Here is a 56,893-nt window from a genome sequence, read left to right as displayed (position 1 = left end):
GGGCGGCGCGCCCGCATCCGGCGGCCCAGGGCGGAGCGTATCCCCGGGCTTCGCCGACGGCTCCCCGGGCTTCGTGGGCTCCCCGGGCCTGCGCGCGTTCGGATCATGGCCTTCGCCGGGTTTTCCGGCCCGCCCGCCGTGGGGCGCAGCCTCGATTCCCGGTTTGTGCGGCTGTCCTGCCGCGGGCGGAGCCGATTGCGCAAGAGCAACCCCCGGCACGATGGCCATCAACGTGGTCCACGCAAAGGCACGTCGTTTCTGCCGCATCGCCGACCTCCATCTGCATTCGCTACAATGCCCAGGCCGTGGAGGACTGCTCGAACAGGCTCCCCGACCGACGAACACAAGCATGCGCCCGTGGCATGAGCCGCGCATGAAGGCGGTCTTTGAGATTGTTAACGGGGCGCTCTGGCCCACGTTTGGCGCGAGCGGCTCGCCGGGGCTATTTGCGAACGAGCTCGATGGCCTTCTCGGGGCAGGCGACCACGCACAGCCCGCAGGCTTTGCACTGATCCGCGTTCGGCGTATAGGCGGTTTGCCTGCCGTGCGCGCGGCTCTTCAAACGCGCGAAGAACCCGAGCGCGTTGAAATCCGCATCATCCATGCGCCGCACCTCGAAGACGTCGTACGGGCAAACCTCCACGCAATCGCGTTTGCCCTCGCACCTCGCTCGATTGACGACCGGCGTATAGAGCCCAGGCTCGGCGCGGCACTCCTCGCCGGGACGATCGGGGTGCTTGGCGGCGCGGCGTGCTTTTTCCTTGTCGATGCTCTCGCGGCTCATCGCCCCCGAAGATAGGGTACGGAGGCGAGGCACGGCGTGAAGAAATGTGAAACCGCAAAGCGGCCCGTCACGCGCTTTTCCCGCCCCGCTTCTTCGCCGCCCGCTTCGGCATCGGTGCGTTCGCCCGCGCGATGAGCTCCGGCGCCCACGCCACCAATGCGTCGATGAACGCACGCACCTGCGGCGGCATGAACTCTCGCTCCGGATAAACCACCGCGATGTGCGACTCTCCCTGGAGCGCGTTCGGGAGCACGTGCACGAGAGCGCCGCTCTCGAGGTGCGGGCTCGCCAGGATCAGCGGTAAGAGCGCGATCCCGAGGCCTTCGAGCGCGGCGTCGCAGAGCAGGTAGACGTCGTTCGCGAAGAGCGCGCCCTCGATCTGGAACTTGCCGCCGGCGAACGGCCAGTGCGTCTGCGGCAGCTCCCCTCGGGCAAACCCCATGAGGCAGCGGTGGTGGCGAAGATCGCGGCGACTGCGCGGCGTGCCGTGGGCTTCGAGGTAGGCGGGCGAGGCGACCGCGAGGGTGGGCTCGCGCGCGAGCGTCCGGGCGACGAGGCCGGGTTCGAGCGCGGTGGCGGCGCGCAGCGCGACGTCGTAACCGCCGCGCTGGAGGTCGACGTGCTGGGTCGTGCTGTGGACGTGGAGACGGACCTCGGGGTAGCGCCGCGAGAAGTCACAGATCATCGCGCTGAAGCTCGTGCCGGTCATCGGCGGCACCGAGACGCGTAGCTCGCCGCGGACGGCGTCGTCGGTTTTGCGCACGCTCGCCTCGGCGTGATGGACGGCGTCGAGCACGATGCGGGCGTGTCGGTGGAGCGCCTCGCCCGCGTCGGTGAGGGCGAGGCTGCGCGTGGTGCGGCGGAGCAGGCGCACGCCGAGACGCTCCTCCAGCCGCGCGAGGCGGCGGCTGATGGTGGCGCGGGGGACGCCGAGCTCGGCGGCGGCGCGGGAGAGCGATCGGGCCTCCACGGCCTTCGAGAAGGCGAGGAGCTCGGAGGTCTCGAGGGGGTCGTCCATCTGGATCAAATCCTGTCAGGTGCTTCCAATTGTTGATGCATTGTTACAGGCGCGCGCAGTGACGACAATGCTTTTCATGAACGACAAGGCACGAACGATCGGTTACTGGGCTGCGACGGGTCTGCTTGCTTTCGCGTTCGCCGCGGGCGGCGTCGGCGATCTCTCCGGCGCCCCGCAGGTCCTCGAGGGCATGACGCACCTCGGCTATCCGGCCTACTTCGCCACCATCCTCGGCGTGTGGAAGGTGCTCGGCGCCGTCGCCCTGCTCGCCCCCCGCTTCCCCCGCCTCAAGGAGTGGGCGTACGCCGGCATCTTCTTTGATCTCACCGGCGCCGCCGCCTCCCACGCCGCCAGCGGCGATCCCGCCGGCAAGGTGATCACGCCGCTCGTCCTCGTCGCCATCGCCGCCGCCTCGTGGGCGCTGCGCCCCGAGAGCCGCAAGCTTGCGAGCGAGACGAAGCGCGAGGCCGACGCCCGCATCGGCAAGCCCGCGCTCGCGACCTGAATGGATTGCGTCCCCGAACCCCCACACCTCGAGTCTTTATGAGCGACCAACTCCTCCAGCAGATCTTCCTCGAAGCTCGTACCCACAATGGCTGGCTCGCCGAGCCCGTCGACGATGCGACCCTGCGCCACCTTTATGAGGCCCTGCGCCTCGGGCCGACCGCGGCCAATAGCGTGCCGGCGCGGATCGTCTTCGTGAAGAGCCCCGAGGCGAAGGAGCGCCTGCGCCCCTGCCTCGCCGAGGGGAACGTCGAAAAGACCATGAGCGCGCCGGTCACGGCGATCATCGCCTACGACACGCGCTTTCACGAGAAGATGCCGAAGCTTTTCCCGGCGCGCCCGACGATGGGCGAGGCCCTCGCCGCGATGCCGCCGGAGCAGCGCGACTTCCTGCTATTGCAGAACGCCTCGCTGCAGGCCGGCTATTTGATCCTGGCCGCCCGCGCGCTCGGGCTCGACTGCGGGCCGATGGCCGGCTTCGACCGGGAGAAGGTCGACGCGACGTTTTTCGCCGACCTGCCGTGGAAATCCATTCTCCTCGTCAACCTCGGCCACGGCGATCCGGAGAAGCTCTTCCCGCGCAACCCTCGCCTCGATTTCGAAGAGGCCTGCCGCATCGAGTAACCTGCAATGGTCCCCGCGGACATGGGGGATCCGCGGGGGCTACGCGCCTCGCGTCCACGGCGGCGTCGCGCAGTAAATGACCCAATTTGCCTATTATTTTCCTTGGGGCCGCTCGTGCGCGCGTGGTAGGGAGGGTGGGCGTAGACGCAAACGCCACCCAAAGCGACACGAGTCAGGGTATGAGCTCCATCCGCGCTGGTCTTGCCATTGTGCTCGTCGTGCTGGCCGCCGGCGGCCCGGCCGTCGGCTGTATCGGTCCCCAGGGTGCCGTGCAGCCGTGTCCGCCTTGTCCTTGTGAGAATTCCGCGTCGGGGGCCGGCTCCTCGGACGCGACGCCCGCCGCGGCTCGGGGCGACTTGCCGGTCCCCGATCCGGTCGTGCCCACGGGCCCCATGATCTGGGACGGCGGCGGCATCTCGAACCTGCCCACGATCGAGCCGCCGGGGAGCTGGTTCGTGTACAGCGACAAAACCGGGGGCGTGAAGAAGCCGCCTTCGGTCGAGGAGTTCACGAGCGCGATCGAGAACGGGGCGATCCACACGACGGGGAAGGGGTATACCGAATGGGGCGGCGGGATCGGCACGAACCTGTGCGGCGCGCAGATGCTCACGCCGGTGGACGGCACGAAGTACAAGGGCATCCGTTTCAAAGCGTCCGGCTCCACGCCGATGAAGTTCCTCGTGGCCACGGTGGACACGATGCCGGAGTTTGGCCGTTGCAAGAAATGTTATGACCATTTCACGGTCATCATCACCAATCTCTCGGCGGAGATGAAGACCTACGAGCTCAAGTGGAGCGACCTGAAGCAGCTCGGATGGGGTGACAAGGCCAAGCTGGATACGAAGGCGCTCGTCGGCTTGAACTGGACTTCCAAGGACGCGGTCACGTGGGACTTCACGATCGATGACGTAGCCTTCATCGAGTGAACCATGCGCTTCCGTGCCCTCGTTCGCTCGTTTGCACTCCTAACGCTCCTTTGCGGCTGCGGGCGGGGTTCGTACGATCCCACGGACGACCTCCGCCCGACCCCGCCTCCCACGGCGCTCCCGGAGAATGTCGAATTCGAGCTTCGAGCCGAGTTCGACGGCCCCTGCACGGCGCGAGCGACGATCGACGTGAACCTCGGGAACACGCCCGAAGCGTTCGTCCGGGCGGCGTATTGCCAGATTCGCGGCGCAGAGCCGAGCGCCGAACAGATCGCGACCATCTCCGACGAGCTCCGGACCCGTAACTGGGTTCGGCGGATCGACGTCGTCCGCAGCCTTTGCAACGAGGCGGGCAAGAACTGTCCGTTATCGTACTCCGATCCCTGGAAGCAGCAGGTACTGCTGACGACGCCGTGTGTGCAGAAGACACCGCGCGACGTGGGCGCCGTCTTGATGTTCTTCAGTGAATGTCCCGGCGGCGTCAATTGCGACCTCGATTGGGCCAATACCCATGCGAGCGGGATGGATTCGACCCATCGGCTCTACGCGTTCGGCGCGGCGGCGGAGGGCTACTACCATCCGGACAACGCGGGGTTCTGGAAGCGCGAGCTCTACGATGCGCGCTGGGCGGGGCTCCAGTTCTTGCTCGTGAATACGTACGGTCCGGATATCGGCAGGCTCGGGAGGTTGAGCGAGGCGCTCGCCGACATCGGCGGCATTCAGATTGCGCTCTTCGACGACACCTGGTCCTGGGGGCGGCCGCAGCAGCCGCCGCCGTGGAACGTCGCCCCCAACCTCGCCGACGCCGACGCCGCCGCGCAGGTGATCTATCAGGCGAAGTGGAAGCCGTTCTTCGAGGCGATTGCGCGCGAGCACTGGTACCTCGTCGAGGATCGCCCGTTCATCTATTTCTACAACGCGGGCACCCTGAAGCCCCTGAGCGTCGCGGCGGGCGTGGTGGCTCGGCTCAAGGAGCTCTTTGCCGCGGATTTCGGTATCGAACCGTTCGTCGCCGTGGATCGCGCGTTTTTCCTGGATCCCGGCATGCCGGCCGTCGCGGATTCGCAGTTCATCTGGGACACGTTCGGGGACGAGGACAGCCACTTCGACCTCAAAGGCGTGACGCACGATCACTTCATGGTGAAGTGGGATTCGCTGGGTCGAGATCGCCCGGGCGATCTCGCGACCCAGACCGATCGGCTCGTGAAGGGCCCGGAGCTCCTGAAAGAGGCCCTCGAGAGCTCCGCGGCGTCCGATCTGGCGGTGTTTGCCACGTGGAACGACCTCGGGGAGGGCACCGGCATCCACCGCAACTACGACTACTATCACCAGGGGCAGTGGCTCACGCCGCATGCCTTCATGAGCATTTTGCGCGCCGCGCAATGTGAGCCGTAGAAGTGGCCTCGAGCCACTTCGAGCATGGTTTCAGTTTTACCGCTGGCGCAGCCAAATTGCACCCCGAGTAAATGCTGACATTTGACCATGATTCGCATTGACGGTGCCAGCGGAGTTCGCCCAATGTGTCCACGAGCTGTTCACGACAGCGACGAACTCCCGAAACTTGCAAGGAACGGGGCGAGACCATGAAGCGTATTCCTGCGTTGCACGTGTCCATCTATACGGTCGTTTGCGCCTTGGCGTTTGCGTCGGCGTGCTCCTCGGGCACCGGTGATCCCAACGGGGGCGCCGGCGCCGCGAGCGGCAGCGGAACCGGCGGCGGCAGCAGTTCCTCGAGCAGCGCAGGCGGCAGCGGCGGCGACGGTGGTGCGGGCGGCGGCCCGTCCCCGGACAGCGTATGTTACAACAACGTTCGCGTGCTGACGGTCGACGATGCGTTCGTGGACGACTTCGAGACCGATATGGCTTTCCCCGGTTGGTACTCGTTCGCAGACACGGACGCTGCCAACTTCGACAAGATTGCCCGCGAAGGCGAGGGCGCTGTCGTGACGACCATGGCCGGCCACGTGAGCGCCACCGGCGTCAAGGCGCCGACCGATGGCGGCTTTGGCGCAGGCTTCGGTTTCGGCCTGAAAGACGCAAACGGGGCGTGTGCCGGCGTTTCAGCCTTCGAGGGTATCTCGTTCTGGGCGAAAGGCACCGCCGGCGCCGACAACGCGCTCAGGGTCCAGGCCGTGCACCCGGCGACGCAGGCCAAGGCGGACGGCGGCGATTGCGAGACGAATTGCTACAACCACCCCGGGAAGAACATCACGCTGACATCGGAGTGGAAGCAATATACCGTCAAATGGAGCGAACTCGCGGGATCCGTGCAGGTCAAGGACGTCATCCTCGGCCTGAGCTGGATCACGCCGGGCCCCGATTTCGACATTTGGATCGATGAGGTGACTCTTTTCTCGGGCACGGCGCCGACCGGTCCCATCGGCAAATGAAGCCGCGAAGCGTCGCGACCGGCCTCGGGTGGGCGGCTTTCGTGGGGCCGGTCGCGCTGATGCTCGGCCTCCTTTCGGGCTGTTTCGATCAGACGGTGAGCCACATTGACACTCCGCAGCAAGGCCCGGCGGGAACGGCAGACACGAGGCCGGTGGCCAAAGCGGCGGGAGCGCGAGTCATGGATCATGCCATCGACGAAAAGGACCTTGGACCGTTCAAGCTCAAGCCCGAGTGGAGCGGTCCGTGTCAGCGCGCGGAGGTCGTCGACGTCAATCTCGGCCACGCGCCGGAGACCTTCGTGCGCGCGGCCTATTGCCAGATCACGGGCAAAGAGCCGAGCTCGGAGGTCGTCCGTAGCTGGGCCGAGAAGCTGACGAGCCAAGCGAGGCCCCGTCGTATCGATGTCGTGCGGTCGATTTGCGAGGAGGAAAAGCGAACCTGCCAGCTCGCTTATTCCGACCCTTGGGAGAACCATCCCGAGCTCGTGGGCGCGCCGGTCAAGAAGCTGAAGCGCGACATCGGCGCCGTCTTCATGTACTTCTTCAATTGCCCGAACGAGGTCAATTGCAAGATGGACTGGGCGAACACGCACGCGCCGGGCATGGCCGAGGAGCACCCGCTGCTCGGTTTCGGCGAGAAGAAGGCCGGCTATTACGTGCCGAGCAATCCCGGCTTCTGGCGGCGCGAGCTCGTCGATGCGAAATACGCGGGCCTCGATTTCTTGCTGCTCAACACGTATGGCCCGGACATCGAAGACAAAAAACTCGAGCCGCTCGCGAAGGCCCTCGCGAGCCTCGAGGACCCGGTCAAGATCGCGTTCTTCGACGACACCTGGACCTGGGGCCAGCCCTACTTCTCCGAGGCGTGGAAGCAAAAGCCCGATCTCAACGATACGGAGACGGCGGCGAAGCGAATCTACGAGATGAAGTGGAAGCCCTTCTTCTCGCAGGTGGACAAGCGCCACTGGTATCGCTTCAAGGGCAAACCCTTCGTCTACTTCTACAACGCCGGGACGCTCCTGCCTCGTACCAAATCCGCGGCTCTCATCACGAGGCTCAAGCAGATGTTCGCCGCGGACTTCCAGGAGGAGCCGTTCGTGGACGCGGACTCCGCTTACTTCGAGGACGCGGCCATGGAGCGCGTGGCGGACGCGCGTTATCAATGGTTCACGTTCAATTCCCCGGAGCGCCGCAGCCGTTCGACGCTGAAGGGCCACATCATCGATCACGCGATGGTCAAGTGGGACGCGGTGGGACGCGATCATCCCGGAAAGCTTCCCCGCCAAACCGACCTGATCATCAAGGACGCGGTCGTTCTATCGCGCGTGCTCGAGGAGACGCGCGACTCCGAGTTGCTCGTGATCGCGACCTGGAACGACCTTGGCGAAGGTACCGGCGTCAACCGCAACTACGACTACTACTTTCATGGGCAGTGGCAACGCCCCGACTACTTCATGCAGCTCATACGGAAGTCGCAGAGCGGACGATGAAGGTCGAATACTGGCTGGCAGGAGCTCTCCTCTGCACCCAGGCCGCGTGCTCCAGTGACGGTAACGCTGGTCGCGCGTGGCTCGAAGACGGGCTCGCGGCGGCCGTGCCGTGGGCGAATGGAGCGGTACCGCTGCGAAACACCGATGGATCCCTGGTTTCGCCGTACGAACCCGTGTTTCCGCCGATCGGAGCGGGGACGCCGGATCCCGGCTCGCGCCCGGTCGATTGCAGCGGTTTGTCTGGTATCGAGCTCTCGCCATTCTGGATCGAGACATTCGAGGCCGACCCCAGCCTACCGAACTCCGTGGGTGTCGGGGAGGGGTGGTCCGCTTACGACGACGAGACCTACGGCGCCTTTCGGGTGCCGGGCGACGCGGCATGGTACCCCGGGCTTTTCGGGCGCTACAAGGAAAAATGGGGCCTCGCCGCGGATCGGATCACGAACGGACCGAGCTGTGACGGCCAGCCGAACGGCTGGGCTTTGCACTTCCGCGGCGGGCGCTTCAATTACTTCGGCGCGGGCCTCGAGCACCCGCTCGCCGCGATCGTGGCCTGTCCTTCGGGCTCCGACCTTTGTCCCCAGCCGCCTGACCCGGGCGCGACGCTCGATCCTGTGGGCCTTCCGCTCACGCGGCCCGACGGGCATGATTTCGAGCAACCGGAGCCGCACCGCTACTGGGATCTCAGCCGGTATGACGGCGTCACCTTCTGGGCACGTCGTGGTCCGGACAGCCAGCCCGGTGTCCTCGTCGCGCTTCACGACAAACACACGAGCGACGCGCTCAACCGCGAGCATCAGACATTCTGTCGTCGTATCAAGGCCTGTCGTCCCGCCTGCCAGAACGGATCGCCCTGCACGCCCGAAAACCCCGACGCGCCGGTGCCGACGCACCGCTGCTTCGATCCCGCCGTGGGCATGGCGCCGATCGCCGAGCCGGCGCTGCTCGAAGAGCTTTATCCCGTCTGTGGCCCGAGCGCGTGTCGTTCCCCGGAGTATTACTACGATCGGGACCTCGACGGCACCGAATGCAAGCCCTACGATTTCTCCGGGGCGCAAGCCGGCTATTATTGCTACGGCAGCGTGGCGCCCGCCGCGGAGCAGGAGCGTTGCGGCGACGGCTGGGTCGCGTCCATTCGACTCACCACCGATTGGCAGCTCTTCGTGATTCCTTTCAGCGAATTCCGCCAGGTCGGATTCGCCAAGCACGCGCCATTCCTGGATCTGCGCTCGATCAACATGCTCGCGCTGCAGCTCCCGGTCGGGTTCGCGGACGTGTACATCGACAACGTGACCTTCTATCGCCGCCGGTGAGGGACCCGATGAGAAGGCTTTCCGAGCTTCTGGCGCTCGTGTGGGCTCTGGGTGCCATCGTGACGGAAAGGGCGGCCTTCGCGCAGGCCCCACCGCCGAATGCGCCGCCCGCGGAGTCGCCCGCGAATCCGTCTGCGAAAGAAGAAAAACCTTCGCCGCCGCCCACGCCCCGGGCGCAGATCCCTCCGGCATTGCCGCCCAAGGGCTACATCCCGGGCTCGCGCCGTTCCATTGGGCTCGGGCTCTCCCCGTTCGCGCCGAGCGGACCGACCCTGCCCGGCGGCGCGACGATTCCTTTCAGCGTGCCGGCCGAGGAGAGCAGCGAATTCACGTTCAAGTTCAGTGGCTTCATGAGCGCTGCGCTCCGGCTCTCCATGGACGAGCGCGAACGCGCGACGCCCAGGCAATTCGAGACCACGCTGCTCGCGCCGCCGCAGACGCCCGATCTCTATGGCGCCGTGCGAGGCACGAACGCGCCGCAGGGGAGCTGGGTCGAGCTCCGATTCGATTACGGCAATGCGTACGTCAAGGCGGTGGTCAAGCTCAGCACCTGGAAGCCGTCGGCCGGAGAGACCTGGCGCGAGACCACGAGCCAGAACTTTCTGAACGAGGCCTTTCTCCTGTTCACGGCGCCCGTGACCTCGGACCTGACCCTGAACTGGACGGTGGGCGTATTCCGCAATGCATACGGCTCGCTCGGGCAATACGGGGCAGGCCAATACAACGCCGCGATCGTCGGCTCGCCGTTCGGCGTCGGCGAGACGCTCAGCGCAAAATACAAGCTCTCGAGCTCGCTCTCGCTCATCGCGGAGCACGGGCTGATGGGGCGCTTCGGCAAGGTGCCCCTCGGCGGCGGGCCGAACGTATACGACCACGACGCGAACCCCTCGCGGCCGTCGGCCCTCGTCCACCACGCCCACGTCGGCCTGGGAATCGAGGGCGACGTGCCCTTCGTGCTCGGCCTGCATTACCTCCACAACTTCGCGCAGGACGAGCGCGACCAGATCGACGACCCCAAGACCCCGTTCCTCGACGAGGGCCTGCGGCCCGACCCGAAGATGACCGTGCTCGGCGCCGATGTTCGCATGATCAACAACCACCTCGGCAATTTCGCCGTCGCGGCTTCGTACGCCGACGCGTCGTACGCGCATCTGCTCACCGGCATGAACTATTACGGCGCCGACACCGGCGAGCTCCTCACGAAGCGGCTCCTCGGTCAGCAGGGCGGAGGCACAGGCAAGCTCCTCATCGCGGGATTCGAATACAATTTCAGCTGGGCGAAGTTCCTCTGGCATCCGACGGCCTTCTGGGGAGAAGGTCCCGATCTCATCACGAGCGTGTTCGCGAACGTCGGCACCGTGATCGAGAGCCGCGACCCGAGCTTCGACGGCCGCACGCTGTACAAGCTCGGCGCGGAGGCCACGTATCGCTTTTTCTGGTGGCTCGCGATCTCCGGCCGGTACGATTACGTATCGCCGAACTCCCAGGATCGCGAGGAGAGCTTCCACGTCCTCAGCCCGAAGCTCGTCTTTCGGAGCAACTGGAACAGCCACGAGCACGTCACGCTGAGCTACACGCGCTGGTTTTACGGCGCGCATACCCACGGGGAAGCGCCGAACGATTTTACGCGCGAGGAGCTCGATAACCAGATGCTGGCCCTCACCTTCGGGATGTGGTGGTGATCATGAAGGAGCTCGTTGGTTCATGCGGACGCGGGGCGCGCGCTCTCTTCCTTTCGCTCTGCACCCTGCCTCTCGTCACGAGCGTCGCGTACGCCCAGGAGGAGAAGGAGAAGGAAAGCGTCGCTTCCGCGGACACGGGGCTCGGACTCACGCCCGGGACGCCGGTCGTCGCCACATTGCCCGGAGGAATCGGCCCGTCGTACGGAAAGAAGCCGGCGAGCGAGCAGGATTATAGCTTCGACTTTCATGGCCTCATCACGATGCCGCTGCGGCTCGGGCTGAACCAGCGCGAGGGCTTCGTGACGACCGAGCAAAAGAACCTCGTGCTCCACGCGCCGCCCGTGGTCCCCGATTACCGCGACTCGTTCGCGGGCACGAGCGTCGTGCCGCAGCCCTACGCGCAGCTCGCGTTCTCGTATGGCAATTCGATCGTGACCGGCACGGCCATCATCAAGGCGTGGACGGCCACCACCGCGGCGAGCTTTTTCGACCCCACGCTCCAGGGGGGCATCACCGACGCCTTCATCACGTTCAACCTCCCGAAGCTCGCCAAGAACACGTATCTCGCCATCAACGTAGGCGCGTTCTCGAATCGCTACGGCACGATGGGCGAATACGACGAGGGCCGCTACGGGACGGCCATCATCGGCCGTACGAATGGCGTCGGCGAGAACGTCGTCGCGCGCCTCGCGCTCGGCAACGTGGTGCTGTCCTTCGAACAAGGATTCCAGGCGCAGCTCGACAAGCCGCCGATCGGGCTCACGACGGACGGCTGGAATGGCTTCGCTGATCCGAATACCGGGACAAGCCTCGTCATGCACGAGCACCTCGGGCTCACGTACCGACGCCAGCTCACCTTGGGCCTTCATCACATGCGCGCGTGGAGCCAGGACGATCGCGCCTCGCAGGCGTTCACGCCCGACGGGACCATCACCGTGCTCGGCGCAGACATGCGCTTTTCCGCGAGCCACCTCGGCCACGTCTATGTCGGCGCTTCGTATACGGACGCCACCGACGCGCGTTCGGTCGGCCGGATCCTCTCCGTCATGAACACGCAAGGCGGGCCCGATCTGATGCGCAATTACCTCGGCCCGAACAGCGGCGGAACGGGCAAGCTCATCACGCTCGGGGCCGAGTACAGCGTGAGCCTTGCCCGCCTGCGCCTGCATCCGCGCGATTACGACGGAAAAAGTCGCGACATTATCCTCTCGGCGTTCGGAATCTACTCGCATGTGACGAGCGACGATCCGGCGTACAACGGCGACCACAAGGTCAAATTCGGCGCCGAGGGCACCTATACGCTCGCGTCGTTTTTCGCCGCGTCCCTGCGCCTCGACCATGTGAGGCCGACCAGCAACGTCGACGGGCGCGAGTTCTCGATCATCTCGCCGCGCCTGATCTTCCGGACCGACTGGCAGTCACGCAATCAGGTCGTCCTGCAGTACTCGCGCTTCGTTTACGGCTCGAACCCGCTCGTGCGGAGCGGGTATCCGGCGGTCGATGATCCCATGCTGACGCCCGACGCGGACGTGATCTCGATCTCCGGGAGTATGTGGTGGTAACGAACGCGCGGATCACGAACGCAGAGCTCTCCTCCAGTAAACGCCGAATTCCGTTTTAACTTCAGCAAGGTGGGGTGCCATGAAAACACGTGCGCTTTCGTCGTCGACCTTCGGATTCATCGTGGCGGTGGGCATGGGATTCCTCGCCAACGTCGCTTGCTCGGCCGACCCGGATCCCCCCGCCGGGAATGGCGAGACCACGGGGAGCGGCGGGACCGGCGGCGGCGCCGGCGGGACCGGCGGCGAGGCTGGTTCCGCCGGCGCCGGAGGCCAAAGCGTAGGCTCGGGCGGCGCGGGAGGACAGCCCCCGGGACCGTCGGGCGGCGGCGCGGCGGCGCCGTTCGTCGAATACGAGGCCGAGGTCATGGAGACGAACGGCGTCGTGCTCGAGCCGACCCGCGCTTTCACGCAGGTCGCCTCCGAAGCGTCGGGCAGGCAGGCCGTGCGGCTTTCCAAGGTCGGCGACTACGTGCGCTTCAAGAATCAGAGCGCATCGAATTCGATCGTCGTTCGGTACTCCATTCCGGACGGCGGCAGTGATCTCTGGACGACGCTCAGCGTGTACGTGAACGACGAATTCCGTCACAAGCTGGCCGTGACCTCGCGGTATTCCTGGACGTACGGCGACCACAACCATTTCAACCAGCCCGACCAGAACGACCCGGCCCTCGGCGTGCCGCATCACTTCTTCGACGAGTCGCGCGCGCTCCTCTCCGACATCCCTGCGGGCGCGACCGTCATGCTCCGAAAGGACGCCTCGGACGCGGCCGCCGAGTACGTGATCGATCTGGTCGACATGGAAGCGGTCGCGCCTCCGCTCCCGAAGCCCCAAGGGTTTCTTTCTCTGATCGACGATTGCGGGGCCACGCCGAACGACGGAAGCGACGACTCCGCGGCCCTGCAGCATTGCATCGATCGCGTGCAGGGCGAGGGGCATCCTGGGCTCTACCTGCCACCGGGCGAGTTCAGGAGCCTCAGCAAGCCGCTCAGCCTATCGAACATCACGGTCCGCGGAGCCGGCATGTGGCATACGACCATTTCCGGCTATTTCGCGCGCTTCGACTGCTGGGGCAACAACTGCAAATATCACGACTTCTCTGTGTTTGGCGATACGATCCTGCGCAAGGACGACTCGCCGGAGAATGCGTTCGGCGGCAACGGCAGCTCGGGCGCGTTGCTCGAGAACATCTGGATTGAACACGTCAAGGTCGGTTACTGGACGGGCGCCGACACGAATGGGCTCGTGGTCCGCAATTGCCGCATGCGCAATCTGTTCGCCGACGCGGTGAACTTCTACGGCGGAACGAGCAATTCCGTCGTCGAGTACACGCATGCGCGGAACACGGGCGACGACGCCTTCGCGTCGTGGTCACCCGCCGACAGGGCACTCAACCGCAAGAACGTCTTCCGGAAAAACCTCGTGCAGGTTCCGTGGATGGCGAACTGCTTCGGGATCTACGGAGGGGAGGACATCAGCGTCGAGGACAACGTGTGCGCCGATGTCGTGCAATATCCCGGCATCCTGATCGCGCGGCAGTTCAACTCGCATCCCTTCAGCGGAATGACACGGATCGAGCGCAACTCGCTGATTCGCGCCGGCGGCTCCGCGTACAACGAGGAGCACGGCGCCTTCAAGCTCCACGCCGCCCAGGGGGTGCTCCAGCACGTGACTGTGAACGATCTCGAAATCATTGAGCCGACCCATTCGGGGATCCACGTCGAGGGTCCGGCGGCGATGGACAGCATCTGGTTCAACAAGGTCGACATCAAGAAGCCACGAACCGCCGCGTTCCATCTGAGCCCCGGCTCGAACGGAGCGATGGACGCGGCCTACGTCGTGGCGACCGAAGCCCCGGTCGGCGTCAACGATCAATCGCAGGGCCAGTTCAAGATCCTGCCCGGCGCCGGAAACGCGGGCTGGTAGCGCTGCCGCCTCAGAGCGCCTCGCGCAAAGCCTTCCGCTCTCCGCCTTTCGCCGCGACGCTGCGCGCGTCGTCGAGCGCGAGCTCGAGCGTGAAGTTCTCGGCTCGATTCTCGAATTCCACGATACCGTCCTCGACGCGCAGCGTTCGGCCATCGAGGGTGATCTCCCTGCCGCGGAAGCCGTGGAACACGAGGCGCAGCGCGCGCCGGCGAAACTCGGCAAAGCCGCCTCCCTTCACCACCGCCGAGATCGAGACCGCCGCGCCGCGCCGCGTGAGGCGGAATGCCGTCCGATGGTAGGCGCCGCGTGAGAATGCCAGGGTGAGCCCGTCGTCTTCGTGCAGCTCCGAGGAAAACTCGCCGTCCTCGTCCGGAAGGAAGACGTGAAGCACGAGGAGCTCCGGCGCGTGACCCATCGTCGATTCCGGCGCCGACGCGTAGGTCGGGATGATGTATCCGCCGCGGGCAAACAGCGGAATTCGATCGAGCGGCGCCTTCGCGGTAATGAACCGTCCACCCGTATGACGCTCGCCCGTGTGCCAATCCACCCAGGTCCCCTCGGGGAGATAAACGCTGCGCTCCGTGCGGCCCGGCTCGCAGACGGGGGCGACCAGCAGCGCTTCCCCGAGCAGATACGCGTCCTCCGTCTCGCGTGCACGTCGATCCTGCTGGAAATCGTAGACGAGCGGTCGCGCAATGGGATCGCCCGACTCACTCGCCTGGAAGAAGGCGGTGTAGAGATAGGGAAGCAAGCGGTAACGAAGCTGGATCGCATTGCGGCATATCTCTTCCACCTCGGGACCGAACGACCAGGGATACTGATCGGGCTCGCCCCAGTGGTTGTGATAGCGGCAGAACGGCGTGAGCGCCCCGCACTGGACCCAGCGCGCGGCGAGATCCGGGCTCGGCGTCGAGACGAACCCCGGGATGTCGGCGCCGATGAAGGGTTGTCCGGAGATCCCCATCGCGAGCGCCATCGGGACGCTCATCTGGAGGTGCTCCCAGTTCGAGCAGTTGTCGCCGAGCCACTGCGCTGCATAACGCTGGATGCCTGCAAATCCCGCGCGGCTGAGGACGAACGTGCGGTGGTCGGGCCGCGCCTCGGCGAGGCCCTCGGACGTGGCCTTGGCCATCAGGAGCGCGAACTGGTTGTGATAACGCTCGTGCGGGTGATCCTCCCCGTCGCGATCGAATCGCATCGCGAACGGCTCGATGTCGCCCGTCGCGGGTTCGTTCATGTCGTTCCAGATCCCCGCGACGCCGGAGGCGGCGTGCCGAGCAATGAGCGAGGCCCACCAGGCGCGGGCCTCGGGCTTGACGAAATCCGGAAACGCCGAGCGTCCCGGCCAAACCTTTCCGATGTAAAGGTTCCCGGACTCCGTCTTGCAGAGAAGGTTCCGGGCGCGGCCCTCGTCGAACACCGGGTAGCCCGGCTCGACCTTCACGCCCGGGTCCACGATCGTGACCAGACGGAACCGGCTCTCCGTGAGCGCGTCGATGAAGCGAGGCGCGTCGGGGTATCGGGTTGGATGCCACGTGAACACGCGGTAGCCATCCATGTAGCCGATGTCGAGCCAGAGCACGTCGCACGGGATGCTGCGCTCCCGGTATTGCTTGCCGATGGCGAAGAGCTCCTCGTCGGTATAGTGGTGATAACGGCACTGATGATGGCCGAGCGACCAGAGCGGCGGCGGCGCCATCCGTCCCGTGACGAACGTGTACGCACGAAGCGCCCCGCGCAGATCCGGACCGGCGAACACGTATTCGGTGTACTGACCGCTGGCGAATGCATAACGGTAGCAATTGTCCGCGGAGAACTCGAAATTGCCCTTGTAGCCGTTGTCGATGAAGAATCCCGCGATGGCCGTCGCGCCGTCCGTGGCTCGGCAATGGTAAAAGAGCGGGATCGAGGTGTAGTAGGGATCGAACTCCGTGCTCCGACCCGTGAGCGTGTGGTCGGCCTCGTGCAAGTGGTTCAGGCGAAGCACGTTCGGATGCAGGATGTCCGTGTTCCAGAGCGCGAAGTTTCGGCCGCGTCGATCGAATGCCCCGGTTTTTTCGCCGAGTCCGTACATCGAATCGCCAGGGGCCATGCGCCGCGTCACGACGAACGCATCGTTGAGCTGCAGATACCCGCGTGGGTTGCCCTCCTCGTCGCGGTCATCCTCGAAGATCACCGAGCCGTCCTCGCGATAAGCGTCCATCGCAAAGGGATGCTTCGAGATGCGGAGACGGAGGCGCGCCGTCTCGACGACGACCTCGTCGGGTGTGTCTCGAACCTCGAACGGAGGCGGCGCTGGCATTTCGAAGCACGTCGCGAACGTCGGGCTCTCGTCGAAAGAACCTGCCTGCGAGATTTTCAGGCGCAGCACGTCCGGGAAGAGCACGTCGACCCGCACTTTCTCCTCGCCGACGCCGAGGAGGAGGCCGCGCTCTGTCTGCTCGATCCAGTCGACGTCGCCCAGCGGGGCGTAGTCGGTGCAGTCGATCGTCGTTCGCACCATCGTGCTCCTCTGTTCGCTCGATGGCTTCGAGGCCGCGCCTCGGTCGAGCGAAGTCTTCATGTTTTATTGCTCGACATGAAGCACGTCAAGACTGCTTCATGATTAAACATCATCGTTTACCGAGCGCCCTCGGCCGAGGTCGAGCCCGCGGAGATCGAGCGGTCGAGCCTCGCGTGTAGCCGCGAAATCGCGCAAATGCACGTGAATGCGCGTGTGCGCATCGCGAAATGAGTGCGTCTGTGTTTTTTTTGTTTTCTATCGGCGCTTCGTCGCGATCCGCTCGCCGACAGCGCCGGGTGCAAAGAAATGCACGCGCTCCGTGTCGATGTAGACCGGCAACGTCTCGCCCGCGCGAATGCCTGCGTGCGCGTCGACGTGCGCGACCGTGTGCGGATGCCGTTCCGTCGCGAGGACCACGTCCATCTTGTCCCCCAGCGGCTGAATCAGCGTGACGCGCATCGGAAGCGAATGGTCCGCGGTCGCAAAGCGCGCGCTCGCCTGGTCCGACATCGCCTCGGGCCGCACGCCCATCACGACGACCGACCCCGCGCGCGGCGCGAGCTCGGCGCGCGCCCATTCCGGCACTGGAATCTTCGCCGTCCCCTCGTCGAAGAGCAAGCGGTCACCCTCGCTCGAAAGCCGCCCTTCGAAGAAGTTCATCGGAGGACTACCGAGAAAGCCGGCGACGAAGCGATTTTTCGGGTGATGATAGATCTCGAGCGCGCCGTCGCACTGCTGGATGACCCCGTCCTTCATCACCACCACGCGATCCCCGAGCGTCATCGCTTCTTCCTGATCGTGGGTCACGTAGACGGTGGTCGCGTGGAGGCTCATGTGGAGCTGCTTGATCTCCGCGCGCATCTGCACGCGAAGCTTCGCGTCCAGGTTGGAGAGCGGTTCGTCGAAGAGGAAACACTTCGGCTCGCGCACGATGGCGCGTCCCAGCGCGACCCGCTGCCGCTGCCCGCCGGAGAGTGCCTTGGGCTTGCGATCGAGCAACCCTTCAATGCCGAGGATCCTAGCCGCACGCATGGCCTTCTCGTGGATCACGGTCGCGCCCTGGCCTCGCAGCTTGAGCGCGAAAACCATGTTCTCGTACACCGTCATGTGCGGGTAGAGCGCGTAATTCTGGAACACCATCGCGATGTCGCGATCCTTCGGAGGCACGTCGTTCACGACACGGTCGCCGATCCGGATGGTGCCGGACGTGAGCTCCTCGAGCCCGGCGATCATTCGCAGCGTGGTCGATTTGCCGCAGCCGGAGGGCCCCACCAGCACGACAAACTCGCGATCCGCAATGTCGAGGTTGAAGCCGTCGACGACCTTGACGCCCCCCTCGTACACCTTCACGACGTCCTTCAGAGTCACGCTGGCCATGATCGCTTCGCTCCCACTCCTCGTGGTGTCCCTTGGCGCACGAAAGCGTTGCTCGCGATGCGACGCGAGCGCGCTTCGACATGGAACCGCCTGCAAAAGACGTTTTTCAGGGATGGACGGTTTTCTCTTCCACGGTCGCGTCGGTCGCCGTGGAGAGAGGGCGCGTCAGCTCGCCCAGAAAACGAGCGGGAACGAGGCGCGAGGGACACGGAGCCCCCGCGCGGTGCGCGTCGATGAGATCCTTGCCCGCGCAAAGGACCTCCCGGACGTCGAAGCCAATGTGCTCCACGCCCTCCGCCATGCCGAGCGGCCTCGGCCAGTTGCAATGGGCAAGCACGTAGACATCCTCGCCGGCCTTCACCTTCGCGCGCTCGAGCCCCGCGAGCAGCGGCGGGACCAGGTTGTCGTCCATCACGAAGATCGCGTCCGGGCGGCTGCGGCGGTCGAACATCAGCTCGGTGAGCCGCTCGCATCCAATCGGCGCTGCGTGCACCGTGAACACGCGGTCGGGATGCTGGCCGTACCCCTCGAGGCACTCCTGGGCAGCGGCGAGCTTCGACGCATGAGGTGACATGACCGCGATGCGCCGCCCTTTCTCGAGCAGGCGCGCCGACGCACGGTCGATCAGCCCCGCAAAATCGAGCGCGACCAGGTTCGCGTGAGGCAATGGCGCCCCGATCGCGACGCGCGGCAGCCCGGGCTTCTGCAGCACAGGGAGCAGATAGATCATCGCGGAGTTGACGAGCAAGAGGCCCGCCGCCGATCCGCGCCCCTCGAAGTCGCAGAGCTGCCGGTACTCGGGGTTGTTGGCGCGGCCGTCCACGCCCACGAGCGCGCTCACCTGGCCGGTGATTCCAGTCTCGCCCCGCTCGATGACCTCGTGGGTGATCGCCAGAAAAAGCGACCACTCGTTCGAGCCCGGCTGCTCGCTCGTGACCCAGACGTAGCGATCGTGATGCGGGAATCGCTGCGTCACGAAGACCTTGCGCTGGCCCTTGACCGTGAGGAGACCTTCCTCCCGGAGTGTATCGAGCACACGCACGACGGTCGGACGCGTGACGCCGAACTGCTCCATCAAAGCGTCGTAGGTCGGCAGCCGCGAGCCGGGCGCGTACCGCCCTGCCAGGATCTGCTCTTTGAGCAATCGCGCGATGGCTTCGACTTTTCGCGATGGCATGGTCCGACGCGGAGACTATCACGGCGGATATCCTGCGGGGCAAGGCTCCTGTGACCACGTCGTCGCCCGCTCAACCTTCGAAGTTCTGCGTCGAGCTCATGCCCTGAAAGAGGGCCCGCTGGACGATGAAGAAGAGGACGACGATCGGCAGGGTGGTCATGACCGACGCGGCCATCAAGTAGTGCCACTGGGTGCCGCCTTCCTGGCTCTGGTACGCCTGAAGTCCGAGCGTCAGCGTGAACGTGCTCTGGTCGGTGAGGAACAGGAGGGGGCCGAGGAGGTCGTTCCACGAGTACATGAGCTGAAAAAACGCGACGACCACGAGCGGCGCCTTGGAGAGCGGCAGGTACATCTGCCAGAAGATTCGAAACTCCGAGGCGCCGTCGAGCGTCATGGCCTCCGGCAGGCTCTTCGGAATGCGCATGAAGAACTGCCGCAAGAGAAAGATGCTGAAGGCGCTGCCGAAAAAGGTGGGCACCCAGAGCGGCTTCAGGCTGCCAATCCAGCCGAGCGTCCGGTAGACGCTATAGAGCGGTACCATGACGACCGGGAACGGCACCATCATCGTCGCCAGCGTCAGGCCGAAGAGCAGGTTTCGCCCCGGCCATTCCAATCGCGTGAAACTGAACGCCACGAGCGCGCTCGACAGCGTCGTTCCGATCGTCGCGAGCGCGCAGACGAACACCGTGTTCAGCGCGTAACGGAGGAACGGGATGTACGCGATGGTCGACGCGTAGTTCCCGATCTCGATCGGGCGCGGGAGCCACACGGGCTCGGGCGTCAGCGTTTGCTCGATGGGCTTCAGCGAAGTGGAGAGCATCCACAAGACGGGAAAGACGAACACGAGCGAGCCGACGATGAGGAAGAGATGCACGATGGCTCTCGACCACGGTCTTCGGCGAAACGTGCTGCTGAAGGGGGAGTCTGCGGCGGCCATGAATCACGCCCCTCCGTAGTGGACCCGGGTATGCCCGAGGCGGTGTGCGAGCGCGGTGAGTCCGAGCACGACCAGAAATAGGATCCACGCCATGGCGCAGGCGTACCCCATGCGCAGGAAGTAAAACGCGTTCTCGTGCAGGCGCTGCGTATAAAACAGCGTCGCCCGCGCGGGGCCGCCGGCCGTCATGATGTAGGGCGTCGCGAACACCTGCAGGGCGCCGATGATGCCCATGATCGCGTTGAAGTAGATGACGGGAGAGATCATGGGGATCGTGACGTGGCGGATCTTTTGCCAGAAGCTCGCGCCGTCGATGTCGGCGGCTTCGTAGATCGATCTCGGTACGTCCTGCATCGCGGCGAGCAGCGTCAAGACCGTTTGTCCCACGGTCCACGTGCTCACCAGGATCAGCGATGGCAGCGCGAAACGCCGCTCGGCGAGCCACGATGTCTTCGGGAAGAGCCCGAAGCTTGCCTGGTGCAAGAAATGGTTGATGACGCCATACTCGCCGTTCAGCATCCAGATCCAGATGGTCGCCCCCGCGACGACCGGGACGAGCGTGGGCAAAAAGATGAGCGTGCGGTAGATGCTCGAGCCCCGCAGCTTGGCGTCGAGCAGCAGCGCGAAGAAGAGCGCCACGGTGAGCCCGAGCGGGAGCGCGATCGCCACGTAAATCAGCGTGTTCTGGAGCGCGATCCAGAATACCTCGTCCTGGAAGAGATCGACGAAGTTCTGAAGCCCGATCCACCTCGGCGGCGATAGGACCGAGTAATCGCAGAAGCTATACACGATGGACGACGCCACCGGATAGGCGAGGAACACGAGGAGCCCGATGCCCCAAGGGGAAAAGAACGCGAGCCCCTTGCCGAGCGACGCGTTCGAGCGCACCGGCTTCTCGACGCCGCTCATCTTGGCGAGCCTGTTCCGCTCGCGCCAAGCCGCCCCCACGATTCCCGCCCCAAAGAGCCCGATCAGGAGAAAGGGAAGCACGGAAAGCCATCGCGACGGCGCGGCCTCCTGCCGATGGCGATGGCGGTCCCACGATTTCTGGACGACCTGCTTGACGTCGCCGAGCGCCTGCTCGGCCGTCGCCTCCCCGAGCCAGAGCCGCTGCGAGGCATTCCGAATCTCGAGGGTATACTCGTTCCAGACGCTGATCCGTGGCTGAGGCGTCGCCCCCGGGCTCGCGGCGAGGTCCTGCAGGCTCTTGATGAAGGGGTTTTGGTGCTCGCGGTAAAACGACGGGCTCACGCTGCGGAGCGGCGAGAGCTTCCGCTGTCCCAGGCAAAGCTTTTCCATGGGACCTTGCTGCGTGAGGTATTTGAGGAACGTGAAGGCCTCGTTCGGGTGCTTGGCGCCGCTCGGGATCACCAGCATGTCGGCGTCGGCGATGGCGACGGGCGGGCCGCCCTCTTTTTCGGAGGGGAAAGCCGCGGCGCCCCAGCGCATCCCGGGGCTGAATTTTTGGATGAAGTTTCCCATCCAGATCCCCTGGAGCACCATGCCGAGCTTGCCGCTCAGGAACGGGTTCTGCGCCGAGGCGAAGTTACCGAACGAGCTCGTGAAATTCTGAAGCTGCCCGGGGTCGTGGCGCTTTCCGTAGCTCTGAAACCAGGAGAATGCCCGCACGTTCTCCGGCGAATCAATCGTGATGTTCGCGCCGCCGTCCCAGAGCCGCGCGCCGAACCAGAAGCCCCAGCCATAAGGCCACCAGTTCGTGTCGGTCGGCATGAATCCGAGCTGCTCAATCTTGCCGCCCTTGACGACGGTGAGCTTCTCCGCGAACGCGTCGAGCTCCGCGATGGTGCGCGGCGGGCGATCCGGATCGAGCCCCGCTTTCGCGAAGAGATCCTTGTTCCAGTACAGGCTCACCACGTTTGGCACGGATACGACGGCCCAGACGTGGTCCCGATAGACGCCCATGTCCCAGTACACCGGAAGGAAGCTCTCGCGGCTCATGTGCGTGCCGCGCATGAGCTCGTCGAGCGGGACGAGCGCATTCTTTTCGGCGAAATCGGCGATGTCGGCCGCGAGCAGCCCCGCGATGTCCGGCGGGTCGCCGCCCGCCGTCGCGATCAGCGTCTTGTGCTGGTACTGGGAGACCGATTGATAATCGACCCAGACCCTGGTTTGCGAGCGATGGAAGTCGTCGATGACGGACTCCATCGCTTCTTTCTCCATGCCCGTCCATTTCTCCCAGTAGCTCACCCGCACACGCCCCTCGGGCGACGGCGAAGGCAGCTCCTCTGCGCGTGCGGCAGGAGAGATCAGCACGGAGAGCGCAATGGCGAGGAGGGAGAGGAGGGAGGCAAAGGCTCGCCCGAGCCGAGCGCCGCTCGACCGGGGGGCTCGACCGAAGGGAGCCGCCAGGCGAACCGACCAGGAGCGGCGCATGGCGCGGCACTTTAGCCACGCAGAGGCGGACAAGACAATCGAAAACTGGGTTAAACGAGCGTATTTACCGGCGGACCCGGTCACTTCGGGACGTCGCTCGGCAGGATGCCACACGCCCGGAAATCGAGGCTCGTCTCGATGCGGAAGTTCGAGCCGCCGGGGTTTCTCTCCGCCTGGAAGAGATCGAGCTTGTAGACGTTGCCCACCGTGATCCCGAGCTCGGCCGCGCGCGCGTCGAGGTTCACGTTGCCCTCGAGCGGACCGTGGATGCCTCCGATGTCCACCGCGAGCTTGTCGTTGATGAAGACGAACACGTCGTCGTCGCCGCGGAAATTGAAGATTTCGCCACCTTTGTACTCGAAGGCGGTGTGCAGCTCGATCGTGAACAGGAAGTTGTGGGGGCCGACGTCGTTGCCGCCGATCTGCACGTCGCCCGGCGAGGTGTTCCACTTGTCGAGCGGGAAGAAGCTGTTCGAGTCGAACAGGAAGTACCCCTCCTTGTTCGGATCGGGTTCGAGCCACAGATCGATCACGAAAGGTACGTTCACGCCGTCGATGTTCCTGTACCAATCATCGAAGGCTTCGATCACGTCGAGCGGCGTGCGCGACGGGTTCACGTCCGGCTTGCGGTCGGCGGGGAGGAGCGGGAGGACATGCCCCATGTAGAGGCCGGGCGCGGTCCACGACGCCGGCTTCTCCTGGCCGAAGTCGATGTGCGCCTGCGTGAAGTCGCGCGCGATGGCGCGCAGCACGTTGGCGCAGACGTTGTCGCTCGGCTCGTTGAAATCCTCGAGCAGCCCGAGGATCTTCCATCCGCCGTACGTCGTCTCGGCGGTGAAGCCGGGAGGCAAGGTCTCGTCGATCTTCGGCGGTGGTTTGTCAGGACCGCCGCCGCCGCCGCTCCCTCCGCTGCCGACGAGGATGAGACCACCCTCGCCGCCCGAGCCTCCGCTCGATGCGCCGCTGCTGCCGCTGCCGCTGCCACCGCCTCCACTGCCGCCGGGTCCGGCGGAGGTGGCGCTGCAAGCGATCGAGCCGAAAATCGCAACACCCAAAGAGGCGAAGAGGAGGGGTCGTCGAAGCATGGTTCGAACGATAAAGAAAGCCGGGTGGGAGCACAGTACAGTGTGCATTTTTACCGCTGCATTCGTACGTCGGCGCCGCATTGCGTCATCATTGCGCGAGGGCTCGGCGCGAAAAAAGTCCATATGGGTGGATTCTCGTCGCCACGTCGGTAAAACCGATCCATTGACTACGAATTTGATGGATCGCGGTCGCCATCCTGTGTTGTTAGGCTAGGCGAACAGTCCACTCGATTGGGGGCCATGCCATGGATCGGATGAAGCGTATGCTGCCCGTGCGGATACTCGTCTATGCGTGGCTTTTGTCGTGCGCCGCGTGTAGCGCATCGTCCGGCGGCGGTGGCAGCGGCAACAGCACGGGCGGCGGCGGCAGCGGCAACGGCGGCGCTGGAAGTGGCGGCAGCGGCGGGACTGGAGGCGATATTTCCGTCGGCGTGGGGGGATTCAACATTCCCGATGCCGGAGCGGATGACGCCGGCGGCATCATCGAGACGCTCCCCGCGGGCTTTCTCGCGACGGAGGTGGGGGGCTACAAGCTCGGGGCGCCGACCAGCGAGGGGTCGGGCAACGACGCAGGAGCCCCGGGCGGCAACGAGGAGTGCGGGAATGTCCTGGTGGCCGTCGTTCGTGACTTCAAAGGCAGGAGCGAGGCGGGCGGGCACCCCGATTTCGAGGGCCCTTTGTACGGCAACGACATCACGAAGGGCCTCGTGGAGCCGATCCTCGGCGCCGACGAGAAGCCCGTCTACGCCTCGAAGTGCGAGGAAGGGAACGCAGCCCCGCCGCCGACGTGTCCTTTCGGACCCGAGACGACGACGAAGGCAAACTTCGATCTGTGGTATCGCGACACGACGAACGTGAACAAGCCCTATCTGCTCCAGCTCTGGCTCGCTCCACAGCCGGGAGGGCTCTTCACGTTCCAGAGCTTGTCGTTTTTTCCGCTCGACGAGGCGGGCTGGGGCAACTCGGGCGTCGACAAGGCCGGCGTCATCCGCAACTTCAGCTTCACCACGGAGCTGCACACGCGGTTTCAATACAATGGCGGCGAGACCTTCCTGTTCGAGGGGGACGACGATGTGTGGGTCTTCATCAACGGCCACCTCGCCGTCGATCTGGGCGGGCTTCACCCGAAAGGATCGACCTCGGTCGTCCTCGACGCGTCCGCCGAGCAGCTCGGCATCATGAAAGGCAACGTCTATCCGCTCGACCTGTTTCACGCGGAGCGACACACGCCCGAGTCGACGTTCCGTATCGACACGAACCTCTCGTTCGTGGATTGCGGGCCGGAAGTCCCCAAGTAAACGCCGCGTGGCCCGACCACGGATACCTCTTCTCCGTCGATCGTCCGGAGAAGAGGTATCCGTGGAATGGGGCTTGGAGAGCGTTCGTCAGGGCTCGATGCCCCACACCACCGATTGTCCCTGGTACATCAGAACCACGTTTTTCCACTCCGTCTGCGCCGAGGCCGCGGCGTTGAACGAATAGTCCCCTGGCTGATCGAACGACTGCGACATGAAGTTCTGAACGGTCCAGGAAAACTGCACGCGGTAGCCGGGAGCCAGCATGTTGTTACCGCCGCTGAAGCTGAACTCCACGTAGGTGTCGGCAGACGGCGCGGGCATGGCCATCGGCATCACGTTGACGCCGATGTTTCCTGTGGGGAATCCCGTGCTCGGGCCGGCCACGGCACCGACATTGGCCCAGTTGATGGCCTTGATGAGCGTCGCAGCGACTTCATTGGTCATGTAATAACGAAGCGTCAGATCATCGAGGTTCACCGGGTCGCTGCCGTTGTTGACGATCCAGAACTGGGAACCGATGGCCGAGGTCGCGGTGGCGCTGATCTCCACTTTGTACTGGACCACCATGCCCGTCGGGTCACCGCCAGCACCGCCCGCGCCGCCGCCTCCGCCAGCGCCCCCGCTACCCCCCGTGCCCGACGACGCGGACGAGCTCGATGATGCAGAGGAGCTCGATGATGCAGAGGAGCTCGATGATGCAGAGGAGCTCGATGATGCAGAGGAGCTCGACGACGCGGACGAGCTCGACGAATTCGACGCCCCTCCCGGACCGGCACCTCCCATGCCACCGGAGCCGGTTCCGGCTCCAGCACCGGTGTTCTGATCGGGGTCGCCGGTGAGCCCCTCGGCACAGCTCGCGAGAAGGAGCGCCGACATCAGCAGGAGCGTGACGCATTGCATGCTCGATCTCGTCCGGGAAGAGCAGAGGACGTGAAAGGCACGGCTCGTGCGAGAGTTCATGACACCTCCCTATGGCATAACGAGATCGGCACTATCACGTTGCTCCGACGAAACAAATCGGAAACACGGTTAGAAATGGCCATTTACTGCGCGGCAGCATCGCGCCGGGCCGCGGCGTCCTCGGTGGGGCTACCAGAGCGAGGTGCTTTCCTCAGCGAGCGTGCTCTCCGTCGATCAGGCGAATACAATGTCGACGCAGCTCCACGTTATTCTCGAGTTCGACCACGAAAGCATGGCGCACCACCCCGGAAACGGCCTTCGCGACCGCCGGCGTCATGAGCCTGCTCCTCGTGGGGGCGCCGAAGGTCGGGTCGCGGAGCCGCACACAGACGACGGCATGGAGACCTCGAGAGACGATTCCGCGTAGCTGCTTCAGCGGTCGCTTGTGCACGCGCGACCCCTCGACGTCCCGGAGTCCAAGAGCCAAGCCGGTCATGAGACCTTGCACGTGCGTTCCGCCATCCGTCGTACGTTCAATGTTGGCGTAGCTATCAATGGAAGACGAAGCCCATGGCCCGTCCCGCCAATCCATGGCTGCCTCGACCAAGATCTCACCGACGCGTTCCTCGACGGTCAAGGTGCCGAGGTGCGTGCCCGGACGGCGCGTCCTCTCCAGGAACGCGCGAAGGCCGCGTGGCTCGTGAAACTCATGTTTGCGCCGGTCTGCGAAGGCGAGCCTCAGGGAAGGGACGAAGTATGCGAGCTCTTGCAACCGGGCGGTGATGGTGCCGGCGTTGCACCAGGGCTTCGGGAAAATCGCAGGATCGGGAAGGAAGGTGATCGTCGTCCCGCTTTGATGGGTCGATTCGACAGCTTCGAGGGGGCCACACGGTACGCCACGTTCGTAGCGTTGCCTGTAATGAGTTCCTTCACGAAAAATCTCCAGTTCGAGCCACGAGGACAAGGCGTTGACCGCGATCATCCCGACGCCCCGGAGGCCAACGTGTTCGTGGGGTGCGTGCCCGTCGAACGTCGGCGTTTGATGCCACGAGGTGAGGGCTTTCTGGACGAAGGGAACTCCGTCGAGCTCGTGCGTCGGAATCCCGCGACCGTCGTCCTGGACGGTGACCGAGCCGTCCTCGTTGAGCGAGATCGAGACCGCCCGACAGGTACCGCAGACGTGCTCGTCGAGCGCATTCGCGAGCAACTCCCAGATCATGTGCGTCAAGCCGCTGCCGTCGTAGACATCTCCGATGAACATGCCCGGTCTTTTACGGATCTTGTCGATGTCGATCGTGGGGTGATTCATGGGAAAGGCTCGCTCCGCGCCTCACCAAGCAGAATGGGAGGAAAGCGCTGTCTTCTCGCTCCGCAAGCTTACCGTGGGACGGCCGCCGTGCGCTACTCGAAGCGCCGAGCGTCGGGCGCTCGTGCAGCGGCCCTGTCGTGCGCTGCGGCGCACGCTGGACAGCAGGAGCGGGATGCACCAAGCGGCGCCGTGGATGGATCTGCGCGGGCGAAGCCATTCTCTGCCGGGCGAGCTCCTCACATTGTTCGTGTGTGGAGACGTCATGACCGGGCGAGGGATCGATCAGGTGCTGCCACACCCGAGCGAGCCGACCCTTTACGAGCCGTACGTACGGGATGCCAGGTCCTACATCACGATGGCGGAGGAAACGAACGGCCCGATCCAGCGGCCCGTCGCGTTCTCGTCTATCTGGGGAGACGCCCTCTCCGAGCTCGAGCGGGTGGCCCCCGCGGCGCGGATCATCAATTTGGAGACCAGCGTCACGCGAAGCGACACGTATTGGGAAGGCAAGGGCATCAATTACCGGATGCACCCGGAAAACACCCCTTGCCTCGCCGCTGCCGGGATCGACGTCTGCGTCCTCGCGAACAACCACGTGCTCGACTTCGGTACCGCGGGGCTCCTCGAAACCCTGACGACGCTGGAGCAGGCGGGGCTGAAGATCGCCGGCGCGGGGAAAAACCTGAGCGAGGCGCGCGCGCCCGCGGTCCTCCCGCTCGGCGGAGACAGAAGGCTCCTCGTGCTCGCCTTCGGGACGGAGTCGAGCGGCATTCCCGCGAGCTGGGCCGCGACGGGCGATTCTCCCGGTGTCGATCGGCTCGCCGACCTGTCGAAGGCGACCGCGCTCGAGATCGAGGACCGGGTTCGTCGCGTCAAACGGACAGGGGACGTCGTCGTCGCGTCCATCCATTGGGGGAGCAACTGGGGGTACGACGTTCCGGAGGAGCACGTCCGCTTTGCGCGTGCGCTCATCGAGGGAGGAATCGACCTCGTCCACGGGCACTCGTCGCACCACGTGCGGCCTATCGAGGTCTACAGGAACAAGCTCATCCTTTACGGTTGCGGCGATTTCCTCAACGACTACGAGGGAATCGCGGGCCACGTGTCCTTCCGGGGGGATCTCGCCCTGATGTATTTTCCCGTCGTGAATCCACGGACGGGCGAGCTCGCGAGCCTTCGGATGACGCCGATGCAGATTCGAGGTTTCAGCTTGCATCGCGTCGGCCGGAGCGCGGCGCTGTGGCTGCGGGATACCCTCCATCGGATCAGCCGGGGCTTCGGCGCGCAGGTGGACCTCGACGAGGGCGGAGACCTCGTCCTCCGCTGGAGGTGAGATTTAATCGGCTTTAAGGTGCGTGGCCGACGCCGTGCGGCCACCCTCGTCGTGCCTGCTCGATCGGGGCGGGCGAAACGGAGGAGAGACATCATGTTCGAGATCGTGAGCGCCCGGAGGCGCGCAATCGCGGCAGGCGCGCTCGTGGCCGCGCTCGCGGCGTGCGGGAGCGAGGTCGACATCGAGACGACGGGCGCCGGCGGTGGGAGCAGCGCGTCCAGCGCCTCGAGTGGAGACACGAGCGTGTCGTCGTCCACCGGTGGCAGCGGCGGCGGCGGCGGCAGCGGCGGCCTCCCCGCGCCCACCTGCGCGCAGGGCGAGGCTGCGATTGTCGCGGCCATGGGCTACGCAACCAGCCTGGTCGCCTTCGATCACGAGGGCACGTGGACCAAGAACGCATATGTGATTGGGACCGCGAATGCGCTCACGACGTACGTGGATGTCTATGATCATCTCGGCGTGTTCTGGATCGAGGGGAGCGATGAGACCGCGCAGAGCCGTTTCGCGTCGACCTCCGATGGTAAGAGCTTCGACCTCCACGATGTCCACGGCTGGTTCCCGCAGCCGTGGAACCCGCCCGTCACGGTAGGACGCTCCTTGCTCCTCGGCCGTGGCGTCGGAGGATCGATCCTCGCCTATTTCGATCCGGACGCGTTCGACTGGCATCCCTATCCCGACCCGGCGCCGTTCGATCTGACCGCGGCTGTCATCAGGGAAGGGTCGGGCACCGTTCTCGGTGTCGGTGTGGGCCCCCAGGGCGAGCTCTGCGACACGGAGATCTTCTGGGCGGACGGCGGAAGCTGGACGGATATGCATTGCCGCGACGACATCGAGGTTTTCCAGGCCGAGGTTCCCGTCGCGCCCCCGCGCGCCGTCGCGTTGCCAAACGGTGACGTGGTCGTCGTGTACTACGAGAGCTATGCCAGGATCGCGGCGACGAGGCTCCACGAGGGTGTCTGGTCGGCCCCGGAGAGCATCACCTTGGCGGACCAGAGCCTCGATCTCGCCCTCACCGCGACCCCCGCGGGCGACGTGATCGTCGGCATGGCCGCGACGACGGGCGTTGTCTACGCGCTGCGCTACGTGCCCGGCGTGGGCTGGGGCGAGCCTCTCCCGATCGACCCGGCAGCCAACCCCCATTCGGCGATCAGCGCGGCTCCAGGCATCTGCGGCGACGACGCGCTGATCGCCTACGGCGCCGGTGGGATCGACGGCGAGATTCGCGTCGCCCGCGTGCGCGGCGGAGCTGCCGAGGCGACCACGGTCGCGTGGTTCACGGAGGAGATCCCGAGTCAAATCAGCATCACCACGCGGCGACCGAGTATCTCGCCCTGAATCCTCGAACCGCAAGGCGGTAGGCCGCTCGCTCCCCCATTGACGCCGCCGAGAAGGTCGCGTACGGGTATCCCCCGCCGGCATCGTGGTTTGCCGAGCGGAAATCGCGCCCATGTCACTTCGAGATCGGTTCTTTTCTCCATCGGATGTCGTGGCGGACCTTCAATGGGTCCGGACGAACCTCCTCGATCCCGCGGCTCCCGAAGACATGCGCTCGCACGGGCGCGTGACCAGCATCGAGCTCATGCGACGCTGGTCGGGCAGCGGGCGGCGACCAGCCCGCGACGGCATTTTCTGCCAGCGGATCTTCGGGCCCGTGAGCTCGTTCCGCTGCGCGTGTGGTGCGCTGTGCGGGGAGGAGCACGCCGGCGGGTCATGCAAGGAGTGCGGGGTCCTCTGCTCGACGTCCGCGTTGCGCGAGTGTCGATACGGCCATGTCCTCGTCGCGGGCGTCGTGCATCCCGCGGTCGTGCCCATCGTGGCCGACGCGCTGGGTTTGTCGGCGGATCAGGTTCGCGCGATCGCGCGCTGCGAAGCATGGTTCGACGGCGACACCGTTCGCCCCGCCGAAGAAATGGACACGCACGAGAACGCCGACGCGACGGGCCCGGCCGCGCTGGAGGCAGCATTGATCCGCAAAGGAGCCGACCCGGCGCTCGTGGCGGTGGCGGTCACGCGCGCCATCCCGCTGCCGCCGCCAGGGATGCGCCCTTTCTTCGGTGATCTCGGTCCGGCCATGGTCGACCCGTGGATAGGCCCGCTCAACGAGGCATGGCGCTCCCTCGTGCTCGCGGCGCAGAGCCAGCTAAAGCTCGTCGAGCTCTCGCCGCCGCCGATTGTCCTGATGAACCAGCAGCACACGGTCCAGGAACTCTTCGAGGTCGTCGTGCAAGCGACCGTTTCGCCACCAGCGGCGACGCGCCCGTGGCCCGAGCCAGAGCCGATTTCGTCGCCCGTGCTTCTCATGGGCGCGCCCAGCCGTTTGCCGGAGGACGTAGGGACCGAGGTCGTGGGCCTCTTCTTCGTCGACGACGAGCGGCTGTTCGTGCAGCGGCCCCACGGATCGTGGCTCGTCACCACCGGCGGCGACGTGCTCGCGCACGTTCCCTCGTGCGGTCGAATCGCCACCAGCATCCACGGCTCGCGCTTGCGCATGGCGGAGTGGATTCGAAACGAGTGGGATTGGTTCGAACAGGACGAGTATTGGGACGCCAAATCGGGCCGCGCGAGCGTGGCCGTGCTCGACCTCGACACGAAAGAATATCTCGATACCTATCCCGCGGACATGCCGCTGCGCTTGCTCGAGCACGCCGAGCCCGAGGACCTCGTGGTCGGTCATGTCGCGGAGGACGTGTCACAGCCCGCACGCCCGCGGCCTGCGCCCCTTCGCTGGGGCTGGGATCGGCCCGCGGTTCTGGCCACCACGCGCGACGGCCGTTACGCCTGGGTCGGCGAGGAGGACGATACGGCCGTCCTGGATCTAGACACGGGAATCCCGCAGCTCGACCCCGTCATGCAGTCCTGGGTCGACGCGGAAGATCCCGTGGTGCGCATGTCCCCCGAGGCTCCCGACGTGCGCGATGGAGGCGATGGCGAAGAGACGGCGACGGCGCTCGGCTCGACCCCGCAGAATCGATTTCGCTTCCTTCATGGCACCGGAGTCGTCAGCGACGGTGAGAAGCTGTGGTTCCGGATCGACACGATGATCCTCGCGGCCGCGTTCAGTCCTGCCGCCGATCGGATCGCCATCGCCACGGACGAGGAGATCGTTATCATCTCCGTGAGCCACGAGCCTGCCATCATCGGCCGATTCGCCGCACCCGACGCGGCGCGCCAAACGTGACGGGCGCCGGGTGAAAGGCGCAGATCTTCCGCGCGCCGCGCGCGTATCATGGAACCGATGCGTCCTGCCCTGCTCCTCCTCGCCCTCGCCCTCGCGCCCGCGTGCACCCGCCCCCTCGACGAGCCCATCACGCCGGTCGACAACGGCAAAGATGCGCGGACGCCGCCGGCTCCGGCGAACGCTTCCGCTGCACCTGCCCCCTCCACTGAGCTCGATCCCCGGTTCGTCCCGGTCATCGCTGCCGCGTATCGCGATTACAAGGCCTGGGGGCGCGTCGACGACGAGCTGCGCTGGGCGCCCTGGCTCTGCCGTATGCCGGAGCCCGGCCGCGCGCGCATGAGTGGCGCGGAGGACGGCGACCACGCGCGCAAGCTCTATTCGGTGTTCGTCAAGGAGCAGAAGACCTATCCGCTCACCCAGGCCGCCGCGCCCGAGCCCCAGCCGGTGGGGCAGATCCTCGTCAAGGAGAGCTATTACCCCGAGCTCGTGGACAAGGCGAATCCCCCGGAAGATCTCGCCCACCTCCAGGAAAAAACCATGAAGGAGGACCATTTCAATCCGTATGCGCGGGTCGGCGATCGGGTTTACCGGGCCTCACGCCTCGCCGGGGCTTATGTCGTGCTCAAGGTCGCGCCCGGAACGCCGGGCACGGATGCGGGGTGGGTTTATGGAACGGTGACGCCCGCGGGAGAGGTGACGTCCGCGGGGCGCGTCGCGTCGTGCATGGGCTGCCATGTGAGCGCTCGATATGAGCGTGTGTTCGGTCTGGATCCCGCGAAAAACGGTAACGATTGAACATTCCATTGGAATCGTCCCGCACGCCCGCAATGCCGATCCTTTCCGCTTGACAGGGGATGGCACCCGGCATAGCCCCTTTCCCATGAAATCTAGGGTGCTCGCGACAATCGCGCTGGTCTTGTTCGGGACCGGCTGCGGGGCGCTTTTGGGGGGCAACGCCCGCTCCCCGGATCCGGACATGGCGAAAGTCATGCTCGCCGAGTTCGAAGCGGCCATGGGCGTCGACGCGCCGGTGGATCTGAAGACCGATGCCGACGTGAAGTCGCGCGTCGAGGCGAGGAAGAAGCTCTGGGCGTGCGGTGGCGACGTCCCTGTGGGTGAGGCGCACGCCTGGAAGACGTTCGCCCGCGATTATCCCGAGGCGAAGCTCACCACCTCGAAGGGCGAGCTTTCGGCCGCCGAGATGCGGGCGCAGTGCGAGACGCGGTTCATCGAATTCGAATTGGCGACCGTCACCGCTTGTGGCGTTCGACAGGTCTCAGTCGAGAGCCGCGCGACGCCGGCAGGCTGGACCGACCCGACGATCTCGTCGCCCAAGCGCGGGTGGTATTTCACGCCGTGCACCGAGGCGCCCGCCGCCAAGGGCCCCAAGGAAGTCGAAGCGATTCGTCCGCAGATTTTGAGCGCCTGCGGCGACGGCACCGGCAGCCTTCTCATGCCCTCGCAGTGGGGCACGTCCTCCGATGCGGACAAACGCGTCGTGATCGTGGAGTGTCGACGCGAGCGTGGTGCATTCAGCGATTGGCTTGGCGGAGACCCGTCGCTGAAGTAGGGCAACAGCTCGGGGCCACCGAAGCGCTTCATGTCTCAAAAAGAAGCGTGAAGGCCATGCGTGCCCAAGCTCTCGGCCACTTCCGCCGTCGTGCTGTGATCGCCGAGCGAGAACTGCGGTGTCGTATCGGCGCCTGAATAACCACCCGGCGCCACGCTCACGCCCGCGCTCATGGTCGTGATGCAAAGCGACGCGAGATGCATGCGCATGGCATGGGGCTCGCGGGTCGACAGGATCAAGCCCGCGCGCGGGAGGAAGAGGCGCGTCGCCAGAAACATCTGTACGTAGACGGGATCGGGCAGGAGGGGAACGTCCTCGAAGCCGGCCGCCGGGCGCAGGCGTGGGAGCGAGATGGAGAGCCTCGCGCCTGGATGTGTTTGCAGCAAGGAATGGGCGTGCATGCCGGCGAAGAATGTATCGGTCCGGGGATCCGAGAGGCCGAGCAGCGCCCCGGTGCTCAGCTCGAGAAGGCCCGCGCGTGCAGCCCGGTCGAGGCAATTGAGCCGATAATCGTACTTGCGTTTCATCCCGCGAAGGTGGACCTCCCGGTAGCGCCGGCGGTCGTACGTCTCCTGATAACAGACGATGCCGGTGGCCCCCGCGGCGCGCAGGCCTTCGTAATCGCTCTCGCTCAGCGGATACACCTCGAGCTTCAGCGAAGGGAACATCCCCGCGAGCGCCCGGCACGCGTCTGCCAGATACGCGACCGGCGTTGCCACGTAATCCTCGCCGGTGAGGAGCAGGAGCCGCCGGAATCCACGCTGATGCAGGATGCGCCCCTCCTCCTCCGCCTCGTCGGTCGTCAACGTCTTCCGCGTGATATCGTTCTTATATGCAAACCCGCAATACGTGCACGTCGTCTTGCAGGTATTCGAGAGGTAGAGGGGCGCGAACATCTCGATGCCGGGGCCAAACACCTCGCGCGTCAGCGTGCGCGCCCGGGTTTCGAGGTCGGGCAAGCGTCGCAGTGCCGGGGCCGAGAGCAGGGCCAGAAAGTCCTCGGGGCCTCGGTCCCCGGGCGCCACGTCGAGCGCGCGTTCCACGTCCGCATCCGTGAAGCCATCCGTGCTCGAAAGGCGGCGCGATACGTCGTCGAAATCGTATCGCTCCAGGGTCGTATGGAAGCTCATTGCCATCCTCCATCGGGAGAAGCCAGCTCGTAAGCGAACCACGTCCAAGTTAGCAGGAGCTCTCGCGGACGGCGCGCAGGCGGCAGCAGCTCGACTTGGGGCCGTCGGAGCGCGGGCTCGTGCGCATCGTCGCCCGGGGGCGGCGGTGTCTTCGGCGCTGGGGAGGTGGCTGGGAGGAGGCGGGTGTGGACGGAGAGGAGGGGGACTACCCGGACCGTCAGGCCTGGGCCGCCTCGACCGCCTCGGCGAGAACGTCCTCGTTGACGACGCTCATCATCTGCCGGGCGATGTCGTTGACCACGCGCTGCACACGTTCAGCGAGCGCCTTTGGCGCCGCTGCGAGGGCCGCGTTCAGCTCGCTGAGGCCCGCGTCGAGCAGGAGCGCGGCTTCCTCTTGCGACGTCGCCTCCTTCAAAAGCTTCGCGGCTTTGCTGGCTCGGGCGAGGTGAAGGGAGGCCTTGGTGCTCATTCAGGCCGTGCAACTTGTGACCGGAACCGGCCGTGTCAAGGCCCGGCCGCTCGTGGGCGGTCCGTGCGCGCGCGGGGGAGGGGAGATCGCAAGGGGCCCCCGGGCGCCGCCATTTCCACGCCTATGTCGGCTCCCAGACACGGCGCTTGGCGCCGCGCGTTCGTTCGTGTAACCCCCTCCTGCCGTGGCCTCGTCGTTGCTCCTCTGCGTGCTCCTCTCGTTTGCCGCGTTCGCGGCGCTCGGCATCGCGCTTCGCGCGGAACCCGAAGGCCGCGCCGAGCTCGGCCTGCTCGCCTCCACGGTGTTTTTCGGATTGATCATCGCCCCCGTCTTCGCGCTCGGGTACACGAACCGATTGACGCCCGGCGCGCTCGCGCTGCTTTCCTTCGTCGTGTCGGGAGCGACCTTCGCGGCCTCTCTTCGCGGTCGCGTGCCGCGCGTTTTCGTGCGTGAAATCGCGCGTGCCGGCAGCTCGCTCGCGCGGCTGCCCTGGGACGCGCTCGTGCTCGCATGGCGCGCGCAAAGCTCCGTGGTCCTGGGCCTGCTCGCCTCCGCATTCGCCATCGTCGGATCCGCGTGGATCACGTACCTCGCACCCTCCGAGTCGTGGGACGGCTTTTTTTATCACGAGCCGATGATCGGGTTTGCCCTCCAGAACCACGGCTTCCAGATGGTCGACCTGCCGCGGACCCTGGTCGTTCAAGCCACGAATGGATACCCCCGCGGCGCCGAGGCGTTCGCGCTTTTCTTCGTTGCTTTTACCGGAAAAACCTTCATCGAGATCGGCAACACCCTGGCAGCGCCAGCCCTCGCCCTGGGCGTCTTCCTGCTCGCGCGCCGATTCGCCCCCGATCCCGTCCCTTGCATGGGCTGGGCCGCGGTCCTTCTGCTGATGCCCGCCACGACGAGCCAGCTCCGGACGTCGATGATCGATGTCGTCGTTGGGGCTTTTTTGCTCGCCGCTCTCCATTTCGCGACCCGGGCGGAGGCGCGCATGCGCGACGCCGTCATCACCGCCGGCTGCCTCGCGCTCGTGTTCGCCTCGAAGAGCGCCTCGCTCTTCTGGGCGCCGCCCATGGCCCTCGTCGCCGGCGTGAATCTCCTGCGCCGCCACGCGAAGGCGCGTCCACGCGCGACGGCGCTCGTCCTCGTTTCGAGCTTGGTCTCGTTCACGGGCATCGCTGCGCTCACGTTCGGCCGTAACTGGCTCGCCTTCGGCAATCCGCTCTGGCCGGTCGATCACGCCATCTCGCGGCTCGGCATTCATTTCCGCGGCGTCGGGACCCTCGCGCAGCTCAGCCCGGAGCCGCCGCTCGCGACGATTGCGCGCATCAAGTATCACCACCCCACGGGCGGCGTCGCGGACATCATCGCGCGTGATTATGGTTATGCCGTCCCCTGGGTCGTCGTCCCGCTCGCCTCGATCGCGGCGCTCGTCGCGGCGTTCACCGCCGTTCGCGGGCGTTTGTCGAAGAAGCCCGACGCCAGCGCCGAGCGCGTGCTCGTCCTCGTGGCCCTCGGCGCCGTTTTCCTCCGTCTCACCCCGAACCTCAACATTGCCCGTTTCAACGTCCACATCGTCGCGCTCGCCGTCGCGTGTATCGTGTGGCTCGCAGCGCGCGCCTCGAAGTCCGCGCGCCTGCACGAAGCCGCTGTCGCCTCGGCGCTCGTCCTCTCGCTCGTCCCGTGGGCCTGGTACGTGTGGTTCTTCGGCCTCGAGCCCATGCCCGGCAAGCTGTCGGCGCTGGTGAGCATGTCGCCTGCCGAGCGCGCGAGCGCATACTCGGGCGGGTACCATCTGCCGCCGGATGTCGCGCAAAAACGCGAGCGCGAGCTCGGTCCGGGCAGCCTCGTCGTGTTCACCGACGACTCCGCTTTTCTCGGCGCGTTATGGAACGACGCGATGTCGAACCACCTGAAATACCTGCGCTGGGAGGGGCGTGATGCTTTCCTGACGCGGCTCGTGGAGCTCCGCCCCACGTGGGTCGTGGTCGGCGCGAAGAGCCAGGCGAGGGCGGCGATCGAATCCCAAAAGGAAGAATGGGAATTCGTCGGAATGGGTGTTCGTCAGGACAATACGGTGGTGTTTCGGCGGCGGGAGAGATGAGCGCGGCGGAGGGTCAGGGGCGCGGGGGCGTGTGGCCCTCGGCGCCCCGATTCGCCATCACGGGCAGGCCGACCCAACCTCGTTCGCCGGCCCGACGTCGCCGAGCTGCGCCTCGTACATCTCGAACCCGAGGCCCATGGAAATGCCGTCGCACGTCTTTTCCGGATCCTGCGTGCCGTCGGCCATGATGTCCGACGCCTGGCGGACCTGGGTCACGAGGTTATCGAACAGCGGATTGCCGCACAAGCCGAGCAGATCGCCGACCTTCTTGATTTCCGCCACGAACTCCTCGGTGTTGAGCACACCGCCGATCATGCCTTCCGTCGCGCTCTTCCGATCGTCGGCGAGCTTCATGGTCATGTGCGCCGAATACAAGGTCAGCTTGATCGACGTGCTCTTGTCCGCCGTGCGCACCGGGACCGAGAGGACGACCGTCACGCCCTTGCCCGAGTCGAACATCGAGCCCGTCACCGAGCTCTTCTCGAAGAGGATCGTCGAGGACAGGGGATCCATGGGATCGCTGAGGAGCCCGGGCTCGACCGGCCACTTGTCCGTCCCGTCGAACTTGGGCGCCCCGCCGAGCGTCGTCCCGCCGAAGAGCTTGCTCAGGAGCACGGGGGCGTCACCCGTCGCAGGCATGCATTCCGACTTCACCAGCGCGGTGAAGTTGCCGTTCTGGATGCCCGTGTTGACGTCATTCACCCAGTTCGGATAGAGGAGGAGGATCGTGGGCAGGAGGTTTTTCCCGAACGAGTTATCGATGCCCTGATCGCCGTCGGGATATGCCGTCTGCGCCGAGCCGCCCGCGTTCGGCTTGCACACGTCGGTCGAATTCCCGGTCGACTCCTTGTCGTCGAGGTTGAATCCGAACGACTTCCACTCCCCGCTGTTGCCCTCGCCGAAGAAGAGCTCTTTGACGGCGAACACCGGGCCCTCGTGCGTCGGGCAGACCGCCCCTCCGCCGGCGCCGCCGCCGCCGCTGCTCGAGGAGCTCATGGAGGAGGAGCTCCCGCCCATCCCGCCGGTGCCGCCGGAGCCGCCAGTGCCGTCGGGGCGCACGTTATCCCCCTCGCTACCACAACCCACGGCCAGGGTGGCCACGGTGGTCACGAGCGCGAGGGCCAAAGAGACGCGATGATTTCCAAGCATATCGTCCTACACTTCTTGGGTTAAGGTTAAGGCTTACCTCGAGAACGACCGGCGCTGACTTCGCGCCCTCGAACAACGACGCGAGAAGGGCGAGTTTACTTCAATTGAGGATCGAGTTGCAGCCGAAGAGTACGTTGACCTTCGCGCTGCTGTCGGCCTGCACCGTAGTGCAGGACGCAGGGCAGAGGATGATCTTCGTGGGGCCGGCGTTGCTGTCGTAGTACCAGCCGGGCAGGTCTTTGCAGTCGGCGAGATCGTCGGCGCGGGGCAAGAGCTTCGGCATGCCCACGCCTTTCGGCATATAGGTGAAGTTCACCTGGTTCGGTTCGATCTCCATGCCGTTCGGCGCTTCCGGGATCTCGAAATCGCACCCGAGCGCCACCTGGCGAATCTCGGCCATCTTCGCGGCGAACTCGCTGATGTCCTGCGTGATGTCGTAGGCCGCCGTCGTCCCACCCGCCGCCGCGATCTTGTTGAGGGTCGTGAGCTGCGAGCCGGCCACGCCGATGACATACGTGCGAACACCGTTGTAGTCGAGCGCGCTCTCGGCCAGGTCCGCGATGTCGTCGACCGTCTTCGGCTCGCATCCGAGGGGCTCGCCGTCAGTCGCGAGAACGACGACGACCTTGTGCGTCTTGTGCGTGTCCTGGTAGGCGGCCGCCGCCGAGAGCGCCCCCTTGAGCGCGCCGTAGGTGGGGGTACCAATCCCCGTCGCGTCGGCCGGCATCGAGTTCGTCAAGGGAAACGCATTCGTCGGCAGCGCGTCGATGGGCACGTCGAGGAGCGCGTAGTGTGTGGGGTTGCAGTCGTACGGCTCCTGGGTCGGGAAGTAGACCAGGCCGGCGCCGATGCCGAGCGATGCCGGATCGTTGAAGAACGTCGTCAGGGCCGATTTCGTGCCGTTCCACTTCGCGCCCGACATGCTGCCCGATTGGTCGATCAGGAAGATGATGTCGAGCGGGATGCGGCGGGCTTCCGCGCTGGTGGAGACGCAGGCGCCGCCCTGGCCGCCCGCGCCCCCCGCGTCGAAGTCGATTCCTCCGACGCCACCCGTGCCGCCCCCTCCGAGGCCTCCCGCGCCGCCCTCGCCGGAGGACGAGCTCGAGCTGCTCGCCGTGGTGTCTCCGGAGGCATTGCCCGTGGCGCAGCCCCCCCACGCGGCGGCGAGGCTGGCCAGGGTGAGTGACATGATAACAAGCCGATGGGTCCTTGTCGTGCGGCTCATGGGCTGCTCCTCACTCGATGAAGATATCGTCGATGTAAGCGCCGGGGTAATTCCCGGAAGAATCACTCTGGAAACCGAATTGCAAGCGTACGATCTGACCTGCGTAGGCCGAGAGATCGGCTTGCACGAGCTGCCAGCCGAGGCCGGCATGGTGACCACCCCACGCGGGCTGGCCGGCGATGGTCAGCGGGTATGCCGGCAAGACGCTGTTGACGACGGAGTAGCTCATCCCGCCGTCGGTGCTGATCTTCAGGTTGACGCCATCATACTGCGAACCCTCGGTATCGATCCACATGCGGAACGTGAGCTTCGGGCTCGCCACGCCGGTGAGGTCGATGTCGGGGGAGGTGGCGGTCGTCCCCGCCCACGTCTGGGAGGAGCTGTAAGGACCGGCGATTTGCGTGGCGATGCACTGCGTCCCGTCGTAAGCGGCCTCGGGGCCCACGTTCGTGGGGACACCGCACTGCCAATCGCCGGTCAGCGTCCAGCCGTCGGGGCACGTGCCCTCGAAGCTCGTGTAGTACGCGTTTGGCTTGACGGTGAAGATGAACGTCTTTTCCGCGTAATTCGAGGGCAACGATGGCTCCTCGACGTGCACGGTGACTGTCACCGGCCCTGCCTCCGCCGCCGAAGGCGTGCCATAGAGCACGCCCGTCGTCGGATCGATCGTCAGCCAGTCCGCATTCTGACCGCTTCCCTTGAGGGTCCACACCGAGCCGCTCGTGCCGCCGATTTTGGTGATCTGCGTCGAGTAGGACATCCCCGCGTACACGTCCGTGAGCGGGGAGGTCGTGGTGATGTAAAGCGGAATCTGCAGCGGCTCGGCGACGACGACTTCGTCGATGTATACACCCGGGAAAACCGTGGCGGCGTCGCTGCGGAAGGCGAAGCGCAGGATGACCGACTGGCCGGCGTAAGCGGTCAGATCCGCGGAGTAGTTCTGCCAGCCTTTCGCCGAGTGATTCCCGCCCCATGCGGGTTGGCCGACGAGGCTCAGGTTGTAGGCCGGGGTGACCGTCGTGACCTGCGTGAAGCTCTGCCCGCCGTTGGTGCTGATTTTCAGATTCCAACCGTCGAAGGTGCCGCCTTCGGTGTGGTCCCACGCCCAGAAGGACAGCATCGGGGTGGTGGCCCCGGCCAGGTTGATCGGCGGCGAGTCCGCGACCGCGCTGCTGAAGAGCTGGTTCACGTGGTACAGGTCATCGATCTGCGTGCCGATGCAGCTCGTGCCGATGTAGGCCGCAGGCGGACCCACGTTCTCGGGCGTGCCGCATTCCCAATCACCGCCGAAGGTCCAGCCGCTCTGGCAGGATTCGAAGCCGTCGTGGAGGTACGTCGAGCAGCTCGTGACCGGATCGCCGGCCTCGCAACTGCCAGCCATGCATTTGTCCGCGGCGGTGCAGGCGTTGTAGTCGTTGCAGTCGCTGCCATCGGCCGCGAGCGAGGGGAGGCACTCGCCTTTCACGTCGCACGTGCCGACCTGGCACTCGACGATGCCCTCCGTGCAGGCCGTGCCGACCGGCGCGGGCCTCGGGTTGCAGAGGCCGTTCGCGGGGTTGCACTCGCCGCGCTGGCACCCGACGTCGAGCGCGGAGCAATCCATGGGCGCGCCGCCCACGCATTGCCCGGCCGAGCATCGCCTGTTGACGTTGCAAAGGTCGCCCGTGAGCACGCACGGGGTGTTGTCCTTGGCGGAGTCGGGTTTTCCGACGCACTCGCCCGTGGCCGGATCACACGCAACCGTGTTGCACTCGCTCTCCGGGGAGAACGAGCAGTCCCTGGGCTCGCCGATGCACTCCCCGATCTTGCATACGCCTTTCTTTTGGCAGAGGTCCGTCGGTGTGCACGCGGTGCCGTCGTTCACCGGCGTGACATCGCAGGACTTCGCGTCCTCGTAGCAAATGACCGACGAACAGGGAGAAGGCACGATCCCGCAGTGGTTCGTGCTTCCGCCGACGCAGGTGCCCGCGTCGCAGGTGTCGTTCGTGGTGCAGAACTTCCCGTCATCGCAGGCGGTTCCCTTTGGCGCGGGGATCACGATGCAGGTGTTCAGCGGGCCGATCACCTGTCCGGTGTTGCACACCGCGATCGCGCACTGGGGAGTCTCGATCTGCGAGCAGTCGATCCCGCAGGGCCCAGGGTCACTCCCGCCGGTGCCGCTGCTGCTGCTGCTGGTGCCGGCGTCTTCCCCGACGGGGAACTCACCTCCCACTTCGCAGCCCGCTGCGAGCCCCACCACCGAGAGCGAGAGCAAAATCCGAAGTAAGTTACTGATGCGACCGTGCATAACTCGTCATCCATGTACCACACCTTGAAGCCGCGCGGGTACATGGAGCAGCGCCGATTTTTGCTGCGCCCTTGATTTTTTTTGCTCACCTGTGCTGACTCGAGAGTTGCTCCCCGGTACGTCAGGCGCGGCATGGTGTGGGGGAGCCCGCGTTCGCGCGCGTAGCGATCTCCCTCGCGCTCCAGCTCGTCCAGGCCCTGCAAACGCCCTGTTCTGCCCGTGCGCGTGCAGTCCGTGGTGCGCGTTTGTGATGTGCGTCATCGCACATTGGTGGTTCCTCGGGGCAAGGCGCCGCGCCCCCGAGCGGTCCGTTTTTCCGAGGTCAGCGAGGGGGATTTCGAGGGCTCCCGAAATTGGAGCCTCCATTCAGGCTTTCGAGAAAGCAGCAGGTTTGCACCCTGTATTCTACACTTTCACATAACCGAGTATCTTCTCGCACATGAGCTCGGCCAACGCGCCATTTAATGCAGTGGGAATTTTTTCCTGGCGAGCGTCTCCCGTGCGGATCGCCATAAACCTGGCGCAGTTCAGGACGAAATAGGTAGTATGCCGCACGGCCCCGTCGGTCGCGAGCGTTTCAGTCACGACGATGAGGTTGCGCTTGGACGGAATCGTCAGTACTTTTGGGCGTATGTCCTCCCTTGATGGCGCCTCCGACGGATCCCACGCGTCCGGCGGTGACCCGTCGCGACAGCGCATTGCGGAGCTGGAGCGGCAGGTCGCCGAGCAGCAACGGACGATCGACGCATTACGAAAGGCGTGCGTGTGGAATATCGATAGCAGGGACGTGCGGGAATCGCTGTTCCAGCTCATCGACAGCAGCTCCGATTTCATCGGAATCGCCGACATGGAGGGCCATGCCTACTACGTCAACGAGGCCGGCCGGAACATGGTCGGGCTCGGGAGCATCGAAGAGGCGCAGCGCACGCTGGTCTCGAATTATTTCGATCCCGCGGATCTCCCCTACGTCTACGAGACGATCCTGCCCGAAGTGATGCGCAGCGGCCGATGGGAAGGGGAGTTCAGCTTTCGCCACATGATGACGGGCGCGAAGATCCCCGTTCACTATTCGCTCTTTCTCGCCAAGAACGCGAAAGACGAGGCGATCGGGCTGGCCACGATCACGCGTGATCTCCGGTCCATGAAGCGCGTGGAGGAGGAGCGGCAGCGGCTGCAGGAGGAGATCATCCGCATGCAGGCGCTCGCGCTCGCCGAGATGTCGACGCCGCTCATTCCCATCAGCGATCGCGCGGTGGTGATGCCGCTCATCGGCACGGTGGACGAGGCGAGGGCGAAGCAGGTGCTGGAGACGCTGCTGAAAGGCGTCACCGAGCGGAGCGCCGCCATCGCCATTCTCGACGTGACCGGGGTCTCGGTGGCCGATCGTGCGGTGGCCAATGCGCTCGTCGAGGCCGCGCGGGCGGTCAGGCTCCTCGGCGCGCAGGTGGTGCTCACGGGCATCCGGCCGCAGGTGGCGCGGGCTCTCGTCGACCTGGGACTGGGGCTCGAAGGGCTCGTGGTGCGCGGCACACTGCAGAGCGGCATCGCGTTCGCGATGGGGCGCGGCTGACAGGGCACGGGTAGAGCGCAATTATTTCAAGCACTTGGAGAGCCGCAGAAAAAAAGTCGGCCGCCGTGTCGATCTCGCGACCCCTCGTTCGTCGTGAAGGCAGGGTCAGGGCTCCACGCCCGATCGAGGGAGAAGAGACATGAACATGAAGCGCATCTCGATGGCCGTGTGTCTGTTCGTCGCCGCGTGCGGTGGTGAGGACGGAGACTCCGCCGCGCCGCCGATCGCATACGAGGACATGAGCTTCGAGCAGCGCGTGGTCTTCATGAACGACGTCGTCATGCCCGAGATGAAGAAGGTCTTCGTCGCGTTCGACCCCAAGTTCGAGACCATGGACTGCACGACCTGCCACGGCAATGGCGCAATCGATGGCACCTACACGATGCCGAGCCCGCAAATCGAAGCATTGCCCGCCACCGAGGAGGCGTTTCTCGAATACGTCAAGGATCCGGAGAAAGCGCGGTGGAGCCAGTTCATGTTCGACGAGGTCATGACGCGGATGGCCGACCTGCTCGAGGTCGCCAAATTCGACCACGAGACCGCCCCGAACGGGTTCTCGTGCAGCAATTGCCACACGCATACGGTGGAGGAGGGCCCGAGCGAAGCCCCTTGAGGAGACCCCTCCGACCATGGCGCCGGTTCTGGACGCCTACTCTGCGATTTTGACGTACGTGATGCGCGTTCCCTCCACGCTCCAGAGCCCCCGCGTCGTTTTGACGAGGAGGGGCAATCGGTAGAGCAGGCTCACGAAAACATGTGCCTCCGTGGGGGCGGGTGTGGCGAGGTGATTGACGACGATGCCCGCCAAGCGTTTGTCGCCCCCGCCCTCCACCCGCGCGGTCATGCACTCCTGGGAGAGCGCGAAGCTTTCGCGTACCTGGGTTCCATCCTCCGAGACGAGCACGCGATGATGGCCACCAATCACCCGCTCCGCGGGGTCCATCGTCGCGGCCAGGAGGTAGACGAGCCAGCCGGTTTTTCCAAGGAGCTCGCCCGGCAGCACCACCGTATTGTACCGCTTCGAGCATGCACGAAAGGTCGAGCGCGCCGCGGTCCGGCGGGCCTGGAACATGGCCAGGCTCGTCGCATCGGGCGGACGCGGAGGTTCCAGGGACTCGAATCGCGGCTGCTTTCTCACGTCCTTGCCGAGGTTCACCACGTGGAGAACCCGGAGCCCTTCGGGGAGCTCGCCGAGGAATTCTACCCGGAACCCGTCGCCCTCCTGCCGGGTGACCCAACCGCGCACGCGCTCGTCTTTGGGAAGGACGCCCGCCTCGAGGAGCACGTCGGTGCCCACCGCCGAGGCATCGTCCACGGCATGGAGGATTTCACCGAGCTTCTCCGCCTGCTCGACTTCGGCCGCGAACTCCACGGGCTCCTGAGGCGCTGGAGGGGGAGGGGGCGGGGGATGCGCACACCCGAGGACAAACAGGCATGACGCGAGGAAAGACTTGAGGAAACGGGATGACGCGTGCATTGGGGGGCTCGTGCTCGAAGGGGGGGCTGCGCGACGAGGGTGATTAGACACCACTCCTGCGCACATGCAAACTTCGGAAGGGCCTTCTGCGGTCACCGTGAGGCGCTCGTTTTTGGGGCCGCGCGCGTGATGCTGAGATGGCGGTTGTAGGAGCGGTTGTTAGCCCGGTACCCGGGAATCAGAAAGCAGCACGAGGATCCGCGCGAGCTCGGCCCGTTCGTTCGTCGAGAGCCGCGCGAGCCTTCGCCCGAAGGCTTCGTCGAGGATCGTGCGGGCCGCTTCCATCGCCTTGCGCCCCGAGGGGGTGAGCGTCAAGCGAAACCGCCGCAGGTCGCCCGCCTCCGTCTGGCGCTTGACGAAGCCGACCGCCTCCAGCCGCTTCACCATGAAGGTGATCGTCGGCTTGGGCATCATCAGCGCGCGCGCGAGGTCGGCCGGGTAAGGGTGGTCGTCGAGCTTCCCAAGCAGGAAGAGCTCCTTCATCTCGAGCCCTTGCTCGCGCACCTCGGGCTCCACCTCGGCCATGATCCCTATGCTCAGCTCGAAGTTGAGCGTCCAGAGCTCCCAGGGTGAAGGTTTTCCCATGTTCTTCCTGCTTGCGCTTGACAACGGGGCGGGCGGCGTTAGGGTAGTTCAATCTTGAACTGTTCGGAAGTGGAACTGTTCAGACACGGAACTAGTCCGGGAGGAGATGCGATGCCGCTCGATCATTATGTCACGCTGGGTCGCTCCGGTCTGCGGGTGAGCCCTTTTTGCCTCGGCGCCATGACGTTCGGAGAAGACCTCGGCTGGGGGAGCAGTGTCAAGGACTCCGAAGCCATCCTCGACCGCTACATCGAGCTCGGGGGAAACTTCATCGACACGGCGAACCTTTACACGAAGGGGCATTCGGAGAAGATCATCGGTGATCACCTCGGCCACGATCCGCAGAAGCGGGACCGACTGGTGATCGCCACCAAGTTCAGCGGGAATCTGTACGTCGGGGATCCCAACGGCGGCGGATCGAACCGGAAGTCGATCCTCGCCGCCTGCGAGCAGTCGCTCCGCCGGCTGCGCACCGACTACATCGATCTTTATTGGCTGCACAACTGGGACAAGTTCACGCCGATCGAGGAGACCATGGCGGCGCTCCACGATCTCGTCCGGGCGGGGAAGGTCCGCTACATCGGCGTGTCCGACACGCCCGCGTGGAAGGTGGCCCAGGCGCAGCTCATCGCCCATTTCCGCGGATGGGCGCCGTTCATCGGGCTGCAGATCGAATACTCGCTCGTCGAGCGGACGGTCGAAGGGGAGCTCATGCCCATGGCCGAGGAGCTTGGATTGGGGGTGACGCCGTGGTCGCCGTTGAGGAGCGGGGTCCTGAGCGGCAAGTACACGCGGAAAAACGGCCTCAAGCCGGAGGTGCGGCCCTGGGCCGCGAACTACCTGGACGAGCAGAGCTATGTGGTGATCGACGAGCTCGAACGAATCGCCAAGGAGCTCGACACCACCGTCGCGCGCGTCGCCCTCGCCTGGGTGCAGGCGCGCCCGGGGGTGTCGTCCACGATCATCGGGGCGCGCACGCTTTCGCAACTCGACGACAACCTGAAGGCGCTCGACGTGAAGCTCACGCCGGAGCAAACGGCGGCGCTCGATGCGCTCACCAAGCCTAAGCTGAACTTCCCGGCCGATTTCCTCGAGCTGGCGCGGATGATCCAGGCCGGGGGGACGACGATCAATGGTCAACCCTCGCAGCTCATCCCCTTCGGCGTCACGAAGAAGGGCGATCATTACTGACGGAGAAGGTTTCTCGACCCGCTCGCGGGTGACGTCTTCTCGGAGGATCAGGGTTCGTATACGGTGGCGTGATCCCTGGGTGCACGGTTGTTGCATGGCTCGTGCCTTCGAGCCCGCTCGCCGTGCACCATCGCGCCCCGTTGCGCCGTTCTGAGCCATCACCGGAGACGACCACCATGCCTCTTCCCCGAAAGCAGAAGCCTCGACGAAAGCCCTTCGTCGTCACCTTTGCCCAGGCGGCGACCGTCGCGCTCCTGCCTGGGTGTTTCAGCACCGTCACGTCGAACCCGCCCGCCACCGAGGAGCCTTCATGTCCTCCCGAAAAGCCGAACCAGGGAGAGGCTTGCAGTGGTGACCTCACGTGCAACTACGAGTTCGATGTCGGCTGCGGTCCTCAACCCCTAACGGCCACGTGCAAGGATGACGCCTGGGTCGTCGATGCGGGGATTTCATGCAATCCTCCGGTCCCGCAACCGTGCCCTGCTGAAATGCCGACGCAGGGAGAGCCTTGCAGCGACCAGATCACGTGCAACTACGAGTTCGACATCGGCTGCGGTCCTCAACCCGCATTGGCCACGTGTAAGGATGCGGCCTGGGTCATCGATGCGGGGATTTCATGCAATCCCCCGGTCCCGCCCGACAATCCCTCGGACACTTGCCAGGCCCTCGCGACCGAGGCGGAGTGCGACGCGGCAGAGAACTGCCGCTGGCTCGTTCCGGGCTGCGGGATGCCTGCCCTCCCGCAGGCAGGCTGCTTTGCCGAGCTGGACTGCGTCGGCTTCACTTGTGCCGATGGCGGAACTTGCCAGGAGGCAATCATCAATCCCTGCCACAACCAACCTTGCGACGCTTGCGGCATGACCGTCAAGGTATGCCTGCCCGAGGGCCCCTGAACCCGCCATGCCCTCGCCCTCTCCGAAACGCGCTCCTCGCGCCGCCGCGAGCGAAGCGGTCCGCGCCGAATGGCTCCGCCGCGTGCACGCCGAATACCGCTCCGCCGCGATCACCCAGCACCTGACGCTCTGGCTCATCCAGCTCGGCGTCTCGCCCGACCTCATTCACGACGGTCTGCGTATCGTCAAGGACGAGCTGGCCCACGCCCGCATGAGCCACGCGACATACCGAGCGGCCGGCGGAAAGGAGATGCCCATCCTCGCCCAGGAGACGCTCGGGCTGCGTCGCAATCCATCGGAGCCCCTTCACCTGGCCGCGGCGCGCGCGGGGGTCGAGGTGTTTTGCCTGGGCGAAACGGTGGCAGTGCCGCTGTTCAAAGTGCTGCGCGAAGGGTGTACCGTCCCGCAAGCGCGACGCACGCTCGACCGCGTGTTACGTGACGAGGTTCGGCACCGGGATTTCGGCTGGAGCCTGCTCGACCACTTCCTCGAATTGCCGTTTGCCGACGATGTGCGGCGCCTCGTGGATGCCGAGCTCCCGGCGATGTTCGGGCGCCTGAAGCGGAGCTACGCGCCGCCCAGCGCAAGCGGAAGGGATGCGATCGCCGCGGAGGATCGCGCCTGGGGGCTCATGCCGCCGGCTCGGTACGGCCAGATCGTGAAGCGAGCGCTGGAGCGCGATTACGCGCCTCGTTTCGCCGCGCGCGGGTTCGACGCCGTACGTGCTTTCACGAGCGAAGCGCCGGGCGTCATGGCATAGTGGGGCCCGCATCGATGCCCATCCACGTCGTCATCCTCGGAAAACAGATCGGGCCGCAGGAGGTCGAGCTCCTCGGTGCCGGCGTGCCAAGCTACATCGTGCCCGCGACGCGCATCACGGCGGGCGTACGGCGGCTCATCAACGAAGGGCACGGAGGCAAGGTGCTCGCGGACGTGCAGCCCGGCGAGCGAGGCGGCGTTGCCTGCAAGGTGGCCACGCTCGTCCGGGAGATCGAGCCCACGCCGGAGGATGTCGAGCGAGTTCGCGCGGTGCTCGCGAGGTTCCGGCGCGCAGGGGTCGAAGGTTTGCCCGCGGATCCGGAAGCTCACGTGCGCGAGGTGCTCGCGTCCCTCGTCGCCGAGGGCGCGCCGTTCTGGGATCCGCACGAGCACCTCGTCGAGCGATTCTTGCGTGAGCAGGTTTGCTTCCCGGAGATGTGGTGGGACGACGACCCGAAGGTCGGCGTGGACGAGATGGTCGGGCTGCTCGAGGGCGTTGTTCACGTCCGCGGGAAGATCCCGAAGCGGAAGATTGTCGCTGCTGCGAGAAAAGATCTCGACCGCCCCGAGACCGATGAGGCCGAGGCACGCGATCGGCTGTGCGAGATGCTATGCGCAGCGGCCAATGCGCTCCTCGAAAAAGAAGGCCAAGGAGAGCGTTTCTGCGGGCCGTTTCACAGCGGGTGCAATGGCGGCGAGCCGAACTGGATGTTCTGCCGGCCCGAGCGCTTCGAGGCGCTGCTGCGAGAAGGCATCCTGTCACCGTGGACCGGAGAGCGGACGAAGGAGTCGCACGTGTACAAGCGCCCTCCGGATCGAGGAGAGATCGATTTCGATAACTTTCCCTCGGGGGATGATCCCTTCTGAGCGTTCGCCGCGCGCGTTTCGGCGCCGCTCGATTCATACGTTCGCGCGGGCGAGCTCATCCCGCGCGTTTGCCGCAATCTCGAACGAACGCAGCCGCGCCGCGTGATCGTACACGTGCGACGTCACCATGAGCTCGTCCGCCCCGGTCCGGTCCACGAATGCGCGCAGCCCCTCACGAACCGTTTCCGGCGAACCCACCACCGAGCACGACAAGGCCTGATCGAGCATCATTCGCTCCGCAGGGGACAACCGACGCTCGAAATGTTCGATCGGCGGCGGCAGCGGGCCCGGGTTGCCGGTTCGCAACTGGAGGAACGATTGCTGGAGCGAGGTCATCAAGAAGCGCGCCTCCTCGTCGGTGGGGGCCGCGAAGACGTTCAGGCCCAGCATGACGTAAGGCCGGTCGAGCTGCGCCGAGGGCTTGAATCGGCTGCGATACACCTGGATGGCCTGCGTCATGGCGGCCGGCGCGAAATGGGAGGCGAACGCATAGGGCAGGCCGAGCGCGGCCGCGAGCTGCGCGCCGAAGAGGCTCGAACCGAGGATCCAGATCGGCACGTGGAGCCCCATTCCCGGGATGGCTCGCACCCTTTGCCCCGGCTCGGGCTCTCGAAAATAGGCCATCAGCTCCACGACGTCCTGCGGGAAGGCATCGGCGTCGCTTTCGAGGCTGCGCCGGAGCGCGTGCGCGGTAACCTGGTCCGTGCCCGGCGCCCGGCCGAGGCCGAGCTCGATGCGGCCGGGGTAAAGCGCTTCGAGCGTGCCGAACTGCTCGGCGATCACCAGCGGCGCGTGGTTCGGCAGCATGATGCCGCCCGCGCCAACCCGGATGGTCGAGGTGCCCGAGGCCACGTGGCCCATCACGACCGCGGTCGCCGCGCTGGCGATGCCCGGCATGTTGTGGTGCTCGGCCAGCCAGAAGCGTCGATACCCCCAGCGCTCCACGTGCCGAGCGAGGTCCAGCGTGTTGTGGAGGGCCTGGGACGCGCTGCCGCCCTGCACGATGGGCGAGAGGTCGAGAACGGAAAGAGGAACCATGCGCGAAGGATAGGAGCCCGATGGCGAAACGCCAGCGGGCCCATCACTCGCAGGGTTTTTGTGGTGCCTCGACGTACGCTTGGCCGAGCTCGGTCAGCACGCCGTCTTCTCCGAGCAGGTTCGCGTTCGCCACGTTGTTTGCGCGACCCGAGAACCACGCGTACCGCGCAATGCGCGGCTCGTTCTCCAGATACTCGAGCGCGTCGATCATGAAGTCTTTTTGCTCGGCGAGCGAGCCTGCGTTGTCGCAGGCGAACTCGGTCAGCCAGATCGGCTTGTCGAACCGCGTTTTGTAGGTCTCGATGTGGTTGATGAGCCACCGGGCCTTGTTGGTCCCGTCGCCCTGGCAGGCCGTGTAGATGTGGATGCCGATGTAATCGACGCGGCACCCCTCGCAGGCGGCGAAGAATTCGTCGAGGTACTTGAAGGGATCCGTCTCCTGGCACGCTCCGCCGCAGAAGTTCACGGCGGGCGATACCAGCGCGAGGCCGCGCGCGTCGGCGACCGCCTCCACGTGGGGCCAGAGCGCCGCGGCTTCGGTCGCCGACAGATTGGCCTGCTCGCCGAAATTCGGCTCGTTGAAGCCGAGCAAAAAGCTCGTCTCGTCGGGGATCTCGCTGGCGATCTGCGCGGCGCGCATGCTGTCGAGGCCGCCGCCGCCCCATACCATCGGCACGTACTCGACGCCGAGCGTCTTGTATGCGTCCGGCTTCACGCCCTCGTCCGGCACGTGCGTCCAGTTGTACCACCACGATACCCCCGGCGAGAGCGCCTGCATGTCCGCCTTCGAATGGTAACCATAGGCGACGCCGCGCTTGCAGCCGGTGGAAGGGTTGATCGGCGGCCCGCCGCCGGTCGAGCTGGAGCTCGAGCTTTCGGCCATCGACCCGCCGGCACCGCCGCTGCCCGAGCCCGAGCCCGCGCCCGAGCCCGAGCCCGAGCCCGGGGACGGCTCGCTCGAGCCGCACGAGGCCGCAAAAACGAGCGCCGCCATCGCTGCCGCGCCCGAAAGCCATCGAGTTCTTGCGTCATGAATCATGGACAGGGTCGCCTCCGCGTGGGGTTCGATCACTCGGGCAAACGCATCGAGAGAAGCGCATCGATCGTGTCACGGGACAGGGCGCCGGGAAGCAAGGGGAGCATCCCGGCGGCTTCCGCGGGAATCTTTTCGGGGTGGATGACGGCGACCTGAATCTCCCGCTGCTTTTCGTCGAGCAGGATCATGAAATACCGATCGCCGATGGGACGGCGCCACACGGGGCAGCCGTCCGCGCCGCCGCCGACTTCGATCTCGGGGCCGCTCGTGTAGGCCTTCTTCGCGCAGGCGTCGACGACCTCGACATCGTCGGCGAAGGCGTCGCGGTCGCAGCCCTCCCCGCAGACGTTGCCGCCGACATGACCCGCCTGGTACGAGCGGACGCCGGTGCTCATGAATTCTCGGTTGCTGTATTGATTGTTGTCGAGCACGACTTCGAAGACGTTGATCTCACCGCAGCCGTCGCCGACCGTGCCCGTTTTCGAGTAGCAATTGCAGAGCCCGTTCCACTTGCGGCCGCCGTCGCGAATCAGCTCGGACGCGACGAACGCGACCCACGGGCCCGCGTGGCCTTGCCCGTCGCCGTCGCACTTCGTCACGCCCGCGTCGTCGAACGTCATCGACCCGAGGAAGACGATGAGCTTCGAGCCCGACCAGCCGAGGTGGTTGATGCCCGGGTCGTTCGGGCAGTAATAGTCCTTCCCGTCGCCACACGGGAATTGCGCTTCCTGCATGAAGTAGTTGACGCAATCCTTTTTCGTGAGGTCGCCCGTGAAGTCGGCGGACGTCATCTGCCCTTCGGTGACGACGAGATTCGATCCCTGGCCGCTCTGCGCGTCCCAGGACGAGATCATCGACCAGGAAGACGCGCTTTCGGAAGGCTGGTAGACGGCGAGCTGCTTCAGGCGGATGGCCTTCATGATGAGGGTCATCTCCTCGTCGAAAGGCGCGAGCGTGGTGCTCGTCGTGTGCTGCTCCTTCATGCAGCAATGCCCGCCCCAGGTATCCGTCCCGTCCTTGTAGGTACAGGCCGGATCGCCCGCGTCGCGATCGATGCGGCGCGGCCACCAACCGGGCGCGCCGACATTTTTGAAGGTCATGGTCCCGCCCCGCGTGGGCGTGCTCGGCTCCGTGGGGTGCGTGCCCAGGCCTCCGCCGCCGCCGCCGGGGCCCGCGCTCGTCGTCGACGTCCCGCCGCTCCCGCCGTTCCCGCCGGTGCCCCCTTGGCCACCACCGTCGTCGTCGCGCGCGCTTCCGCAGGCGCAGGCGAGGATCCCGAAAGCAGCGTGCACGAACAGCCGAGAGAGCTTCATCATAGTCGCGTTTCCTTTGGGAGGCGGTCCTCTCCTCGTTTCAGAGATCCTCGATCACGATGAATGCGCGCTGGCCGTCGCCGAGGTGCCCGCTGATCCGGTACGTCGACCGGGCCTCGTCGATCGTGATGAGCTTTTCGCCCGTGGCGCGAGGGAGCCACTCGTCGCCGTCCCATTCGTAGAAGAGCTCGCCCTGGAGCTCGACGGCGCCGTTCGGTTCGTCCTTCCGGTAGACCTTGATGCGATAGAGGTTTTCCTTGGGGATCGCGTCAATGTTGCCGGCCAGGTATTCGTCGCGCATCTTCTCGCGGAGCTCCGGCCAGGTGAAGCCCTCGGCATGGCCGGCGTTGTAGCCGTCGGGGCTGCAGCCCGCGGTGAAGGGTTTGTCGAAGTTGCCGGGCAAGGTGCCATCCCACTTGGCGACATCGATCATGGGTTTGCCCTTGTGGCCCCAGTAGAGGTGGCCGGGCGAGCTGATGCTCGCGTATCCCGGCATGAAGGTCTCGGCCATGTAATAGGACTCGTCGCCGGGGAACTGGGTGCGCGTCACCGGCACCGGCTGCTTCGCCTTGTTGATGACGACGCAGCGCAGCTCGTCGTTCCATTCCTGTCGTCCGAGCGGTACGCCCTTCGGGATGTAGACCTTGCCGTCGGTGTCGACGAGAAAACCGAAGCCGATCTCCTGGTTGATCTCCCTCGGATTCCATCCGCCGCGGTGACGCGGCCACTCGGTGTCGGGGGGCGCGAAGAAAAGCAGATTCACGTCGCCGCCGTTCTTGATGAACCGCCAGGTGGGCCGGAAAGCGCCGAAGATGTCGCCGAGGCCGTCGTCGTACCTGGTGAAGTAGCCGTATTCGTACCCAGGAATGACGTGATAAAGGACGGGAAGCGCGCCGAGCTTCTGCACCTCGGCCTCGACATCCATGCCGTTCGCCCATCCCTTGTTCTTTTCGCCGGGCGTATAGGCGACGTTGTCCATGACGCCAGGGATGTACGGGAGCTCGAAATGGCTGTCGGCCACGTAGTACGTCTCGCGCTCCTCGACGGGAAAGTTCTTCTTTCCCTGGACGTGGGAGAGGACGTATTCACACGGCGTGGCGAGGATGACCTTGTACGTCTCGCCTTCGAGCTCGGTCGTCCCGATGGAGCGGACCTCGAACGCGCCGTTATCGCAATTGGCACCCTCGACGACGGGCGGCGGCGGGTCGTTGCCGCCGTTCGACGGAGGCGGGGTCGTCGATCCCGAGGAGGTGCCCGTGTTCTCGCGGCTGGAGCAGCCGGTGAGCACGACGAGGAGCGCGAGCGCTGCGGCACGAGCAGGAGCGAATGGATGGGTCGGTGGTCGCTTCATCCTGTGTTCCTTCTGTGAGGGGTCTTTCCGGACGAGCGTCGCCAAGCGGGCAGGCGTACACGGCTAGTGGGCCCAAACAGAATCGCGAAGTCAAGGGCGATGTCGATCAAAAACCGGAATTTACCACCACAACAAATAACAAAAGTTTTCGGAGCGGCGGCTTACTTCCGCCGTTCCGTCTGCAAAATCGTACGAATGTCCATGAGGATACGCCCAAGCATGTTCCTCCCCGAGCCATCGCCTCCATCTCCCCAGAATGCGTCGGCGTCGGTGTGTTCGACGATGCGAGCGTCGGCGGTGGAGAGGAGAAGCACGGTCAAGTCGTCATGTTGTCGAAACTTCGCTTCCACGGCGCGGCGCATCACGGAAACCTTCACCGATTCCCAATCGGCGCGAAGGCGTTGTTTTCGGTCACGCCCAAGGCGCGCGGCCAGCAGCGGCGTGGATGCGCTGCGAATGCGTTCCTGCACGTTGGCGTCGAGAAACTTCTGGGCCTGAAAATAGTGCTCCGACGTCGGCCAGCGTTTCTTGTCCAGGAGGATGGGGTATGGCGCGAAGTTTGAAAACTCGCCGTAGGCGTCTTGGATGCTGTAAAAACGGATGACGGGCGTCATGCGCTCAGGATCTCGATGAGAGGTTCGAACGGGCCTCTGCCGCGAGCGCGCAGCGCCGGCCAATGGGACCGGCAGGTTAGCAGATCGGCGGAGCAGTCAAAAGCGTTTGCGGAAGCCCAGCTCGAAGGGGATGTAGGCGCGGATGAGGTAGGGTTCGTCCGGAGGCCAGTACCCTTCCGGGACCTCAGGCGCGTTGCCGGTGAAATAGGCCATGCTCAAGCCGCCGCGCAGGAAGAAGTCGGAAGCCGTGCCGGCCGGAATGGCGACCGAGAGGAGCAGCTCGCCGGTCCCACCCCAGCCCGGGGAATTGTAGTGCCGTACCCAGGTGTGACCGATTCCGAAGCCGAGCGTCGCGGCGAAGTCCACGCCGCTCTTGGTCGTGCCGCCGAGCGAAAAGAGCCCGTTGATCCCGAGCTCGTTTGCGAAGGTCCGCCCGTTGTCCTGGGTGTACGTGTAGCGCAGTCCGGCGCCCACGCGGACGGGGCCGAAGCTGCGCATGTAATCGACCGAGAGCCCGGCGAGCAGCGGTTTGTAGGCGTAGACCTCGTTCTCGTACTCGGCCCCTCGATCGTCATAACTTATGCCACTACCGAAATAAAGGGGCGTCAGGCCGGCGGTCACCGACAAGGAGTGCTTGCGCGGCTCCGCGTCGCTGGCGGGCGCGGGCGGGTCCGTGGCAGACGCATGGAGAGCCATCGAAGTCACGAGGAGCGCAGAAGCGAGGGACGTCGAGAAGCGAAGCATGATCGTCATGCGGACGGGGAAAGCAATGTCGATGCCACGAGGTTTTTCGCGGCTCACGAGGAAGGCGCGTGGTTTCGGCGCGAGCGCGCCTTTCGGCCGCGCAGGACACGCGGATCAGGGATGTTGCCGGCCCGCTACATGTTGCCCGCCGCCACACGGTCGACGCGCGCGATCAGGGCTCGCCGGTCGCGATGAGCTTGATCGACCAGAGGAAGACGCCGATGATCGGAAGGACCACGCAACCGACGAACAGCCCCCATTTGACCCCGCGACGGGTCTCGGGGGCGGTGTCCGTCCCGAAAAGCAAGTAAAGAACGGCCGCGATGTTGCAGAACCCGGCGAAGAGAAACCCGAGCCAGAAGCTCCCCGGGCGCCACGCCCGGAAAAACTTCCCAGGCGGGACGGGCGAGGGCTTCCTGCTCGGCGCGGGTCGGCGCGGTCCTCGGCATGGTGCCTGCGGCGAGCCAGGCGCGCACCTCGTTTTCCTCGTACGGCCCCTTCTCTTCCCCGCTCTGGATGGTCACGTAATAGCGCATCGTGTCGTCGCGTCGAGCGCAATCGCAAGAAGCTTGCCAGGAAATTCGGCGGGAAAAGCCGCGAAAAGAGCCGCAAGCGTGTTACGAGGCCGCGACAGTGTCACGCGGGCATGACAGCGCGCCGTGACTGCGGAGCGGTCAAAAGCGTCTGCGGAAGCCCAGCTCGAAGGGGAAGTAGGCGCGGCGGAGAACGGCGTCGGGACGAGGATACTCCCCCTCCTGGGTCATGTTGCCGATGTAAAAGGCCACGCTCATGCCGCTGCGCAGGAAGAAGTCGGAGGCCTGGGTGACCGGAATGGCGACCGAGACGAGCAGCTCGCCGGTTCCGCCCCAGCTCGGGGGGTACAAATCGAAGTTTGGTATCCAGGAGTGGCCGATCCCGAGGCCGAGCGTCGCGGCGATGTCCACGCCACTGCGGGTCGTGCCGCCGAGCGAAAGGAGCCCGGAGATTCCGAGCTCGTGTGAGAATGTCTGCCAGCCCCTGGGCCAGTGGGAGTCCATGTCCTGGACGGTTTCGTATCGCAGTCCGACGCCCACGCGAACGAGGCCGTAGCTGCGCATGTAATCGGCCGAGAGCCCGAAGAGCAGAGGTTCGTTGGCGGAGGCGAAGTAATCGCCCCCTCCGTCCGTAAAACCCACCGCCTCGCCGAAGTAAAGGGGCGTGAGGCCGATGGTCGCCGACAAGGCGTGCTCGCGCGGCTCCGCGGCGGACGTATGGAGAGCCATCGAAGTCACGAGGAGCGCCGAAGCGAGGGACGTCGAGAGGCGAAGCGTGGTCGTCATGCGGACGGGAAAAGCAATGTCGATGCCACGAGGTTTTTTCGCGGCTTGGCGAGGAGGGCGCGAGCCTTCGGCGCGGCGCGCCTTCCGGCGGCAGAGGACACGTGGATCAGGGATGTTGCCGGCCCGCTACATGTTGCCCGCCGCCACACGGTCGGCGCGGCATGAGCATCTCTTGCCGGTCACGCCGCAGCGATGATACCCTCGGCAAACAATGCCATGAGCGACTCTTGCCTATATGCATGCCCCTGCTGTGGCAAATTCACACTCCCGGAATTGGGGCACTACGAGATTTGCGAGGAGTGCGAATGGGAGGACGATCCAATCCAGGCTGACAAGCCGGATTACGAGGGCGGTGCCAATGGGGTGAGCTTGAATCAAGCGAAGAGGAATTATGCCGCGCTGGGAACGAGTGATCCGCCCAGCCGGCCGCGCTCGAACGCGGGATAACGTGCGCCAGGGCGATCTCGGGACAGCGCGGGGCTACGCCGGGG

Annotated in this window: 52 protein-coding genes (1 of these 52 running past the window's edge); 25 read left to right on the top strand and 27 right to left on the bottom strand. The window is 65.5% G+C overall.

From position 1 onward, the window contains the following. The 3 genes from KEG38_RS15445 to KEG38_RS15435 all read right to left on the bottom strand — a co-directional run. Positions 1 to 267, bottom strand: the start of a protein-coding gene (locus KEG38_RS15445) for a hypothetical protein (RefSeq protein ID WP_272420217.1). It extends 273 nt beyond the left edge of the window; only the first 267 of its 540 coding nucleotides appear in the window; it begins with the start codon at positions 265 to 267; its stop codon lies off the left edge, out of view. A 175-nt stretch (positions 268 to 442) separates the two neighbouring features. Next, positions 443 to 784, bottom strand: coding sequence for a 4Fe-4S binding protein (locus tag KEG38_RS15440; protein ID WP_272420216.1), 342 nt, complete (start codon positions 782 to 784; stop codon positions 443 to 445). A 67-nt stretch (positions 785 to 851) separates the two neighbouring features. Further along, complete coding sequence (locus KEG38_RS15435; protein ID WP_272420215.1) at positions 852 to 1,802, bottom strand: LysR family transcriptional regulator; 951 nt, start codon at positions 1,800 to 1,802, stop codon at positions 852 to 854. Between the two features lie 76 nt (positions 1,803 to 1,878). Between KEG38_RS15435 and KEG38_RS15430 the strand changes: the two genes are divergently transcribed. The 10 genes from KEG38_RS15430 (at position 1,879) to KEG38_RS15385 (ending at position 14,217) form a co-directional block, all read left to right on the top strand. Further along, positions 1,879 to 2,307, top strand: coding sequence for a DoxX family protein (locus KEG38_RS15430; RefSeq protein WP_272420214.1), 429 nt, complete (start codon positions 1,879 to 1,881; stop codon positions 2,305 to 2,307). A 38-nt stretch (positions 2,308 to 2,345) separates the two neighbouring features. After that, complete coding sequence (locus KEG38_RS15425) at positions 2,346 to 2,930, top strand: malonic semialdehyde reductase (RefSeq protein WP_272420213.1); 585 nt, start codon at positions 2,346 to 2,348, stop codon at positions 2,928 to 2,930. 179 nt (positions 2,931 to 3,109) lie between these two features. Then, the gene (locus KEG38_RS15420; protein WP_272420212.1) at positions 3,110 to 3,856 is read left to right on the top strand and encodes a CIA30 family protein; all 747 of its coding nucleotides are present in this window, start codon (positions 3,110 to 3,112) and stop codon (positions 3,854 to 3,856) included. Positions 3,857 to 3,859: 3 nt separating this feature from the next. Beyond that, positions 3,860 to 5,251, top strand: a complete 1,392-nt coding sequence (locus tag KEG38_RS15415; RefSeq protein ID WP_272420211.1) for a DUF5010 domain-containing protein — start codon at positions 3,860 to 3,862, stop codon at positions 5,249 to 5,251. 419 nt (positions 5,252 to 5,670) lie between these two features. After that, a complete protein-coding gene (locus KEG38_RS15410; protein ID WP_272420210.1) occupies positions 5,671 to 6,246 on the top strand; it encodes a hypothetical protein in 576 nt (191 codons plus the stop codon). 179 nt (positions 6,247 to 6,425) lie between these two features. Beyond that, entirely contained in the window at positions 6,426 to 7,736 is a 1,311-nt protein-coding gene (locus KEG38_RS15405; protein WP_272420209.1) for a DUF5010 domain-containing protein, read from the top strand. Continuing rightward, positions 7,733 to 9,049: a CIA30 family protein gene (locus tag KEG38_RS15400; RefSeq protein WP_272420208.1), complete on the top strand. Its 1,317-nt coding sequence runs from the start codon at positions 7,733 to 7,735 to the stop codon at positions 9,047 to 9,049. Before KEG38_RS15405 ends, KEG38_RS15400 begins: the two co-directional genes overlap by 4 nt. A gap of 8 nt (positions 9,050 to 9,057) precedes the next feature. Further along, complete coding sequence (locus tag KEG38_RS15395) at positions 9,058 to 10,731, top strand: hypothetical protein (RefSeq protein ID WP_272420207.1); 1,674 nt, start codon at positions 9,058 to 9,060, stop codon at positions 10,729 to 10,731. Between the two features lie 2 nt (positions 10,732 to 10,733). Beyond that, positions 10,734 to 12,293, top strand: a complete 1,560-nt coding sequence (locus tag KEG38_RS15390) for a hypothetical protein (protein WP_272420206.1) — start codon at positions 10,734 to 10,736, stop codon at positions 12,291 to 12,293. 79 nt (positions 12,294 to 12,372) lie between these two features. Further along, positions 12,373 to 14,217 (top strand): hypothetical protein, encoded by a 1,845-nt coding sequence (locus KEG38_RS15385; protein WP_272420205.1) that lies wholly within the window; start codon positions 12,373 to 12,375, stop codon positions 14,215 to 14,217. Positions 14,218 to 14,227: 10 nt separating this feature from the next. Here KEG38_RS15385 and KEG38_RS15380 read toward each other — a convergent pair whose 3' ends face one another. The 6 genes from KEG38_RS15380 to KEG38_RS15355 form a co-directional block, all read right to left on the bottom strand. Beyond that, positions 14,228 to 16,780 (bottom strand): glycoside hydrolase family 31 protein, encoded by a 2,553-nt coding sequence (locus tag KEG38_RS15380; RefSeq protein WP_272420204.1) that lies wholly within the window; start codon positions 16,778 to 16,780, stop codon positions 14,228 to 14,230. Between the two features lie 195 nt (positions 16,781 to 16,975). Next, entirely contained in the window at positions 16,976 to 18,097 is a 1,122-nt protein-coding gene (locus KEG38_RS15375) for an ABC transporter ATP-binding protein (protein WP_272420203.1), read from the bottom strand. 106 nt (positions 18,098 to 18,203) lie between these two features. Next, positions 18,204 to 19,274: a GntR family transcriptional regulator gene (locus KEG38_RS15370; protein ID WP_272420202.1), complete on the bottom strand. Its 1,071-nt coding sequence runs from the start codon at positions 19,272 to 19,274 to the stop codon at positions 18,204 to 18,206. A 70-nt stretch (positions 19,275 to 19,344) separates the two neighbouring features. Then, positions 19,345 to 20,148, bottom strand: coding sequence for a carbohydrate ABC transporter permease (locus KEG38_RS15365; RefSeq protein WP_272420201.1), 804 nt, complete (start codon positions 20,146 to 20,148; stop codon positions 19,345 to 19,347). A 66-nt stretch (positions 20,149 to 20,214) separates the two neighbouring features. Then, positions 20,215 to 22,605: an extracellular solute-binding protein gene (locus tag KEG38_RS15360; RefSeq protein WP_272420200.1), complete on the bottom strand. Its 2,391-nt coding sequence runs from the start codon at positions 22,603 to 22,605 to the stop codon at positions 20,215 to 20,217. 80 nt (positions 22,606 to 22,685) lie between these two features. Next, positions 22,686 to 23,690, bottom strand: a complete 1,005-nt coding sequence (locus KEG38_RS15355; RefSeq protein ID WP_272420199.1) for a fibro-slime domain-containing protein — start codon at positions 23,688 to 23,690, stop codon at positions 22,686 to 22,688. Positions 23,691 to 23,944: 254 nt separating this feature from the next. Between KEG38_RS15355 and KEG38_RS15350 the strand changes: the two genes are divergently transcribed. Next, positions 23,945 to 24,988, top strand: a complete 1,044-nt coding sequence (locus KEG38_RS15350; RefSeq protein ID WP_272420198.1) for a fibro-slime domain-containing protein — start codon at positions 23,945 to 23,947, stop codon at positions 24,986 to 24,988. A gap of 87 nt (positions 24,989 to 25,075) precedes the next feature. Here the strand turns inward: KEG38_RS15350 and KEG38_RS15345 are convergent, their stop codons facing one another. Next, positions 25,076 to 25,555, bottom strand: coding sequence for a cellulose binding domain-containing protein (locus tag KEG38_RS15345; protein ID WP_272420197.1), 480 nt, complete (start codon positions 25,553 to 25,555; stop codon positions 25,076 to 25,078). Here KEG38_RS15345 and KEG38_RS15340 point away from each other — a divergent pair. Beyond that, entirely contained in the window at positions 25,554 to 25,811 is a 258-nt protein-coding gene (locus tag KEG38_RS15340; protein ID WP_272420196.1) for a hypothetical protein, read from the top strand. The genes KEG38_RS15345 and KEG38_RS15340 overlap by 2 nt on opposite strands. 288 nt (positions 25,812 to 26,099) lie before the next feature. On the opposite strand, the gene KEG38_RS15335 is transcribed toward KEG38_RS15340, so the two are convergent. Next, complete coding sequence (locus KEG38_RS15335; protein ID WP_272420195.1) at positions 26,100 to 27,197, bottom strand: ATP-binding protein; 1,098 nt, start codon at positions 27,195 to 27,197, stop codon at positions 26,100 to 26,102. A gap of 172 nt (positions 27,198 to 27,369) precedes the next feature. Between KEG38_RS15335 and KEG38_RS15330 the strand changes: the two genes are divergently transcribed. The 5 genes from KEG38_RS15330 (at position 27,370) to KEG38_RS15310 (ending at position 33,278) form a co-directional block, all read left to right on the top strand. Next, on the top strand, positions 27,370 to 28,530 hold the full coding sequence (locus KEG38_RS15330; protein WP_272420194.1) for a CapA family protein: 1,161 nt from the start codon (positions 27,370 to 27,372) through the stop codon (positions 28,528 to 28,530). Positions 28,531 to 28,623: 93 nt separating this feature from the next. Then, the gene (locus KEG38_RS15325) at positions 28,624 to 29,865 is read left to right on the top strand and encodes a hypothetical protein (protein ID WP_272420193.1); all 1,242 of its coding nucleotides are present in this window, start codon (positions 28,624 to 28,626) and stop codon (positions 29,863 to 29,865) included. A gap of 112 nt (positions 29,866 to 29,977) precedes the next feature. Then, positions 29,978 to 31,708 carry a hypothetical protein gene (locus KEG38_RS15320; RefSeq protein WP_272420192.1) on the top strand — a complete coding sequence of 577 codons (1,731 nt, stop codon included), beginning with the start codon at positions 29,978 to 29,980 and terminating at the stop codon, positions 31,706 to 31,708. Positions 31,709 to 31,765: 57 nt separating this feature from the next. Then, positions 31,766 to 32,503, top strand: a complete 738-nt coding sequence (locus KEG38_RS15315) for a hypothetical protein (RefSeq protein ID WP_272420191.1) — start codon at positions 31,766 to 31,768, stop codon at positions 32,501 to 32,503. Positions 32,504 to 32,588: 85 nt separating this feature from the next. Next, on the top strand, positions 32,589 to 33,278 hold the full coding sequence (locus tag KEG38_RS15310; RefSeq protein WP_272420190.1) for a hypothetical protein: 690 nt from the start codon (positions 32,589 to 32,591) through the stop codon (positions 33,276 to 33,278). 35 nt (positions 33,279 to 33,313) lie between these two features. On the opposite strand, the gene KEG38_RS15305 is transcribed toward KEG38_RS15310, so the two are convergent. Both KEG38_RS15305 and KEG38_RS15300 read right to left on the bottom strand, forming a co-directional pair. Continuing rightward, positions 33,314 to 34,408, bottom strand: coding sequence for a radical SAM protein (locus KEG38_RS15305; protein WP_272420189.1), 1,095 nt, complete (start codon positions 34,406 to 34,408; stop codon positions 33,314 to 33,316). A gap of 217 nt (positions 34,409 to 34,625) precedes the next feature. After that, positions 34,626 to 34,877: a hypothetical protein gene (locus tag KEG38_RS15300; RefSeq protein WP_272420188.1), complete on the bottom strand. Its 252-nt coding sequence runs from the start codon at positions 34,875 to 34,877 to the stop codon at positions 34,626 to 34,628. A 184-nt stretch (positions 34,878 to 35,061) separates the two neighbouring features. Here KEG38_RS15300 and KEG38_RS15295 point away from each other — a divergent pair, with 184 nt between their 5' ends. Further along, positions 35,062 to 36,984 carry a hypothetical protein gene (locus KEG38_RS15295; protein ID WP_272420187.1) on the top strand — a complete coding sequence of 641 codons (1,923 nt, stop codon included), beginning with the start codon at positions 35,062 to 35,064 and terminating at the stop codon, positions 36,982 to 36,984. 57 nt (positions 36,985 to 37,041) lie between these two features. On the opposite strand, the gene KEG38_RS15290 is transcribed toward KEG38_RS15295, so the two are convergent. The 4 genes from KEG38_RS15290 to KEG38_RS15275 form a co-directional block, all read right to left on the bottom strand. After that, complete coding sequence (locus KEG38_RS15290) at positions 37,042 to 38,133, bottom strand: hypothetical protein (RefSeq protein ID WP_272420186.1); 1,092 nt, start codon at positions 38,131 to 38,133, stop codon at positions 37,042 to 37,044. A gap of 100 nt (positions 38,134 to 38,233) precedes the next feature. Further along, on the bottom strand, positions 38,234 to 39,358 hold the full coding sequence (locus KEG38_RS15285; RefSeq protein ID WP_272420185.1) for a vWA domain-containing protein: 1,125 nt from the start codon (positions 39,356 to 39,358) through the stop codon (positions 38,234 to 38,236). Between the two features lie 10 nt (positions 39,359 to 39,368). Next, the gene (locus tag KEG38_RS15280; protein ID WP_272420184.1) at positions 39,369 to 41,645 is read right to left on the bottom strand and encodes a choice-of-anchor J domain-containing protein; all 2,277 of its coding nucleotides are present in this window, start codon (positions 41,643 to 41,645) and stop codon (positions 39,369 to 39,371) included. 405 nt (positions 41,646 to 42,050) lie between these two features. After that, complete coding sequence (locus tag KEG38_RS15275; protein ID WP_272420183.1) at positions 42,051 to 42,230, bottom strand: hypothetical protein; 180 nt, start codon at positions 42,228 to 42,230, stop codon at positions 42,051 to 42,053. A gap of 46 nt (positions 42,231 to 42,276) precedes the next feature. Between KEG38_RS15275 and KEG38_RS15270 the strand changes: the two genes are divergently transcribed. Both KEG38_RS15270 and KEG38_RS15265 read left to right on the top strand, forming a co-directional pair. Next, a complete protein-coding gene (locus KEG38_RS15270) occupies positions 42,277 to 43,215 on the top strand; it encodes an STAS domain-containing protein (RefSeq protein WP_272420182.1) in 939 nt (312 codons plus the stop codon). Between the two features lie 139 nt (positions 43,216 to 43,354). Next, the gene (locus KEG38_RS15265; RefSeq protein WP_272420181.1) at positions 43,355 to 43,828 is read left to right on the top strand and encodes a hypothetical protein; all 474 of its coding nucleotides are present in this window, start codon (positions 43,355 to 43,357) and stop codon (positions 43,826 to 43,828) included. Between the two features lie 36 nt (positions 43,829 to 43,864). On the opposite strand, the gene KEG38_RS15260 is transcribed toward KEG38_RS15265, so the two are convergent. Next, positions 43,865 to 44,587 carry a hypothetical protein gene (locus KEG38_RS15260; protein WP_272420180.1) on the bottom strand — a complete coding sequence of 241 codons (723 nt, stop codon included), beginning with the start codon at positions 44,585 to 44,587 and terminating at the stop codon, positions 43,865 to 43,867. 264 nt (positions 44,588 to 44,851) lie between these two features. Then, positions 44,852 to 45,277 carry a MarR family winged helix-turn-helix transcriptional regulator gene (locus KEG38_RS15255; protein ID WP_272420179.1) on the bottom strand — a complete coding sequence of 142 codons (426 nt, stop codon included), beginning with the start codon at positions 45,275 to 45,277 and terminating at the stop codon, positions 44,852 to 44,854. Between the two features lie 111 nt (positions 45,278 to 45,388). Here KEG38_RS15255 and KEG38_RS15250 point away from each other — a divergent pair, with 111 nt between their 5' ends. The 4 genes from KEG38_RS15250 (at position 45,389) to KEG38_RS15235 (ending at position 48,987) form a co-directional block, all read left to right on the top strand. After that, positions 45,389 to 46,468: an aldo/keto reductase gene (locus KEG38_RS15250; protein ID WP_272420178.1), complete on the top strand. Its 1,080-nt coding sequence runs from the start codon at positions 45,389 to 45,391 to the stop codon at positions 46,466 to 46,468. A gap of 176 nt (positions 46,469 to 46,644) precedes the next feature. Further along, the gene (locus tag KEG38_RS15245; protein ID WP_272420177.1) at positions 46,645 to 47,361 is read left to right on the top strand and encodes a hypothetical protein; all 717 of its coding nucleotides are present in this window, start codon (positions 46,645 to 46,647) and stop codon (positions 47,359 to 47,361) included. A gap of 7 nt (positions 47,362 to 47,368) precedes the next feature. Continuing rightward, positions 47,369 to 48,121, top strand: a complete 753-nt coding sequence (locus KEG38_RS15240; RefSeq protein ID WP_272420176.1) for a ferritin-like domain-containing protein — start codon at positions 47,369 to 47,371, stop codon at positions 48,119 to 48,121. Positions 48,122 to 48,135: 14 nt separating this feature from the next. Next, positions 48,136 to 48,987 (top strand): hypothetical protein, encoded by an 852-nt coding sequence (locus KEG38_RS15235; RefSeq protein WP_272420175.1) that lies wholly within the window; start codon positions 48,136 to 48,138, stop codon positions 48,985 to 48,987. A gap of 33 nt (positions 48,988 to 49,020) precedes the next feature. On the opposite strand, the gene KEG38_RS15230 is transcribed toward KEG38_RS15235, so the two are convergent. The 8 genes from KEG38_RS15230 to KEG38_RS15195 all read right to left on the bottom strand — a co-directional run bounded on the left by KEG38_RS15230 (position 49,021) and on the right by KEG38_RS15195 (position 56,402). After that, positions 49,021 to 50,025: an LLM class flavin-dependent oxidoreductase gene (locus KEG38_RS15230; protein ID WP_272420174.1), complete on the bottom strand. Its 1,005-nt coding sequence runs from the start codon at positions 50,023 to 50,025 to the stop codon at positions 49,021 to 49,023. A gap of 43 nt (positions 50,026 to 50,068) precedes the next feature. Further along, complete coding sequence (locus tag KEG38_RS15225; RefSeq protein ID WP_272420173.1) at positions 50,069 to 51,064, bottom strand: glycoside hydrolase family protein; 996 nt, start codon at positions 51,062 to 51,064, stop codon at positions 50,069 to 50,071. Positions 51,065 to 51,093: 29 nt separating this feature from the next. After that, positions 51,094 to 52,377, bottom strand: a complete 1,284-nt coding sequence (locus KEG38_RS15220; RefSeq protein WP_272420172.1) for a DUF2403 domain-containing lipoprotein — start codon at positions 52,375 to 52,377, stop codon at positions 51,094 to 51,096. A 37-nt stretch (positions 52,378 to 52,414) separates the two neighbouring features. Continuing rightward, complete coding sequence (locus KEG38_RS15215) at positions 52,415 to 53,725, bottom strand: hypothetical protein (RefSeq protein WP_272420171.1); 1,311 nt, start codon at positions 53,723 to 53,725, stop codon at positions 52,415 to 52,417. A gap of 161 nt (positions 53,726 to 53,886) precedes the next feature. Next, positions 53,887 to 54,339: a riboflavin biosynthesis intermediates N-glycosidase gene (ybiA, locus tag KEG38_RS15210; RefSeq protein WP_272420170.1), complete on the bottom strand. Its 453-nt coding sequence runs from the start codon at positions 54,337 to 54,339 to the stop codon at positions 53,887 to 53,889. Between the two features lie 96 nt (positions 54,340 to 54,435). Further along, positions 54,436 to 55,140, bottom strand: coding sequence for a hypothetical protein (locus KEG38_RS15205; RefSeq protein ID WP_272420169.1), 705 nt, complete (start codon positions 55,138 to 55,140; stop codon positions 54,436 to 54,438). Between the two features lie 115 nt (positions 55,141 to 55,255). Continuing rightward, positions 55,256 to 55,390, bottom strand: a complete 135-nt coding sequence (locus KEG38_RS15200) for a hypothetical protein (protein ID WP_272420168.1) — start codon at positions 55,388 to 55,390, stop codon at positions 55,256 to 55,258. A gap of 367 nt (positions 55,391 to 55,757) precedes the next feature. Then, entirely contained in the window at positions 55,758 to 56,402 is a 645-nt protein-coding gene (locus KEG38_RS15195) for a hypothetical protein (protein WP_272420167.1), read from the bottom strand. A 192-nt stretch (positions 56,403 to 56,594) separates the two neighbouring features. On the opposite strand from KEG38_RS15195, the gene KEG38_RS56000 reads away from it, so the two are divergent. Further along, positions 56,595 to 56,849: a CPCC family cysteine-rich protein gene (locus KEG38_RS56000; protein ID WP_372518172.1), complete on the top strand. Its 255-nt coding sequence runs from the start codon at positions 56,595 to 56,597 to the stop codon at positions 56,847 to 56,849. Positions 56,850 to 56,893 lie beyond the last annotated feature (44 nt).

It is taken from the genome of Polyangium jinanense (assembly GCF_028435265.1).
Classification (GTDB): domain Bacteria; phylum Myxococcota_A; class Polyangia; order Polyangiales; family Polyangiaceae; genus Polyangium; species Polyangium jinanense.
This window is presented reverse-complemented; position numbering and strand designations above follow the sequence as displayed.

Coding starts and splice junctions, on each gene's coding strand:
- KEG38_RS15440 (WP_272420216.1), bottom strand. CDS start 784: ATGAGCCGCGAGAGCATCGACAAGGAAAAAGCACGCCGCGCCGCCAAG.
- KEG38_RS15435 (WP_272420215.1), bottom strand. CDS start 1,802: ATGGACGACCCCCTCGAGACCTCCGAGCTCCTCGCCTTCTCGAAGGCC.
- KEG38_RS15430 (WP_272420214.1), top strand. CDS start 1,879: ATGAACGACAAGGCACGAACGATCGGTTACTGGGCTGCGACGGGTCTG.
- KEG38_RS15425 (WP_272420213.1), top strand. CDS start 2,346: ATGAGCGACCAACTCCTCCAGCAGATCTTCCTCGAAGCTCGTACCCAC.
- KEG38_RS15420 (WP_272420212.1), top strand. CDS start 3,110: ATGAGCTCCATCCGCGCTGGTCTTGCCATTGTGCTCGTCGTGCTGGCC.
- KEG38_RS15415 (WP_272420211.1), top strand. CDS start 3,860: ATGCGCTTCCGTGCCCTCGTTCGCTCGTTTGCACTCCTAACGCTCCTT.
- KEG38_RS15405 (WP_272420209.1), top strand. CDS start 6,426: ATGGATCATGCCATCGACGAAAAGGACCTTGGACCGTTCAAGCTCAAG.
- KEG38_RS15400 (WP_272420208.1), top strand. CDS start 7,733: ATGAAGGTCGAATACTGGCTGGCAGGAGCTCTCCTCTGCACCCAGGCC.
- KEG38_RS15395 (WP_272420207.1), top strand. CDS start 9,058: ATGAGAAGGCTTTCCGAGCTTCTGGCGCTCGTGTGGGCTCTGGGTGCC.
- KEG38_RS15390 (WP_272420206.1), top strand. CDS start 10,734: ATGAAGGAGCTCGTTGGTTCATGCGGACGCGGGGCGCGCGCTCTCTTC.
- KEG38_RS15385 (WP_272420205.1), top strand. CDS start 12,373: ATGAAAACACGTGCGCTTTCGTCGTCGACCTTCGGATTCATCGTGGCG.
- KEG38_RS15380 (WP_272420204.1), bottom strand. CDS start 16,780: ATGAAGACTTCGCTCGACCGAGGCGCGGCCTCGAAGCCATCGAGCGAA.
- KEG38_RS15375 (WP_272420203.1), bottom strand. CDS start 18,097: ATGGCCAGCGTGACTCTGAAGGACGTCGTGAAGGTGTACGAGGGGGGC.
- KEG38_RS15370 (WP_272420202.1), bottom strand. CDS start 19,274: ATGCCATCGCGAAAAGTCGAAGCCATCGCGCGATTGCTCAAAGAGCAG.
- KEG38_RS15360 (WP_272420200.1), bottom strand. CDS start 22,605: ATGCGCCGCTCCTGGTCGGTTCGCCTGGCGGCTCCCTTCGGTCGAGCC.
- KEG38_RS15355 (WP_272420199.1), bottom strand. CDS start 23,690: ATGCTTCGACGACCCCTCCTCTTCGCCTCTTTGGGTGTTGCGATTTTC.
- KEG38_RS15350 (WP_272420198.1), top strand. CDS start 23,945: ATGAAGCGTATGCTGCCCGTGCGGATACTCGTCTATGCGTGGCTTTTG.
- KEG38_RS15340 (WP_272420196.1), top strand. CDS start 25,554: ATGCCCGTCGGGTCACCGCCAGCACCGCCCGCGCCGCCGCCTCCGCCA.
- KEG38_RS15345 (WP_272420197.1), bottom strand. CDS start 25,555: ATGGTGGTCCAGTACAAAGTGGAGATCAGCGCCACCGCGACCTCGGCC.
- KEG38_RS15335 (WP_272420195.1), bottom strand. CDS start 27,197: ATGAATCACCCCACGATCGACATCGACAAGATCCGTAAAAGACCGGGC.
- KEG38_RS15330 (WP_272420194.1), top strand. CDS start 27,370: ATGCACCAAGCGGCGCCGTGGATGGATCTGCGCGGGCGAAGCCATTCT.
- KEG38_RS15325 (WP_272420193.1), top strand. CDS start 28,624: ATGTTCGAGATCGTGAGCGCCCGGAGGCGCGCAATCGCGGCAGGCGCG.
- KEG38_RS15320 (WP_272420192.1), top strand. CDS start 29,978: ATGTCACTTCGAGATCGGTTCTTTTCTCCATCGGATGTCGTGGCGGAC.
- KEG38_RS15315 (WP_272420191.1), top strand. CDS start 31,766: ATGCGTCCTGCCCTGCTCCTCCTCGCCCTCGCCCTCGCGCCCGCGTGC.
- KEG38_RS15310 (WP_272420190.1), top strand. CDS start 32,589: ATGAAATCTAGGGTGCTCGCGACAATCGCGCTGGTCTTGTTCGGGACC.
- KEG38_RS15305 (WP_272420189.1), bottom strand. CDS start 34,408: ATGAGCTTCCATACGACCCTGGAGCGATACGATTTCGACGACGTATCG.
- KEG38_RS15300 (WP_272420188.1), bottom strand. CDS start 34,877: ATGAGCACCAAGGCCTCCCTTCACCTCGCCCGAGCCAGCAAAGCCGCG.
- KEG38_RS15290 (WP_272420186.1), bottom strand. CDS start 38,133: ATGCTTGGAAATCATCGCGTCTCTTTGGCCCTCGCGCTCGTGACCACC.
- KEG38_RS15285 (WP_272420185.1), bottom strand. CDS start 39,358: ATGAGCCGCACGACAAGGACCCATCGGCTTGTTATCATGTCACTCACC.
- KEG38_RS15280 (WP_272420184.1), bottom strand. CDS start 41,645: ATGCACGGTCGCATCAGTAACTTACTTCGGATTTTGCTCTCGCTCTCG.
- KEG38_RS15270 (WP_272420182.1), top strand. CDS start 42,277: ATGTCCTCCCTTGATGGCGCCTCCGACGGATCCCACGCGTCCGGCGGT.
- KEG38_RS15265 (WP_272420181.1), top strand. CDS start 43,355: ATGAACATGAAGCGCATCTCGATGGCCGTGTGTCTGTTCGTCGCCGCG.
- KEG38_RS15255 (WP_272420179.1), bottom strand. CDS start 45,277: ATGGGAAAACCTTCACCCTGGGAGCTCTGGACGCTCAACTTCGAGCTG.
- KEG38_RS15250 (WP_272420178.1), top strand. CDS start 45,389: ATGCCGCTCGATCATTATGTCACGCTGGGTCGCTCCGGTCTGCGGGTG.
- KEG38_RS15245 (WP_272420177.1), top strand. CDS start 46,645: ATGCCTCTTCCCCGAAAGCAGAAGCCTCGACGAAAGCCCTTCGTCGTC.
- KEG38_RS15240 (WP_272420176.1), top strand. CDS start 47,369: ATGCCCTCGCCCTCTCCGAAACGCGCTCCTCGCGCCGCCGCGAGCGAA.
- KEG38_RS15235 (WP_272420175.1), top strand. CDS start 48,136: ATGCCCATCCACGTCGTCATCCTCGGAAAACAGATCGGGCCGCAGGAG.
- KEG38_RS15230 (WP_272420174.1), bottom strand. CDS start 50,025: ATGGTTCCTCTTTCCGTTCTCGACCTCTCGCCCATCGTGCAGGGCGGC.
- KEG38_RS15225 (WP_272420173.1), bottom strand. CDS start 51,064: ATGATTCATGACGCAAGAACTCGATGGCTTTCGGGCGCGGCAGCGATG.
- KEG38_RS15220 (WP_272420172.1), bottom strand. CDS start 52,377: ATGATGAAGCTCTCTCGGCTGTTCGTGCACGCTGCTTTCGGGATCCTC.
- KEG38_RS15215 (WP_272420171.1), bottom strand. CDS start 53,725: ATGAAGCGACCACCGACCCATCCATTCGCTCCTGCTCGTGCCGCAGCG.
- ybiA (WP_272420170.1), bottom strand. CDS start 54,339: ATGACGCCCGTCATCCGTTTTTACAGCATCCAAGACGCCTACGGCGAG.
- KEG38_RS15195 (WP_272420167.1), bottom strand. CDS start 56,402: ATGACGACCACGCTTCGCCTCTCGACGTCCCTCGCTTCGGCGCTCCTC.
- KEG38_RS56000 (WP_372518172.1), top strand. CDS start 56,595: ATGATACCCTCGGCAAACAATGCCATGAGCGACTCTTGCCTATATGCA.